Below are 57,018 nucleotides of genomic sequence, written 5' to 3'. Positions count from 1 at the left end.
CGCACCTGCTCAACTACAAGCTGCGCGGCCGCGGTTTCTTCCGCGTCGCGGTTCTCGCCCCGTACGCCACCTCGATCGCCGCCGCGACGCTCGTCTTCGCCCAGCTGTTCAACAGCGACTACGGCCTGATCAACACCGTCCTGGGGTGGGTCGGCTTCGACCCGGTCGACTGGGAGTCGTCCAAGTGGCCCGCCCAGATCGCGATCTCCGTCATCGTCATCTGGCGCTGGACCGGCTACAACGCGCTGATCTACCTCGCCGCGATGCAGGCCGTCCCCCAGGACCTGTACGAGGCGGCCGCCCTCGACGGGGCCTCGCGCTGGCGCCAGTTCATCAGCGTGACCATTCCGTCGATCCGTCCCACCATCCTGTTCACGATCGTGGTCTCGACGATCGGCGCCACGCAGTTGTTCGGTGAGCCGATGCTGTTCGGCGGAAGCCTCGGCGTGAGCGGCGGCAGCGGCGGTCAGTTCCAGACGCTGAGCCTGCTGATGTACGAGAAGGGCTGGGTCACCGGCGCCCTCGGCCAGGCGTCCGCCATCGCCTGGGTGATGCTGCTGCTCCTGCTGCTGATCGGGGCGGCCCGGCTGCTCGTCGCCCGCCTGAACCGGGACAACCGGAAGCAAGGGACCAAGGAGGTGGCGTCATGAGCGCCGGAACACCGCTGAAGCCGCTGCGGCGGCTCCGGCCGGCGCGGCCGGCGGCGGGGCGCCAGCACCACGCGGGCCCGCTGACGTACGTCCTCCTCGGCGTGGCCGCCCTCTTCTCGCTCTTCCCGCTGTACTGGAACCTGGTGGCGGCCTCGCACACGGGCGAGCGCGTGGTCGAGGCCCCGGCGCCGCTGCTGCCGGGACCGCACCTCCTCGACAACCTCACCTTCGCCTGGAACCAGGTCGACATGGGCGAGGCGCTGGTCAACACCACGGTGGTGGCCGGTCTGGTGGCGGCGTCCACCGTCGTCTTCTCCACCCTGGCCGGGTTCGCCTTCGCCAAGCTGCCCTTCCGCGGCCGCAACGCGCTGCTCGCGCTGGTGGTGGCGACCATGACCATCCCGCCGCAGCTCAGTGTGATCCCGCTGTACCGGATCATCACCGACCTGGGGTGGGTGGACCAGCTCCAGTCCGTCGTCCTGCCGTCGCTGGTGGCGGCGTTCGGGGTGTTCTTCATGCGGCAGTACCTGCTGGAGGCGCTGCCCGTGGAGCTGGTCGAGGCGGCCCGGGTGGACGGCGCGCACAGCCTGCGGATCATCTGGCACGTGGTCTTCCCGGTCGCGCGCCCGGCGATGGCGGTGCTGGGCATGCTCGTCTTCGTCCAGGCGTGGAACGACTTCTTCTGGCCGTTCATCGCCCTCACCCCGGACGGCAACCCGACCCTCCAGGTGGCGCTGGCCGGCCTGGGCTCGGGCAACCACACCATCAACCAGGCGATCGTGCTGACCGGCGCCCTCATCTCCACCGTGCCGCTGCTGCTGGTCTTCGCCCTGCTGGGCAAGCACATCGTGGGCGGCATCACGTCGGGCGCGGTCAAGAGCTGAGGCGCCGCCGACGGGCCCGGGTCGGGGGTGCGCAGTCACCTCCGGGCCCGAGGTACGGCGTCACCTCCGGGCCGGTGCCGGGCCTGCGGCCTGAAAACCGGCATCCGGCGGCCGGTGACCGCAGCCGCGACCGGCACGTGGCCGGTTCCACCACCACCGTTCGTCCTCACCCCATCCCCTCTCGATTGGGAGCGCTCCCATATGACTGCGTCCGATGCCCGCCCGCTCACCGCGACCCGCCAGTTCCCGCCCGGCTTCCTCTGGGGCGCCGCCACCGCCGCGTACCAGATCGAAGGGGCGGCTGCCGAGGGCGGCCGCACCCCCTCCATCTGGGACACCTTCTCCCGCACCCCGGGCAAGGTGTTCCAGGGCCACACCGGCGACGTGGCGACCGACCACTACCACCGCTTCCGCGACGACGTACGGCTCATGGCGGACCTCGGCCTGAGCGCGTACCGCTTCTCGGTCTCCTGGTCGCGCGTACAGCCCACCGGTCGCGGCCCCGCCGTCCAGAAGGGGCTCGACTTCTACCGCGAACTGGTCGACGAGCTGCTCGCGCACGGCATCTCCCCGACCCTGACGCTCTACCACTGGGACCTGCCACAGGAGCTGGAGGACGCGGGCGGCTGGCCGCACCGGGCCACCGCCGAGCGGTTCGGCGAGTACGCGGCCCTCGTCGCCGACGCGCTCGGCGACCGCGTCGGCCGCTGGATCACCCTCAACGAGCCCTGGTGCAGCGCCTTCCTCGGGTACGGCTCCGGCGTCCACGCCCCGGGCCGTACCGACCCGGTCGCCGCGCTGCGCGCCGCGCACCACCTCAACCTCGGGCACGGCCTCGCCGTCCAGGCGCTGCGGGCCGCCCTGCCGGCCGACGCCGAGGTGTCGGTCTCGCTCAACGTGCACGAGGTGCGGCCGCTGACCTCGGCGGCCGAGGACATCGACGCGGTACGCCGCATCGACGCGGTCGGCAACCGCGTCTGGCTTGGGCCGATGCTGGACGGGGCGTACCCGGAGGACCTGCTCGCGGACACGGCGGCGCTCACCGACTGGTCCTTCGTCCGGCCGGGCGACCTCACCGCCGTCCACCAGCGCCTCGACTCCCTGGGCGTCAACTACTACACGCCCACCGTGGTGTCGAAGATCCGCGACGGGGACACCGCCCCGCGCAACGACGGTCACGGCGCCAGCAGCCACTCGCCGTGGCCGGGCGCGGAGGACGTCGCGTTCCACCAGCCGCCCGGCGAGCGGACGGCGATGGGCTGGGCGGTCGATCCGACGGGCATGTACGACCTGCTGATGCGCCTGGCGGGCGACCATCCGGGCCTGCCCCTGCTCATCACGGAGAACGGCGCGGCGTACGAGGACGAGGTCGCCGCCGACGGCTCGGTCCACGACCCGGCCCGCATCGCCTACGTCCACGGCCACCTGGAGGCGGTCCACCGCGCGATCGCCGACGGCGCGGACGTACGCGGCTACTTCCTGTGGTCCTTGATGGACAACTTCGAGTGGGCGTACGGCTACGCCAAGCGGTTCGGCGCGGTGCACGTGGACTACGAGACGCAGACGCGTACGCCGAAGTCGAGCGCGCACTGGTACGCGGAGGTCGCGCGCTCGGGCGAGCTGCCGGCGGACGACGCGCTCTGACGCCACCCCTCGATGCGCGGTGCTCGGTGCGGATATTTCTGTAGCGGTCGCTAGAGAACGTGCTATGGTTGCACCAGATTTTCTAGCGACCGCTACAGAAAAGGGGGACCACCCATGCCCACCTTCGCCCGCACCGTCCGCGGTACCTCCGGCCCGGGCCTTCTGCTCGCCCACGGCGCCGGTGGCGGCATCGAGGCCAACTACGGCCCGGTTCTCGACGCCCTCGCCGAGGGGCGCCGCGTCGTGGGCGTCGACTTCCCGGGTACGGGCGACACGCCCCGCGCCGAGCACCCCCTGGAGGTGGACGACCTCGCCGACGCGTTGGTCGCCGCGGCCGACGCGGAGAGCCTGGACCGGTTCGCCGTCTCCGGGTACTCGCTGGGCGGTTCGGTGGCGGTGCGCGTCGCCGCCCGGTACCCCGAGCGGGTCACGGCCCTGGTCCTGACCTCCCCGTTCGCCCGGCCCGACCACCGCACGCGGCTCGCCGCCGAGGTGTGGCGCGACCTGTTCGCGAGCGGGCAGCGGGAGCTGATGGGCCGCTTCCTCGTACCGCTCGCGCTCAGCCCGGCGCTGCTGGAGGCGCTGCCGCCCGAGCAGTTGGAGGCCGCGATCCGCACCACGGGCGAGACCGCTCCGCCCGGGACGGGCGACCACGCCGACCTGGTGGCCCGCACCGACGTGCGCGCGGACCTGGCGGCCATAGCCGTACCGACGCTGGTGATCTCCACGACCGCGGACCGGCTCGTACCGCCCGCCCTGCACCGCGCCGTCGCCGCCGGCATCCCCGGCGCGCGCCTGGAGGAACTGCCCACCGGGCACCTGCCGTTCGCGGAGGCTCCGGAGCAGTGGGGCAAGCTCATCACGTCGTTCCTGGACGAGCCGGCCGGATGACCCATGGGGGCCGACCAGGGACGACTAACGAGGGGCACGCCCCGTGGTCGCGCGTCGGCGGCGTACGACGCGGTGCCCGCGCCGCGCCGGGGCGTCAACGCCCCTGCCGCCCAGCCCGATCCAGATCCGGACCTCCGTCCCGCCCAGCACCGAGTGCCCGATCCGCACGTCGCCGCCGGTCGACTCGGCGACCCGCCGCACGATGTCGAGCCCGAGCCCCGTCGAGCCGTCCCGCCCGCCGCTGTTGCCGCGCGCCAGCGCCGCCTCCGGGTCGGCGATGCCCGGCCCCGCGTCCGAGACGAGGATGATCACGGCGTCGTCGCCGTTGTGGAGGTCCACCGAGAAGGCGGTGCCCTCCGGGGTGTGGCGGAAGACGTTGCCGAGCAGCGCGTCGAGCGCGGCGACGAGTTCGGGGCGGGCCACCGGGATGCGTACGGGCCGGTCGACGCCCGCCACCCGCACCTTGCGCCCCTCGTCCTCCGCGAGCGCGGACCAGAAGTCCATCCGCTCCCGGACGACCTCCGAGGCGTCGCAGCCGGCGCCCGGACCGGTGGGCTGCGTCTGGGGCTTGGCCTCCCTGGCCGTACGGATGATGACGTCGACCTCCCGCTCCAGCTGTTCGACGGCCGCGCGCGTCTGGTCGGCGGCCGGTCCGTCGCCCAGCGAGGCGGCGTTGAGCCGCAGCACCGTCAGCGGGGTGCGCAGCCGGTGGGAGAGGTCGGCGGCGAGCTCCCGCTCGTTGGCGAGGAGCTGGACGACCTGGTCGGCCATCGAGTTGAAGGCGACCGCGGCGGACTTCAGCTCCGCGGGACCCTCCTCCGGGACGCGGGCGCCCAGCTTGCCCTCGCCGAGCTCGTGCGCGGCCCGCGCGAGGCGCTGGGCGGGCTGCACCATGCGCACGCCGAGCCGGTCGGCGACCGCGACGGACCCGACGACCAGCGCGGCCCCGACCCCGGCGAGGACCAGCCACGCGGTCGCGATGCCGTTGGTGACCTCGCCCTCGGGCACGTGCACCTCGACGATCGCGATCCGGCCGGTGCTGATGGCGGTCGGCTGGAGCAGCGCGAACCCGCCGGGCACCTCGGTGGTCGAGGCACGCGGCACCCGCTGCACGGTGGCGAGGTCCTTCTCGGCGGCCCGCCCCGTACCGATGGTCACCGCCTCGCCGCCCTCCCCCGGCCCGGGGATGTGGACGGCCATGCGCCCGGCGGCCCCGGCCTGCGTGGAGGCGACGGCGCGCTCCAGCTGGCCGCGGTCGGTGGTGATGGAGAGGGTGGGGCCGATGGCGGCGGCCTGCCGCTCGGCGTTGGTGAAGGCCCGGTCCCGGGCCATCTCCTTGATGACGAGCCCCAGGGGCACGGCGAAGGCCACCACGACCATCACCGTCACCGCCAACGCCACCTTGACGAGCGCCCACCTCACAGCGGCGGCTCCAGCTTGACCCCGACCCCCCGCAGCGTGTGCAGATACCGCGGCCTGGCCGCCGTCTCGCCCAGCTTCCTGCGGAGCCAGGACAGGTGCACGTCGATGGTCTGGTCGTCACCGTACGACTGCTGCCACACCTCGGCGAGCAGCTCCTTGCGCGGGACGACCACGCCCGGCCGCCCGGCCAGGAAGGCCAGCAGGTCGAACTCCCGCCGGGTCAGGTCCAGCGGTACACCGTCGAGTTCGGCCTGCCGCCGCAGCGGGTCGATGGACAGCCCGCCCACCTGGATCACCCGCGACGGCGGCACGTCCCCGGCGGCGGCGCGCGAGCGGCGCAGCACGGCGGCCATCCGCGCGGAGAGGTGTTCCACGGAGAAGGGCTTGGTGAGGTAGTCGTCGGCGCCGTCGTTGAGGAGCCGTACGATCTCCGCCTCGTCGTCCCGCGCGGTGGCGATGATCACCGGTACGTCGGTGATGCCGCGCAGCATCTTCAGCGCCTCGGACCCGTCCAGATCGGGCAGTCCGAGGTCCAGGATGACCACATCGAAGCGGTGATGGGCCACCTCGCGCAGCGCCTCCAGGGCCGTACCGACGCTCCGTACGGTGTGGGAGGCCTCGGACAGGTGCCGGATGAGGGCGGAGCGCACGAACTGGTCGTCCTCGACCACGAGCACACTTGCCATGGCCCGCACCGTACGCCATGCCTCCCCCGTTCGGCGGAACGAGGGGGACCGGTATGGACGGCCCGGGCGGGTGGTGCACTATGGCCCGGATGCGTAGAGGACTCGTACATGCCATGGCGTGGTCGCTCGCCACCGGCGCGGCGGTCACTCTGTCGTGGTGGGGTGTGCACACGGTGATGGCCGGGACGGCGTACGACCCGCCGCGCGCCCTGCCGATCACCGCCGACCGTCCGACGGCACCCACGGACGGCGCCCAACCGCAATCGTCGTCGACACGGCGCCCGCCCCCGAAGAAGACGCCGGCGTCCTCCGCTCCCCCACGCACCGACAAGACGGCCGGCACGAAGCAGCCCGGGCCCCCGTCGCGCAAGCCGTCCGCGCCCGCGTCCCCGTCTCCCCCACCGGAGACGAAGCCCTCGGCGAGCAGCGGCACCACCGGCAGCGTGAAGAGCTACTCGGTCGACGGCGGTCACGTGGCCTTCGACATGGGCCCCTCCTCCGCCGAACTGGTCTCGGCGACCCCGGCCTCCGGCTGGCAGATGCAGGTGTGGAAGCAGTCGACGTGGATCCGGGTGACCTTCACGAAGGACGGCCGGGAGATCTCGGTCTTCTGCGTCTGGCACGACACCGCGCCGCGCGTCGAGATCGACGAGCGCTAGACACCCCTGCCGTCACCGGCACGGAGAGAACGATGCCTGACTCCCGGGCACTGATCGTGCCGGCGCCTGCTGTCGTCATGGACGATCGGACGAGTCGATGTGCTCCTGGAGCGTGCGGGCGATCTCGTCGACGCTGCCGTGCGGTGGGAGAACCCAGTAGGTGTCATCGCCGTTGTTCAATGCCAATTCGCTGGTGAAGTGGACCAGGTCGGAAGAGGGCGCAAACGAGTCGCGCAACCAGACGGCGAATCGTGCGGCCTCGGCTGCCGATGCTTGGATCACCATCACCGAGCCGATTTTGGGGTAGGGAGTGGTTGCGAGCCCTTCCAGCCACACTCCGTCGCCAAGCGGCACTTCGAAGGACAAGGCATCGGCGGAGCGTGGGCCGAGGTCTTCCCCGAAGGAAGTGGATGCTCCGGGGAAGGATTCGACGATCTTGGCGGCGAGATCGTCGAGTCGCAGGTTCCAGGCTGCGGCGTCGTTGACCGGTGGGGCGAAACTGAACGTGGTCCTCAGTGCTTCTTCGTCCGTCATAGTGTCTCCGTACAACTACGGCACGTAGCGTGCGGTGCCCTGGCCGGGCTTGGACTCCTCACCCCAGGCCAACGTCCAGGCCGTCGGCATCCGGCACGACTGGACCACCGACACCCAGGATCAAACGAGCACCGATCGCCTACGTCCACGAGCACCTCGGACTGCTTCAGCCGGGCCCGGCTACTCCGGTTCGCCGTCGTCGACCCGGTACGACTTGGTCCAGGTCTCGCCGCAGCGGCAGTGGTAGTGCTCGATGAGCTCGCCGGCGTCGGAGACGCCCATGCCTTCGCGGATACGAACATGGACATGCTCACCCATGAGGGCTCCTCCCTCCTCTATTGGGGGCAATTGCCCGATTCTGGCCTCCGGTCGCCGGGCGGGGCAACAGCCCGCCCACCATGCGGACGGGGGTGCTCCTCTTACTCGCGGGCGGATTACTCGAAGACGGACGCGGGCGGCACGGGCGACGGCTTGGCGGCGGCGTCGGTGACGGCCGTCGCGCCGCCGGTGAAGTCGGCCAGCGCTCGCCCGTGCTCGACGCGGCCCGGGTGCGGGTCCGTGGCCACTCGGCGGGTCAGCTCGGCGACCGGCAGGGGGGTGTCCGAGGCGAGCAGGACGGCGTTGCCGAAGCGGCGTCCGCGCAGCACGGCCGGGTCGGCGGCGAGTGCGAGCTCGGGGAAGAGCGCGGCGGCGGTGGCGACCTGGCCCCGCAGGTGGGCCAGCGGCGGGCCGTCGGTGAGGTTGGCGGCGTAGTGGCCGCCGGGCTTCAGCACGCGCCGCACCTCGGCGAGGAACTCCGTACTGGTGAGGTGCGCGGGCGTGCGCGCCCCGCTGAAGACGTCCGCGATGACGAGGTCGGCCCAGCCGTCGGCGACCTTGCCGAGCCCGGCGCGGGCGTCGGCGCCCCGGACGCGTATCCGGGCACCGGGGTCGAGCGGCAGTTCGCGGCGGACCAGCGCCACGAGCGGCGCGTCGAGCTCGACGATCTGCTGGGTGGAGCGGGGCCGGGTGGCGGCGACGTAACGGGCGAGGGTGAACGCGCCGCCGCCGAGGTGGACGACGGTGAGCGGCCGGCCGGGCGGCGCGACGAGATCGGCGATGTGGCCGAGGCGGCGCTGGTAGGCGAAGCTCAGGTGGGCGGGGTCGTCGAGGTCGACGTGCGACTGCGGGGCGCCGTCGATCAGCAGGGTCCAGGCGCGGGAGCGCTCGGGGTCGGGTACGAGCTCGGCGAGGCCGCCGTCCACGGCCTCGGCGACGGTCGCCGGGGCCTGCCGCCCGCGCTGCTTGTGCTGTGCTGCTTTCCTCGCCACCAGCCCATTATCGAGGACTACCGGCAGTTGTCGGCGGCCTCGATGAGACGGGCGGCCTCGCCGAGCGCCCGGCGCAGCACGGCCGGGTCGGTGACCGCGTCGGGGTCGGTGGGCGGCAGCAGCCAGCCCGCCCCGGCGACCGGGGGCTCGCCCGCCTCCAGGTCGGGGATCCGCAGGCCTCGGCCCGCGGTGCGCGTACAGGCGCTGCCCGGCATGTCCCAGTCGGCGGCGGTGCCCGGCGGCACCAGGAAGCCGAGGGTGTCGCGGTGGTCGTCGTGCAGCACCGGACCGACCGCGGGGGCGCCGCCGCGGCGGAGGATGTCTACGGCCTCCAGGCCCTGCCGGGTCGGCACGGTCACCAGGTCGCAGGGTTCGCCGGCCGCCTCCGGAGGCGGGGCGCTCGCGTCCTCGGTCGGCCGGTGCTGTGCGGTGGTGTGCGGTTCCGCGTGCTGCGGCTGCTGGTACTGCGAATGCGACTGCTGCGACGCCATGCCGACCTCCAACAAGGGATCCCTCCTCGCTCGAGTCCCCGTGTGGAGACACGTTCCGTCTCTCCGCAGGGTTCAACGCCGACACGCGTCAACAGCTACGGCGGCACGCCGCCGCAAAGGATGGCAGTTCATGGCGGATCGTGGGCGAGATATCCCCTTTGTTGCCAAACACAGCGTGCACACCCCGTCACAGCAGGTACGTTCTTTCTCCGCCGGACCAACGGCAGTACGCAGGAGAGGGCTCGGCCATGGCGTCGTCACGGGCAGTTCCCAATCTCGCCTTCCGCCGGCTGCGCGGCCGGCGCTCCCCGGCCGAGTTCGCGGCCGCGGTCCGCAGGGCCGCCCGGGAGATCGGCGAACAGGTCGCCTGCGACGCCCGCTACATCGGGCGCGTGGAGTCGGGTGAGATCCGCTGCCCCAACTACGCGTACGAGCGGGTGTTCCTGCACATGTTCCCCGGCCTCACCCTGGCCGATCTGGGGTTCGCGGCACGCGAGCAGGTGCGCGGCCGGGCGGCCCGCGCCACCGCCGGTGCCGCACCGCCGGCACAGATCACCATCCGGAACGATGAGGAGAGCGACGTGCTGCGTCGCGCATTCATGACGAGCGGTACCGCCACCGTGGCGGCCGCCTCCCTCGGCCTCGGCGGCCTGGCCGGTGCCGGTGCCGGTCTCGGCTCCATCCCCGCGCCGCGCGCCGGCCGCACGTTCGGCGAGACGGAGGTCGAGGCCGTCGAGGAGGCGGTGCGGCGCATCCGCCTGCTCGACGACCGGTACGGCGCGGACGGGCTGTACCGCAGAGCCGCCGAGCCGCTCCGCACGGCGTACGCGCTCCTCGACGCGGGGACCCCGGCCCGCCAGTCGACCGCCGACCGGATGCAGGCGGGCACCGGCGAACTGGCCCTCTCCGTGGGCTGGCTCGCCCATGACTCGGGCCGCCTGGAGGACGCCCGCTCCCACTACGCGGAGGCGCTGGCCACCGCGCGCGTGGCGGGGGACCAGGCGCTGGAGGCGCACGCCTTCTCCAACACGTCCTTCCTCGCCAGGGACGCCGACCGCTACCGCGAGGCGGTCCGGGCGGCCCAGGCGGGCCAGCACGCGGCCCGGCACCTGTCCTCCGCGCGCCTGCTCGCCCTGCTGGCGCTGCGTGAGGCCTGCGCCTGGGCGGGCCTCGGCGACCGGGCGGCGTGCGAGCAGGCCCTGGGCCGGGCCCACACGCTCTTCGGGCGGGGCGCGTGCGACGCGGACCCCGAGTGGATGTCCTTCTTCGGCGAACCCGAGCTGGAGGCGCTGGAGGCCCAGTGCTGGTCGGCGCTCGGCGACTGGGCCCGCGCGGCCCGGCACTCCCGCCGTGCGGCGGCCCTCCAGAACCCGCACTTCACCCGGAACCTCGCCCTCTACCGCGCCCAGCTCGCCGCGGACCTCGCCCGCTCCGGGGCCCTGGAGGAGTCGGCCGCGGCGGGCGAGCGGGTGCTGGACCTGCTGGGCGAGGTCCAGTCGTCCCGCATCCGCGCGATGCTCGTCGACACGGTCCGGCTCCTCTCCCCGCAGCGCTCCACCCCGGCGGTGGCGGCTTTCCTGGACCGGCGGGCGGCCCTGGACCGGGTGTGACCGCGCGTGGCGGGCGCGGCGCGCGGCCGCCGTCAGCCCTTGGGTGACCTCAGCTCTCCAGGTGGCCCGTGTCGTTCCAGCGCTCGATCGCCGGGGCGCCGTACGCCCAGCCCAGGGCCGAGATGCTCGTCGGGTCGAGGCGGATGCGGGCCGCGAAGGAGACGTCCTCGCCGAGCCAGCGGGCGCCGATGGAGCGGAGGATGTGGCCGTGGGCGAAGACCAGGACATCGCGGTCGGCCGAGCGGGCCCACTCCACGACCTCGTCCGCGCGGGCCGCGAGCTGGGCGAGGGACTCGCCCTCCGGGACGCCGTCGCGCCAGATGAACCAGTCCGGGCGGAGGGCCTTGATCTCGGCCGGGGTCATGCCCTCGTAGGCGCCGTAGTCCCACTCCATCAGCGTGTCCCAGGACTCGGCGCGCTCACCGAAGCCGGCCAGCTCGCAGGTCTCCCGCGCTCGTGCCAGCGGGCTCGTACGGATCTCGACGCCCTCCAGGCCGTCCCACGGGCCGCGGCGCAGCCGTTCGCCCAGCAGCTTCGCGCCCCGGCGGCCCTCCTCCAGGAGGGGTATGTCGGTCCTGCCGGTGTGCTTGCCCAGCAGCGACCACTCGGTCTGGCCGTGCCGGGCGAGCAGGATGCGCGGTGCCATGGGGGCTCTCCCTGAAGGTTCACAGAAGGTGCCTCCCCATCATCCCGTACGTGAACGGGGGCCGACGCCGGGGCAACCCCGGTGCGGATCTCTGCGTCCATGACAGGAGTAGTCATAGAGGGGGAGCGTTCGGATGCCGTACACCATCGCGAGTCGTCGCCCCCGCTGGTGGACCGAGCTCCTGCTGATCGTGGTGGTGTACGCGGCCTACTCCGGCGGGCGGCTGCTCGCGCGCGGCGACGTCGCGGCCGCCGTCGACCACGGGCTGGCGATCCTCCGCTTCGAGCAGGCCCTCCACCTGGACGCCGAGCATCCGCTGAACCGTCTCTTCACCGCCACCCCCGCGCTCGGCATACCCGCCGACTTCGCCTACGCCACCCTGCACTACCTGGTGACGCCCGCCGTCCTGGTGTGGCTGTTCCGGCGCCGCCCCCTCCAGTACCGGGCCGCCCGCACCTGGCTGATGGTCTCCACGCTGCTCGGACTCGTCGGCTTCACGCTCCTGCCCACCTGCCCGCCCCGGCTGCTGGCCGCCGGGCACGGCTTCGTCGACACCATGGCGCAGTACAGCTCCTACGGCTGGTGGGGCGGCGAGGCGAGCGCGCCGCGCGGGCTCGGGGGCATGACCAACCAGTACGCGGCGATGCCCAGCCTGCACGTGGGGTGGGCGCTGTGGTGCGGGGTGATGCTGTGGCGGTACGGGCGTACGCCGCTGCTGAAGGCGCTCGGGGTGGCGTACCCCCTGCTGACCGTGGTCGTCGTGATGGGGACGGCGAACCACTACTTCCTCGACGCGGTCGCCGGGTGCGCGGTCATGGGGGTGGGGCTGGTACTGGCAGGGCCGGTGATGCGGGGCGTCGACGGGGTGCGGGATCGTTTCGGCGGGGGTTCCGTTCCGGGACCTTCACCGATTGTCAGTGGCGGATGCGAGACTTCCGCGGGTGAGCGAATTCCTGGGCAGCGGGCCCGATCGGCGTCCGCAGACGACACTCCGGCACCGGCTCGCTGAGCTGCGCGGCCCCGCGGCCGCGCCGCATCCGCTGGACGCCCGCGCGCTGGCCGCGCTGGCGGCCAATCCGGGCTGCCGGCGCCGCGCCCTGCTGGACGGAGCGGGCGTCGACAAGGCCGCGCTGGCATCCGCCCTCGGCGCGCCGTCGGGCTTCGGGCAATCGCAGTTCGCCTTCATGCGGGGCAACGCCTTCGAGGCCAAGGTCAAGGCCGACGGCGGCAAGGAGCTGCTGCGGCTGCTCGGCGTGGAGAGCCAGGGCGACGTGCGGGTGCCGGATCTCGCGGCCGCCGGGCCCGAGGGGCGCGCGGCGCGCACGGCGCTGGCCCTGCGCGAGGCCACGGAGGCCGGCGCGTGGTCGCTGCTCGACCACCCGATGCTCGCGCTGGAGGTCGCCGGTTCGCCCGCGTACCTGGAGCCGGACGCCGTCGTCGTACGGCCCGACGGGCGGTGGACGGTCGTCGAGATCAAGTCGTTCCCGATGATCGACGGCTCGGCGGACGCGGCGAAGGTGGGCGCGGCCGCCCGCCAGGCCGCCGTGTACGTGCTGGCGCTGGAGCGGGTCGCGGCCCTGACGGACGGCGCGGAGGTGGCGCACTCGGTGCTGCTGGTCTGCCCCAAGGACTTCTCCAACCAGCCGACGGGCTCGCTGGTCGACGTACGCAAGCAGCTGTCCGTGACCCGGCGGCAGCTGGCCCGGCTGACCCGCGTCGAGGACATCGCGGCCGCCCTCCCGGAGGGTGCCACCTTCGACGTGGAGGCGTGCTCGGCGGAGCAGCTGGCGGCGGCGGTGGACGCGGTGCCGCACGCGTACGCGCCGGAGTGCCTGGCCGCGTGCGAGCTGGCGTTCCACTGCCGCGACCGCGCCAGGGAGGCGGGCGCCGTGGAGGCGTTGGGCCGCTCGGTGCGGGGCGAGCTGGGCGGGCTGACGACGGTCGGCGCGGTGCTGGCGGCCGCGCGCGGCGAGGCCGGTGACCCGGACGACCCGGCGGTGGCGGCGCTGCGGCGGGCGGCGGCGCTGCGGGCGGAGGCGGTCGCACAGGCGCCCGCGCGGACGCCGAAGGAGTACGTGGAATGTCCCTGCTGAGCGTGGGCCTCGCCGAGGGGGTGGGCGCGTGTCGTTGATCTCCACTCTCGCGCGGCTGGAGGCCGTCGAGTCCGGGCGGGCCCAGCCGCTCGCCACCGTGCGGCACCGGCACCTCTCGGAGCGGCCCCTCGTCCTCGTGCCGCTGACGACCGCCGGTGAGGCCGGTGCTCCGCTCGGGGCGCTGGTCGGGACCGACCCGGAGGAGCCGCGGCTGCTGGTCGTGCCGCAGCCGCGCGACCGGGACCTGCGGTTCGCGTTCCTCGCGGAGCTCGCGGAGGCGGTCATCCCGTACCTCGACGCGTACGCCGACGACGTCGAGGCGGCCGAGCGCAACGAGACCGACCCCGAGACCGGCAAGAAGGTCAAGGTCGAGGTGGAGCTGTGCGCGGACGCGCCGCAGCTGATCGTGCCGAGCCGCGCGGGCGTCGAGTACGTACGGCTGCTGGGGCGGTCGATGCGGTTCCGGCGCACGGCCGAGCAGGATCCGGAGACGCCGTTCCCGGCGCCGCCGCGCGTGCCGCTGCTGGGGCGGTGGCTGACGCACTACGGCGAGCGGGCGCGGGTGCCGGGCTCGTCGCTGCTGCTGGCGGCGACGGACCTGCTGAACCGGCACTGGGCGACGGGCCAGTCCTCGCTGGAGGACCAGCACCTGGGGGCGCTGCTCGCCTGGATCGACACCCCGGAGGGGGAGTCGGGCGCCGAGGCGGCGCTGCGGGCGGAGCTGGGGCGCGACCAGGACGGGCAGTTGCTGTGCCCGCCGGCCGGTCCCGCGACCGATCCGGCGTTCGACAACCGCCTGCTGGCGCCCGCGATCGAGCGGTACGACCGGGCCCGGCAGGCGCTCGCGGCGGCGGAGGACGGCGAGGCGGCCGACGAGCGGCTCGGCGAGCTGCACCGGGCCGAGCGGGAGGTGCGGCGGCTGATCCTCACCCAGCTGCGGCCCACCTGGCACGCGGTGTGGCGGGCGATCGAGCTGGCGCGGGAGCTGCCGCCGGGCGCCCGGGTCGCGGACCGGTGGACCCGTGACCGCTGGTCGTTCACCGGCCACCGGGACCGGATCCGGGCCGGTGAGCCGCCGCAGCCGCGCCGCGACGACGCCGTCACGGCGGCGCAGAAGCTCGCGGCGCGCGAGAGCGCCCAGGCGCAGCTGGAGGCGCAGGAGGCGCTGGACGATCCGCTGGTGATGGCGGGGCGGCGGCTGGCCGGTGAGGCGTTCGTGGCCGAGGTGCTGGACGTGACGATGACGTGGACGGAGTCGAAGCGCCCGGCGCCGCGCCCGCTGCTGACGGTGCGGACGGACGACCGGCCGCACCTGGGCGAGAAGGTGAAGGTGTACCGGTCGCTGGACGGCAAGCCGCAGACGGCCGATTTCGTACGGTTCGAGGACCGGTTCGAGGACGGAGAGGCCGGGGCGCTGGTGCTGCGGGTGCTGGACCGCATGGGGCGGGGCAAGGAGCCGGCGGAGGGGTCGGTGCCGGAGAAGGGGGACCGTCTGGTGTGGACGCTGTTCGAGCACGACCAGCGGGTGGGGCCGAAGCTGCCCGATCCGGAGGAGACGCCGTGGACCCACGGCGGGCCGCCGCGCGCCGACGCGGTGGAAGTGCCCGACGCCGTGACGCCGGAGGACCTGCTGTGAGCCTCGCCGTGCCCTTCGATCCCGCCGCCGAGGCGGCCAGGGCGACCCGGGAGATCCTCGACGACACGCTGCATGGCGACGCCCGGGGTGTCGTCGTGGACTCGCCGCCGGGCGCCGGGAAGTCGACGCTCGTCGTGCGCGCGGCGCTGGAGCTTGCGGCGGCCGGGCGGCCGCTGATGGTGGTCGCGCAGACCAACGCCCAGGTCGACGACCTGGTGCTGCGGCTCGCCGAGAAGGAGCCGGAGTTGCCGGTGGGGCGGCTGCACTCGAACGACTCCGACCCGTACGACAAGGCGCTGGACAAGCTCGACAACGTACGGAAGTCGGCGAAGGCGGCGGACCTGGCCGGGCTGGACGTGGTGATCTCGACGGCCGCGAAGTGGGCGCACGTGAAGGGCGTCGAGCCGTGGGGGCACGCCATCGTCGACGAGGCGTACCAGATGCGCTCCGACGCCCTGCTGACGGTGGCCGGGCTCTTCGAGCGGGCGCTGTTCGTCGGGGACCCGGGGCAGCTGGACCCCTTCTCGGTGGTGGGTGCCGAGCAGTGGGCGGGGCTGTCGTACGACCCGTCCGCGAGCGCGGTGTCGACGCTGCTCGCGCACAACCCCGAGCTGCCGCAGCACCGGCTGCCGGTGTCGTGGCGGCTGCCGGCGTCGGCGGCGCCGCTGGTGTCGCACGCGTTCTACCCGTACACGCCGTTCCGCAGCGGGACCGGGCCGGGTGAGCGGCGGCTGGCCTTCGGGGTCGCGTCGGACGGGTCGGGGCCCGACCGGGTGCTGGACGAGGCCGCCGAGTCGGGGTGGGGCCTGCTGGAGCTGCCGGCCCGGCACACCCCGCGTACGGACCCGGAGGCCGTACGGGCGGTGGCGCTTGTGGTGCGGCGGCTGCTGGACCGGGGCGGGGCGGCGGTCTCGGAGCGGTCGGCCGAGCCGGTGCCGCTGGGCCCCGACCGGATCGCCGTCGGCACGGCTCACCGCGACCAGGCAGCGGCGGTGCGGGTCGCCTTGGCGGAGCTGGGTGTCCTCGGGGTGACGGTCGACACGGCGAACCGGCTCCAGGGGCGGGAGTACGACGTGACGGTCGTGCTCCACCCCCTGTCGGGGCGCCCGGACGCGACGGCGTTCCACCTGGAGACGGGGCGCTTGTGCGTGCTGGCGTCGCGGCACCGGCACGCGTGCATCGTGGTGTGCCGGGCGGGCGTCGCGGAGCTGCTGGACGAGCACCCGTCGACGGAGCCCGTGCAGCTGGGCGTGACGGTCAAGTTCCCGGACGGCTGGGAGGCGAACCACGCGGTGCTGTCGCACCTGTCGGAGCACCGGGTGCGGTGGGCGCCGGTGTAGGAGGTGCCTGCCCGGCGGGCGCCCACGTGGGCGGCACCTGTCGGTGCGGGGTCCGGGGCGGGGCCCCTCCGGGTGCGGGTCGTCCGTGGTTGCGGGCCATCCCTGGGCAGACGTCCCGCAGGGCGCAGGGGGGTGGGGAAAGCCCCCGCCGGGTGGGGTTGCGGAGCGCGGGACAATGGACGGTGGCCGACCGGAGGGCGGGGGCCGGGAGCAGGAGGAGATGGGCGACATGGCGGAGACCGAGCGGAGCGAGCAGCGGCGGCTGAAGCCCGCGCCCCTGCTCTTCGAGCCTGCGGAGGCCGCCGCCGATCCGGAGCACTTCTTCGACCTGGAGTCGATGGACGATCCGCGCGAGCTCCTCGCGCGCTCCACCGAGCTCGCGCTGGCGTTCCGCGCTGCGACCGACCGGGCCGTGGAGTTCCAGGCGATGGCGGCCGCGCAGCTCGCGGATCCGCGCCGGTTCGACCGGCTGACCGCCGCCGACATCGCGGAGCGGGCGGAGTGGACCGAGGACTACGCGAAGCGGATGGTCGAGTTCGGGCGTGACCTGCTGCGGGACAGCGAGCAGGGTGGCGAGCGGGGCTGAGGCCCGCACCGTCCCAGGGCCGGGGGCTGGCCGACGGCATATGCCGGGTGGGCGAACCTTACTCCCGGGCGGACCCGGTTGTCCGGGTTTTCCGGAACCCTCGGAGACGGGGCCGTCACCAGGCGTAGGTGTGGGGGCATGAACGTATGCCACGTCACCTCCGACGGCGCCGACTGGCTCGCCTCCGCCGCCCCTCACCCGCACGCCACCCTTGAGCTCTGGGCGGCGCACCCGGCCGCCCCCGCGGTCCTGCCGTGCGGGCGGGTCTTCGACGTCGTGAGCGGCCCGGCGGTCGCCGGGCGCCGCATCCTGGACCGGCTGTGGGAGGAGGGCCCGGGCTCGGGCCCGGTCGCCGTGCACCGGGGGCGGATGCTGCTGTTCACCGCGCCGGGCACGGCCCAGCGGTTACCGTCGCTCCTGCGCTGGGAACAGTGGGGCGGCGACGACGTGCCGCCGCTGATCTGCCACGGGGTGGGGGACGCCGTGACCGTGCCGCCGCCGGCGCCGCTGGGTGCGACCGAGGGGCCACGCTGGGTGGTGGCGCCGGACTCCCGGCAGCCGTGGCTGCCGGGGCCCGAGGTGCTGCTGTGGGCCGTGCGCCGTTATCGATTTCTCCTCGCCCCGAACAGGGTGCTAAGGTCTACGACGTCAGCAGGCGCCGCTAGCTCAGTTGGTTAGAGCAGCTGACTCTTAATCAGCGGGTCCGGGGTTCGAGTCCCTGGCGGCGCACAGACGGAAGAAGCCCCTCGCGGAAGCGGGGGGTTTCTTCGTTGCCCGGGTCAGCGGGGCGTGATCTTGACGTTCCACGCGCCCGTGGCGGTGCGGTCCGCCACCTCCACGCGCGTGCCCTCCCCCGGCACCGTGAAGGTCTCCCCCACCCCCAGCGGCGCGTCCGCGAGCGGCGCGTACACCGAGCGGTCCCAGCAGGCGCCGGTGCGCGGGTGGGTGTCGACCACCTCGACCGGTCCGGTGCCGGACGACGCCTCGCCCCGTACGCGGTAGATCAGTACGCCCTCGGTGCAGGTGTCCTCGTCGTTGCCGGTCGCGGCGCGCGCCTCGATCGCCAGCGCGCTGTGCTCGCCGGTCCTGACGACCGCCAGCCGGGTGCCCACCGACACGCCCCACTCGGGCGCGGCGGCGAGCGGCTCCAGGGTGAGCAGGGTCGGCTCCCCCTCGGGCACGCAGCGGACCTGGTGCCCGCCGAGCCAGCCCAGCTTCCACTTGTGCCAGCCGAAGAGCTCCGGCGCCATCGCGAACTGGCTGCCCATGACGTCCCAGTCCCCCACATGGGTGTCCCAGTCGCCCTTGCCGTCCGTCGGCCGCCGGTAGAGGTCCGGCAGGTCGAACACGTGCCCGGTCTCGTGGGCGAGGACGTTGCGGTCCGGCGGGTGGCGCTCGAAGACGGTGACGACACGCCGGATGTCGGTGCCGTCCGCGCGCAGCGGGAGGTCGAGGTTGACGACCTTCGTGGCGTCCGAGTCCACGCCGGGCGCGTCCGGGTCGGCGACCAGGTAGACGATGTCGTACCGCGAGAAGTCGACGTACGGATCGGCCACGGCGAGCGCGTCGCGCAGGTAGGCGGCGCGCCGGTGGGGCTCCCAGTCGCGCCGTATGGCGTACGCGGTGGAGGGCCGCGGCATCGGCAGCCACTCGCGCAGCAGGTGGGGGCGGAGGGTGAACCTGCCGTACGACGCGCGCTGGAAGAAGCGGCTGGTGGCCGGGAAGTGGTCGGCGGCGATCTCGTCGGGGTGGGTCAGCGGCGGCGCGTCCGGGAAGGACAGGAAGAGCATGACCGCGTCGAGGTCGCGCACCGGCCGCGGGTAGGCGGCGTTCCAAGTGTCCAGGCCCAGCGAGTGGTGTGCGCCGGTGCGGGGCAGGGCGCACGGCCCCGCCTCGGGCGCGGCGGACGCGGGACCGGCCACGAGGCCCGTCGCGGCGAGCGCCAGGAGAGAGAAGATGCCCGCGGCGGTGGACCGCAGGCGTGCGCGGTCCACTCCCTCGGGTGTCTGCTGACTCTCCACGTCGACCTCCGGGTGCGGGATGCGGGACGTCTCACCACCCTGGGGCGATTTGGTGCGATCCGTCCTGTTCCACTGCCCCACTTGGGTGAGCGGGCCGATTTCACGCAACGTCACAACCGATCAGGGCGGGACCGGTGCGCGCCACACCCGGGCCAGACCCGTGCAGAAACGATCGACCGGGGGCGTGCGGGTGGGGCGGCTCACACCTTCCGGGCGCCTCTCACCCAGTGGCGACGCTGGAACGGCCGCCGCGAGAGCCTCTATGATCGGCACACTTTCGATGGCTGACCATTCCGACCACATCTGTGCGTCACAACTGCCCTGCGGGAGCGAGCGGTGAGCGGAACCTCCAGCGGAACGCCCCATCCACCGGGAGCTGCGGCAGTCTCACCGCCCGACACCGCGGACCTCCCGAACACGCAGAGTCACCAATTTGGCGGTACCGGCCCCGCGTCCGACGCCGAACTGCGCGACTACCGCGCCGCGTTCAACGCCGCCCACCTGGCCATGGCCGTCGTCGACCCCAAGGGGCTCGTCGTCAGCGCCAACGACGCCTTCGCCGCCCTCCTCGGCACCGATCCCGCCTCGCTGAGCGAGCAGCCGGCCTCCGACCTCGTCGACCTCGCCTCCGACAGCCGCACCTGGCACGCCTACCGCGAGGTCCTGCGCGGCCGCCGCTCCCGCTTCCGCTGCACCCGCCGCCTCAAACACCCCGACGGGCGCTCCCTGTGGGCCGAGGTCACCGTCGCGCCCGTACCGCACAGCCGGCGCGTGCTGCTGTCCATCGCCGACATCAGCGACCGGCGCGAGCTCCAGGCGCGGCTGCGCCACCTGCAGATGCACGACCCGGTGACCCGGCTGCCCAACCGCACGCTCTTCTTCGAACGGCTCGCCTCCGCGCTGGAGAACTCCACGTACGACGCGTACGGCTCCTGTGACGCGTACGACTCCTACGGCGATGGCGGATCAGGGCGGATCGGCCTCTGCTACCTGGACCTGGACGGCTTCAAGGCCGTCAACGACACCCTCGGGCACCGCGTCGGCGACCGGCTGCTGGCGGCCGTGGCCGCCCGGCTCACCGAGTGCGCGGACAGCGACGGCTACACGCGCAGCGGCGGCCATCTCGTCGCCCGGCTCGGCGGCGACGAGTTCGCCATCCTCGTCGAGGACTCGACGGGTACGGAGCAGCTCGCCGACCTCGCGCGGTCCGTACTCGCGGCCGTGCAGCGGCCGTTCGACCTGGCCGGGCAGCGGCTGTCGGTCTCGGCGTCGATCGGGGTCGTCGAGCGGGCCGCCGCCGGCACCACCGTGACGGGCCTGATGCAGGCCGCCGACACCACGCTGTACTGGGCCAAGGCCGACGGAAAGGCCCGCTGGACGCTCTTCGACCCCGAGCGCAACGCCCACCGCATGACGCGGCAGTCGCTCTCCTCCACCCTCCGCCCGGCCGTCGAGCGCGGCGAGTTCGCCCTGGAGTACCAGCCGCTCGTCGGCATGTCCGACGGGACGGTACGCGGCGTCGAGGCGCTGGTGCGCTGGAACCACCCGCAGTTCGGCTCGCTGGCGCCGAATCGGTTCATCGGGATCGCCGAAGAGGACGGCTCGATCGTCCAGCTGGGGCAGTGGGTGCTGCGCACCGCGTGCCGCCAGGCCCGGCAGTGGCAGAAGGACCACCCGCGCGAGAAACCGCTGTTCGTCAGCGTCAACGTCGCCGTGCGCCAGGTGTGGGACTCCGACCTGGTCGCGGACGTCGCCGAGATCCTCGCCGAGACCGGGCTCGCGCCCCACCTCCTCCAGCTGGAGCTCACCGAGTCGGCCGTCATGGGGTCGGCCGGCCGGCCGCTCCAGGCCCTCCAGGCGCTCAGCGACATGGGCGTGCAGATCGCCATCGACGACTTCGGCACCGGCTACTCCAACCTCGCCTACCTCAGCCGCCTCCCGGTCTCCGTCCTCAAGCTGGACGGCTCGTTCGTCCGCGGCTTCCAGGACGAGGAGCACCCGAACCCGGCCGACGAGGTCATCGTCGAGGCCCTGGTCCAGCTCGCGCACCGCCTCGGCCTCACCGTCACCGCCGAGTGCGTCGAGACCTCCGGCCAGGCGGCGCGCCTGCGCCGCATCGGCTGCGACACCGGCCAGGGCTGGCTCTACTCCCGGGCGGTGGCCCCGGACCGCATCCCGCAGCTGATCGGCGCCGGGACGTGAAACCGCCCCTGCCCGGGGGGTGTTCGCCGGGCAGGGGCGGTGGTCGTGGGGGGTGGGTCTCAGATCAGCAGGCGCCGAGGTCCTGCCAGACGCCCCACTCGCCGGTGGTGCCGGGCTCCTCGCCCTTCGTCCACCACTTGGCCTTCCAGGTCCGCCCCTTGTGGGAGACCTGCGCGCCACCGGTGTACTCCGCCGTCGCGGACCAGGCCGCGGCCGTGCAGGCACCCGGCGTGGGAGTGGGGGTGGGCGTCGGCGTCGGGGTCGGGGTCGGGGTCGGCGTGGGAGTCGGGGTCGGGGTCGACGGCGACGAACCGACGGCCGCCACGATGTCGTTGAGCAGCGTGGTCCGCTCGTCCAGTCCGAGCAGCGAGTACATCATCGCGCCCGCCAGGCCCCGGCTGTGGGCGTAGTCCGCGCGGGCCTGGATCGACCGCTTGTCCAGCCCGGTGAAGAACTCGCCGTCCTTGTAGAAGTACGACGCCTTCGCCCGGTCGTCCCAGAACGTCGTCGCCGCGTTGTCGACGATGCCGCCGAGCTCCTTGTAGTGCGCGATACCGGCCTGCTGGCTGACGGGCCGGGCGGCGGAGGCGCCGGTCGCGGGCTGCGCGAGGCCGTTCTTCGTCCCGGCCGGGACACCCTTCCAGCCGCGGTAGTAGAACTCGTACCCGAGCGTCAGCTTGTTGGCGGGGAAGCCGCCCGCGATGCCGTACGCCGGCTTGCCGTCGATCCAGGCGTCGATGGCGTTGTCGATCGAGTACTTCTCGGTGCCGGGCTTGATCGGGTCGGTCGGGTCGTCGGAGCCGGAGTACAGCGGCGACTGGTGGTACGTCGGCCCGTCGCCGTCCCAGGCGCCGTGCATGTCGTACGTCATGATGTTCGCGTAGTCGAGGTACGCGCCGATCTTGTCCGTCTCGATGTGCTTGATCTTGTCCTGCCCGGCCGGCAGGGCGGCGGTCAGCAGGTACTTCTTGCCGCCGTGGGCGGCGCCGTACGCGTCCAGCTGCTTGCGGAACTCGGCGAGCAGCAGCGTGAAGTTCTGCTTGTCCTCGGGGCCGTAGTGGTTGCCGAGGTGGCCGTCGGGCGAACCGGGGTACTCCCAGTCGATGTCGATGCCGTCGAAGATTCCCGCCGCCGTACCGGGGCCGCCGTACCCGCCCTCGACCGGCAGGTCACCGGCGATGTACTGCTTGACGCACGAGGCCACGAACTTCTTGCGGCTCGCGTCCGTCTTCGCGGCGTCGTGGAAGTACTTGGAGTACGTCCAGCCGCCCAGCGAGATGTTGATCTTCAGCTTCGGGTACTTCGCCTTCAGCTCCTTGAACTGGTTGAAGACGCCCACGATCGGCTGGTCCCACTTGTCGGCGACCCCGTCGACGCTGTCGGCGGCCGAGAAGGACCGCTGGTAGTCGGCGTACGAGTCGCCCGCGCCGTCACCGGCGTTGGGGTTGGCGTCGTCGCCCGCCGCCTTGTTGGCCTGGAAGCAGGTGAGCTCGGTGGGGTGGATGTTGCCGAAGGAGTAGTTGATGATGTCCAGCTTGCCCGCGATGCCCCGCGTGTCGAGGTGCTTGGGGTAGAAGGCGTTGCCGTAGACGCTCCACTGGTCGTAGTACGCGATCTTCACCCCGCCGGAGGAGGGCGCGGCGGCGGCCGGGGCGGCAGCGGCGGCGGTGCCGGGGCCGGCGAGGGCGGCCAGCGCGCCGGCGGTCAGCGCCACGCCGGTGAGCGCGGCGACGAGGGGTTTGCGGTGCTGCACGTGCGGCCTCCGAGGGGGGTGGCGGTACGGGAGTTGGAGCAGTGATAGCGGCCGCGTGAACAGTGCGTCAATGGTCCGAACCAAACGAGGACTAGACCAATTCCACCGCGAAACCCCTCGTCAGGGGCGCGTGCGAACCGCCCGCCACCGGTGATGACGAGCGGTTTAAGGCTCCCTTATGGATCTTGTGCACCCGTTCCCGAGCCCGAACCACGCGCAGCGGTCAGAAGCCGTACGCGTCCGCGATCAGGTCGTAGCTGCGCAGCCGCGCCTCGCTCCCGTGCGCGTTGGCCGTGATCATCAGCTCGTCGGCGCCCGTGCGCTTCTGGAGGTCGTCCAGCCCCGCCCGTACCGCGTCCGGCGTGCCGTGGACGACGTTCGACAGCCAGCCGTCGACGAACTCCCGCTCCGCCGGGCTGAAGGCGTACGCCTCCGCCTCCTCCGGCGTCGGGATCAGGCCCGGCCGCCCGGTGCGCAGGCGGACCATCGACAGCGCGCCCGTCAGCACCTGGCGCCGCGCCTCCCGCTCGTCCTCCGCGGCGAGCGCGGAGACGCCGATGAGCGCGTACGGAGCATCCAGCACCGCGGAGGGCCGGAAGGAGTCGCGGTAGAGGTCCAGCGCCGGGATGGTGTTCCGCGCCGAGAAGTGGTGCGCGAACGCGAACGGCAGCCCCAGCGCCCCCGCCAGCCGGGCGCTGAAGCCCGAGGACCCGAGCAGCCACACCGGCGGGCGGCCCGACGGGCCCTGCACCGGCCCCGGCACGGCGTGGATCCGGGCGTACGGATGGCCGTCCGGGAAGTCGTCGTCGAGGAAGCGCACCAGCTCCGCGAGCTGCTGCGGGAAGTCGTCGGCGCCTTCGTTCAGACGTTCCGTACGACGGAGGGCCGCCGCCGTGGCGCCGTCCGTGCCGGGCGCGCGCCCCAGGCCCAGGTCGACGCGGCCCGGGGCCATGGCCTCCAGGGTGCCGAACTGCTCGGCGATGACGAGCGGCGCGTGGTTGGGCAGCATCACGCCGCCCGAGCCGAGCCGGATGCGCTCGGTGTGGGCGGCGAGGTGCGCGAGGATCACGGCCGGCGAGGAGGAGGCGACCCCGGGCATGGAGTGGTGCTCGGCGACCCAGTGGCGGTGGTAACCGCGCCGCTCGGCCAGCCGGGCGAGGGCCACGCTGGTGGAGACGGCCTCGGTGGCGGTGCGGCCGCTGCCGACGGTGACCAGGTCGAGGACGGAGAGCGGGACGGGCGCGCTCCCGTGCGCCGTGCCGCGGATGGCGTCGCCGCCTCGTACGGCTTCGTCGTTCACCAAGGGATCCTCCTGCGTGGATGCGTGCATACAGCACCCATCGACAACATGAGGCCCTCTCCGTTTATTCCGGACGCTTGTCCGGAAGCTTTCCGGACGCCTATCTCGTGAGCGCCTCCGCGCCCTCCCGCGCGAACAGCCTCCCCAGCTCCGCCGACCACGCCCCGCGCCGCTCCGCCAGCCGCAGCCCCTCCCACACCGTCACCTGGTTCCCGGTGAGCACCGGCTTGCCCACCGCCGCCTCCAGCTCCGGCAGGTACGCCACCGTGTGGAGCGCCGTGTCGGGCAGGAGCACCGCCTGGGCCTGCGGATGGTCGCCGGTCCTGGCGAGCTGGAGCACATGCTCCCGGCCCCACCGGGCGAGCTCGGCCGCCGTGACGACGGAGCTCGACCGGGCCGCCACCACCTCGAGCCCGGCGGCCTCCAGGAACCGTACGAAGAGCTCCGTGACGTCCGGCGGGTACGTGGCCGCCACCGCGACCCGCCGCACCCCCAGCGCCTCCGCCGCGTGCGCGAACGCGAACGCCGTGCTCGACGCAGGTAGCCCGGCCGCCGCCGCGAGGGTCCGGATCTGCTCGTGGGCGCCCTCCCATCCGTACACGAACGACCCGCTCGTGCAGGCCCAGACCACCGACTCGGCGCCGGAGAGCCGCAGCTCCTCGACCCCGGCCGCGAGCCGCTCCGTGGCGCCCATCTCCCGCAGGACGTCCACGCGGTGCGCGTCCTCGCCGATGTCGGTGCGGACGATGGGGAGGTTGAGGCCGTTGAGCAGCGCCTCCATCCGGGGGTAGTCCTCCTCGGCGGCGTGCCCCGGGTAGAGCAGTCCGACCGTCGTCATGTCACGCCCTCCATGTCACGCCCTCCTGTCGGTCGGTGTTCCCGTACGCATACCCCGCGCGGTCTCGGGTAGCCGCGCGCCCATGGCCCGTACAGCTCGTCGACTCAGAACCACCCGTCCGATACCCCGGCGCACCCTGCTGCTCGGCTCGGCGGTCGCCGCCCTGGGCGCGGGTACCGCCGCGTGCAGCCGCGTCGCCTCCGGCAACTCCCTGGACCGGCTCAGATCGCAGGGCACCGTCCGGCTCGGCATCGCCGGCGAGGTCCCCTACGGGTACGTCGACGAGCAGGGCGAGTTCACCGGCGAGGCGCCGGAGCTGGCGAAGGTGATCTTCAAGCGGCTCGGCATCGGCCGCGTGCAGCCCGTCGCCACCGATTTCGCCTCCCTCATACCCGGCCTGAACTCCCAGCAGTTCGACATCGTCTCGGCCGGGATGTACATCAACAAGGAACGCTGCCGGCAGGTCATCTTCTCGGACCCCGAGTACCAGATGCTCGACTCCTTCGTCGTCCGCAAGGGCAACCCCCTGAACGTGCGCTCGTACGAGGACGCGGTCCGCGCCAAGGCCACGTTCGCCACCGCCACCGGGTACGCGCAGCTCGACTACGCCGTGGCCGCCGGGTACCCCGAGAAGGACGTCGTCATTCTCCAGGACCAGGTGGCCGGTCTGAACGCCGTCGAGTCCGGCCGCGTCGACGTCTTCGCGGCCACCGCGCTCACCGCCCGCCTGGTCGTGGAGAAGAGCCGGCGGGCCGAGGCGACGGCGCCCTTCTCGGCGGTCGTCGACGGCGAGAAGAAGATCGACGGCGGCGGCTTCGCCTTCCGCCCCACCGACCACGACCTCCGGGACGCCTTCAACGCCGAGATCCACAAGATGAAGAAGAGCGGCGAGCTCTTCCGCATCATGCGGCGCTTCGGTTTCACCCAGGCCGAGATGACCACGCTCACCGCCGAGGAGCTGTGCCGATGACCGCAGGACTCTGGCAGAACTGGGTGCTGCCGGGCATCTGGACCACCGTCCAGCTGCTCGTGTACAGCGCCGCGCTCGGCGCGCTGGTCGCCTTCACCGTCGGCACGGCCCGTACCCACCGCTCGCTCTTCGTCCGCTTCCTGGCGGGCGCGTACACGGAGATCTTCCGGGGCACGTCGGCGCTGGTGCTGATGTTCTGGCTGTTCTTCGTGGTGCCGCCGCTGCTGGGCTGGCAGCTGGTGCCGATGTGGGCGGCGGTACTCGCGCTCGGCCTGTCGTACGGGGCGTACGGCGCCGAGATCGTGCGCGGCGCGCTGAACTCCGTACCGAAGGCCCAGCGTGAGGCGGGCGTGGCGCTCAGCTTCACGCCCTGGCAGCGGCTGCGGCTGATCCTGCTGCCGCAGGCCGTCCCCGAGATGATCCCGTCCTTCTGCAACCTCCTCGTCGAACTGCTCAAGGGCACGGCGCTGGTGTCCCTGCTCGGTGTCGGGGACGTGTCCTTCGCCGCGTACCTGGTGCGCCTGGCGACCCAGGAGAGCGCGCAGATCTACTCCGTCATCCTGGTGATCTACTTCGTGATCGCGTTCGTCATCACCCGCTCCATGAAGGCACTCGAACGGAAGACCAAGGCGAACGTCGGGGTGGTGGCCAAGTGAACTGGGACTGGTCCGCGGTGGCGGACTTCATGCCGCGCTTCTGGGACGGGCTGCTGGTCACGCTGCAGATCCTCGTCCTCGGCTCGCTCATCTCCTTCACCCTCGGCCTCGTCTGGGCGGCCGGTTTCCGCGCCCCGAGCCGGCTGGTGCGGTGGCCGGTGCACGCCGTGACGGAGTTCATCCGCAACACGCCGCTGCTGGTGCAGCTCTTCTTCCTCTTCTTCGTACTGCCGGAGTGGGGGGTGCAGTTCTCCGCCCTCACCACCGGCACGCTCGCGATCGGGCTGCACTACTCGACGTACACCGCGCAGGTGTACCGGGCCGGGATCGACGCCGTACCGGCCGGGCAGTGGGAGGCCGCCACCGCGCTGAGCCTGCCGGCCCACCGCACCTGGCTCGCGGTGATCCTGCCGCAGGCGCTGCGCCGCGTGGCGCCGGCGCTGGGCAACTACGTCATCGCGATGCTGAAGGACACGCCGCTGCTGGCCGGAATCAGCGTGCTGGAGCTGCTCCAGCAGTCCCGGCTGGAGAGCGCGGCGACCTTCCAGTACACCGAGCCGCTGACGGTCGTCGGTGTCGCCTTCATCCTCATCGCCTATCCGGCATCCCTTCTCGTACGAGCCCTGGAGCGCCGCCTTGTCCACTGACTCCCCGTCCACCGAGCTGATCACCTTCGAGAACGTCACCAAGCGCTTCGGCGAGAACACCGTCCTCGACGACCTGTGCTTCTCGGTCGAGGCGGGCCGGCACGTCACGCTCATCGGCCCGTCCGGCTCGGGCAAGACGACGATCCTGCGGATGCTGATGACGCTGGAGAAGCCCGACGCGGGCACCATCCGCGTGAACGGCGGCCGGCTCTTCCCGGCCGACGAGAAGCAGCGGCGCGAGACGCGCAAGAAGATCGGGATGGTCTTCCAGCACTTCAACCTCTTCCCGAACATGTCGGTGCTGCGCAACATCACCGAGGCCCCGGTGCGTGTGCTGGGCCTGGAGGAGGACGAGGCGGTGGAGCGCGGCCGGGAGCTGCTGGAGATGGTGGGGCTCGCCGACAAGTGCGACGCGAGACCGGCTCAGCTCTCGGGCGGCCAGCAGCAGCGGGTGGCGATCGCGCGGGCGCTGGCGATGCGGCCGCAGGTCCTGCTGCTGGACGAGGTCACCTCGGCGCTCGACCCGGAGCTGGTGGCCGGGGTGCTGGACCTGCTCAGGGACATCGCCCGGTCCACGGACATCACCATGCTCTGCGTCACCCACGAGATGAACTTCGCCCGCGACATCTCGGACGAGGTGCTCATGTTCGACGCGGGGAAGGTCATCGAGTCGGGTTCGCCGGAGCGGATCTTCTCCGATCCGGAGCACGACCGCACGCGCGACTTCCTCGGTGCGGTGCTCTGACCTCCCGCTCTGCGCCGGAACTAGGCCATTGGCATATGCCAGAGTGTCCCGTCCCTGCATATGACCCCGGGACGGGACACTTTCTTGCCAACGGGACCTCCTGAAACGGTTCTTGGCGGCTATCGTGGTACAGAAGCATGCGGTCACAACCTGGTAGGGGGAAACCGTGGCGCCGAAGCCCGAGCCGACCGCGCCGTTCCATTCGGTGCACTACGCCCTGCGCGTCCTCGAAACGATCTCCCGGCATCCCGGAGGCGTCACCGACGTCCAGATCGCACGCGAGACCGGACTCCCGACCGGCCACCTGGCCCCGATGCTCCTGATGCTGCGCCGCGAGGGGTACGTGGAGCAGGTCTCCGACGGCGCGTACGTCGTGGGCGACTCCCTCGTCCTGCTCGGCTCCGGCGCCACCCGCCGCGAGGCCCTGCAGAACAAGCTCCAGGAGACCCTGACCGAGCTGCGCGACTCGCTCGGCGCCGCCGTCTACATCAGCCGGTACATCGACGGCGAGGTGAAGGTCACCCAGGTCGCGGACGGGCCGCACACGCCCAAGGTCAACGAGTGGGTCGACTTCCGCTCCGCCGCGCACGCGAGCGCGGTCGGCAAGTGCCTGCTGACGCAGCTGGACGTGAACGGGCGCAGAGACCACCTCTCCCGCCACAAGATCGCGCGGCTCACCTCCCGCACCATCACCAGCGAGAAGGTGCTCTTCTCCAAGCTGGACAGCCAGCCGCCGACCGTCCCCGTCCTGGACCTCCAGGAGTACGCCGTGGGCACGGTCTGCGCGGCGGTCCCGCTGACCGCCGGTTCGGCCGTGGGCTGCCTCGCGCTCTCGCTCCCGATCGAGCACGCGCACCGGCTGCGCTCGGCGGCCGACGCGCTGAACCGCAAGGCGGCGCCGGTGGTGCTCTCGCTGACGCTTTAAACCTGCACGCGCCCGATGTGAGCCAGCTCACGCCCTCACGGCCAGAAGCACACCTCGGACCAGGTAGTATTAACTCTGTCAGCAGGCGCCGCTAGCTCAGTTGGTTAGAGCAGCTGACTCTTAATCAGCGGGTCCGGGGTTCGAGTCCCTGGCGGCGCACAGACGGGAAAAGCCCCTCGCGAGAGCGAGGGGCTTTTTCGTGCGGGTGCTGCGGGTGTCCAGGTGCGCACACGGCTCAGAACTGGACGTCCGAACAGGCGTAGAAGGCGTTCCCCGTGTCGGCGATCGTCCAGACGGCGAGGATGAGGTGCCTGCCCGTCTTGCCGCTGGGGATCGTCCCGCTGTGCGAGAGCGTGGACGGCGGCTGCTGGGCGTTGTACGGGACCGTCAGGAACGGCTGCGGGTCCAGGGCCGCGCGGGTGAGCGGAGCGCTGGAGTTCCAGCCGTTACGGGTGATGTAGTACTTGAAATCGGTGGTGCGGTGCCGTGCCGTGAACTGCCAGCGGAAGGTGTGGCTCTGACCTCCGGCCACCTTGGTGGCGGGCCAGTTCCCGCCCCGCGGGTCGTCGAGCTGGGCGAAGGTGGAGTTGCCGCCGGCGCATATCTTGCCGTCGGCGGGTCCGCCGGCCGGGAAGCCCTTGGGACCCTCGACCGACTGCGGCTCCCACTGGATGGCGCCGCAGTTGGTGACGGTGCCGTTGGCGCAGAGCTTCTGGCGGCTGATGGGTGAGTCGGTGTAGCCGTGGCTGCTGGCGCTGCCGGTAGCGAGGAGAGAGGCTCCGGCGACGCCGAGGGCCACCACGGCCGCGCCTATCGTGCGGTTTCGCATGCTGGTGCTCCAGGTGAACGTGGGGGAAGTTCCATGAGCCGTGCTGCACACGCGCGCGCGTGGTGGTGCGGTGGTGCGGTGGTGCGATCCAGACCGGGCTTTGGTCTGGACCAACTCCCAATGTAGGGACGTCAATTAGACATGTCCATACCAATCACGGGCCTTCGACCGGACCACTGCGGCCCGTGTAGAACGCCACCGTCAGGTCCTTGACCAGCGCCTTGCGGTCGTAGTCGTCCAGCTCGACCAGACCACGCGTGGTCAGCCGGTGGACCATGTCGTCCACCGCGTCCACCACCGAGGTGAGCACCACGTCCCGGTGCTTGGCGTCGATCGACGCGATGCGCCGCCGCTGCATCGCGGCCGCGATCTCGGGCGCGTACTCGATCCGCGTCGGCTGCGCCGAGAAGACGTCGATGCCGACCGGAGCGCACTCCTCCGACAGCATCCGCGTCAGCGTGTCCCCCACCACCTCCGCGTCCCGCAGCGTCGGCGCGTCCTCGTGGAAAGCGTCGGCCGGGAGTTGCGAGAGCACCCGGGCCATCGCCGCCTCCACCTGCTCGCGCAGGTACTGCTCGTGGTCCGCGACCCCGAGCGCCGCCCGGACCGTGTCCCGGATGCGCCACACCACCAGCACCACCACCCGCAGCGCCGTACCGTGCGCGTCCACGGCGGGCAACGGCTCGCTGCGCCAGTGCCGCAGCCGTACGTCGACCCGGCGGCGCAGCATGAGCGGGCTCACCCACACCAGCCCGGTGCGCCGCACGCTGCCCCGGTAGTCGCCGAAGAGGGTCAGCACCCACGCGTAGCCGACCCGCCCGCGCGCCAGCCCGCCGAAGGCGAACAGCGTCAGCAGCACCCCGAGCGCCAGCAGCGCCCACCAGCCGAGGGCGATGCCGTTGTACGGAGGGGACGGCAGCCGCAGCATGTGCGTCAGTGCCGGGGGCACGACACCCACCCACCAGAGCACGGCCGCGCACCCGGCGAGCGCGGCGGCACCGGCGACGACCCCGGCCCAGCCGGGCAGCGCGGGCCCCGGCCGCTCCACGAGGCGCGGATCGCCCGACGGCACGGGGCGCGACCGGGCGGACGCCGCCACCTGTGCCGGTGCCTGGGTCGGTACGGACCCGGCGCCGGCCACGGTCCCGGACATGGTTCCGTACACGGCTTTGGGCGCGGCTTTGGGCGCGGAGCCCACGGGCGGCCGCGGCGGCGCCTCCTCGCGTACCGCCGTGACGGGGCCGACCACCACACCGGTCACGCCGGTCGCAGCGGTCGCGGTCGTGGCGCCGTCGCCACCGCCCTCGCCTTCCCCGTCGTCCCGGAACAGCAGATGGACCGGGATGGGCCCGGTCGTCTCGTGGCCGATCACCGGGACGCGCCGCACGTGCGCCCCGCCGCTCGGCGTCCCCTCGCCCTCCGGCGTCCCCGTACGCATCACTCGCTCCTCGTCCTCACGCCCGGTCATCGGAACAGCCGCCGCCATGTCTCCGGCCCCGGATAGCCGTCCGCCTCCCGGCCCCGCCAGCCCTGCGCCCGCTGGAACGCCTCGACGTTGCGCCGGTCGGCCTCGCTCCAGCGCGGGCTCGGCCCCGAGCGGTAGTGGGCGCCGAAGCCCCGCTTCACCAGCCGGCGGCCGAGCTGCTCGACGTACGCGTTGGACTGGCCCGGCCGGAACCAGCCGCGCCCCGGGAAGGCCGGCGCGCCGGCGCTGCGGGCGGTGCCCGGGATGTCGCGGCCCTGCCCCTTCACCAGCAGCCGCCAGGTGTGCGGCCCGGGCAGCCCGTCCGCCTCGCGGCCCCGCCAGCCCTGCGCCCGCTGGAACGCCCGGGTGGCCTTGCGGTCGGCGTCGCCCCACCGGGGCCCGGGCCCGGAGCGGTAGAACCCCTCGCCGCCGCGCGCCGCGAGCATCCGCCCCAGCTGGGTCACGTACCGGTTGTCGGCGCCGGTCCCGAAGGAGCCGGCGCCGGGGTAGGACACCGGAGTGCTCCGGCCCCCGGCGGTGGGAAGGGCGCTGAGGCCCTTGTAGCGGTAGGCCACGTAGCGGCTGGAGTTGGTCCAGTACGCCAGGGGCGTGGCCTGCCGGCGGGCGTGCGGCCGGGCCTGCTCGTAGGCGATGTAGTAGGTGCGCGTGTAGTCCGTCCAGCCGCCGAAAATGGTGACGTGCGAGCCCTTGTTCGGGTCGTCGGGGTTGTGGAACAGCAGAATGTCGCCGGGCTCGAGCTCGCTATGGCTCAGGGGGGTGCCGTACCGGTCGAGGGTGCCGGTCCACTCGTTGCCGGGCAGGCCCCAGGCCATCGAGACGAAACCGGAGCAGTCCTGGCGGTAGCCGTCGTGCCAGTACTTCTCCATCGAGTACGGGACCTTCGCCGCGACCCAGAGCTTGGCCCGGTTGATGATCTCGGCGCGGGTGGTGCGGCGCAGCGCGTGCACGGACACCCCCGCCTGACTCGCCGTCGGCCCTGGGCGCGGCCGCCCGTGCAGGGGCCCCGCCTGGCCCTGCGGCGTGTCGGGCCCGGGGTCGTCGCGGCCCGCGTGGGCGCCGGTGGTCCCGGCCCGTGCCGGCGGGTGGGCGGTGGGGGCCTCGGCCCCCGGCGCGGCGCCGGCGCCCGCACCCAGGGCCACGCCGGCCGCGGTGACCAGGACCAGGGCGCGGCGGGCGCCGTGGGCGGCGGGGTGGCCGCCGGCGTGCACGGCGAGCCCGAGAGCCAGCTCGCGCCGCTGCCGGGCGCAGCCCGCACACGGGCAGTCGGCGTCGGGCTCGTACTCCTCGAAGACCAGGGCGGCGGCCATGCGGATCCTCTCCTCGCTGCGGTACGGGCGCCAGTGTCCCAACCATCCAGATATGTCGCATTTTGACTGAAGGAAGGGGAAAACCGGTCAGCTGACAGGCCGAGCCGCCGGGGCGGGATGGTCGGGACCACTCCCGGACATCCGGTAGAGTTATGCAGGTCAGCAGGCGCCGCTAGCTCAGTTGGTTAGAGCAGCTGACTCTTAATCAGCGGGTCCGGGGTTCGAGTCCCTGGCGGCGCACGCGAGGTCGAGGCCCTCTCACCACCGGTGAGGGGGCCTCGATCGTTTCCGTGGCCACATCCGTGCGGTCGCCCTCGCGGTCATCCGTGTGATCAAGAAGGGGGCCGTAGACTCCGGCGTGGAACCGGCACCCCAAGGGGGCATTCGGTTCGCGCAGTTGGGGGAGTGGCCTTCCGCAGGTGCTCCGGTGACGGAATCGATGGGGCGGGGGCCCGTTCACAAGCCGATCACAGGACAGGCATCATGCAACCGGAAGGCCTCTGTTTCCTGTCTGAGGAGACGGCGGCCCGCCACTGATGCACCCGTTCGCGGCGGCCGAGGGAAGCCGAGGAAATCGCGCGACCCGGGTGTGAACGAACACGACCAATCACGCAGCCAGCATGCGTGCAGGGGGATGACTCATGACGTCGACGCCATCCGGCGCCCGGCAGGACAACGACCCATCCCGGACCACTCAGCTTCGGGTGCCCCCGCAGCTTCGGACCGGGGGCGGGCCCCGGCAGCGCGCCGTCGCCAAGCCACTGCCGCGCTACGACTACGAGCACTACAGCAGGCTCGCCGGGCCGCTCACCCAGCCGGACCCGAACAAGCCGTACACGGTGCAGTACCGGTCCCTCATCTCGCAGGAGCCGCACCGCATCCGGGTCGCGCTGATGCTCGCCGCGGCGCCGGTGCTCTCGCTGGTGCTGCTGGTCTGGCTGCTCCAGCCCTCGCACTGGACGGAGCGCGACTACCCGGCCTTCCCCTGGCTGCCGGCCCTCGACGTCGTCATGCTCGTCTCGATCGGCCTGATCGAGCTCTTCCGCTGCATGAACGTCTTGTCGAACGCGCACGCGACCCTCGTCGCCCGTGACCCGATACCGGTCGTGCCGGAGACCGGCACCCGCGTCGCCTTCCTCACCTCCTTCGTCCCGGGCAAGGAGCCCCTGGAGATGGTGACGAAGACACTGGAGGCCGCGGTGAGGATCCGTCACCGCGGGCTCATGCACGTCTGGCTACTGGACGAGGGCGACGACCCCGAGGTCAAGGCCGTCTGCGAGCGCCTGGGTGTGCACCACTTCTCCCGCAAGGGCATCGCGAAGTGGAACCAGCCCTCCGGCCCCCATCGCGCCAAGACCAAGCACGGCAACTACAACGCCTGGCTGGACGCGCACGGCGACAACTACGACTTCTTCGCCTCCGTCGACACCGACCACGTGCCGCTGCCGAACTACCTGGAGCGCATGCTCGGCTTCTTCCGCGACCCGGACGTCGGCTTCGTCATCGGCCCGCAGGTCTACGGCAACTACGACAACTTCGTCACCAAGGCCGCCGAGTCGCAGCAGTTCCTCTTCCACGCGCTGATCCAGCGCGCCGGCAACCGCTACGGCGCGCCCATGTTCGTCGGCACGTCGAACGCCGTGCGCATCAAGGCGCTGAAGCAGATCGGCGGCCTGTACGACTCGATCACCGAGGACATGGCGACCGGCTTCGAGATCCACCGCCACAAGAACCCGGCGACGGGCCGGAAGTGGCGCTCCGTCTACACCCCGGACGTCCTCGCGGTCGGCGAGGGCCCCAGCGCGTGGACGGACTTCTTCACCCAGCAGATGCGCTGGTCGCGCGGTACGTACGAGACGATCCTCAAGCAGTACTGGAAGGGCTTCGGCACGCTGCCGGCGGGCAAGCTCTTCAACTACACGATGATGATCATCTTCTATCCGATGTCCGCCCTGAACTGGATCCTCGCCGCGCTGAGCTGCGCGCTCTTCCTGGGCCTGGGCGCCTCGGGCGTGAACATCGACCCGACCGTGTGGCTGATGCTCTACGGCAACGCCTCCGCGCTCCAGATCGGCCTGTACGTCTGGAACCGCCGCCACAACGTCTCCCCGCACGAGCCGGAGGGATCCGGCGGCGTGGCCGGCATGGTCATGTCCGCGCTGTCCGCGCCGCTCTACGCCAAGGCGCTGATCGACTCCGCCCTGCGCCGCAAGAGCAAGTTCGTCGTCACCCCCAAGGGTGACTCGGCGAGCCCGGACCGGTGGTTCGGGACCTTCCGGTACCACTGGTACTTCATCGCGATCTTCGTCGGCTCCATGGTCGCCGGTTTCGTCTTCGGCAACTCCCACCCCGCGATGGTCATCTGGGCGTCGTTCGCGACGCTGATCACCGCGCTGCCGATCTTCGTCTGGCGGCACATGCTGCGCCAGGAGAAGAAGCGACGCCCCGCGCGGCACGCCGGCGGGGGCCGGCCGCCGCAGCCGCCCGCGCCGGCCGTGGACCACGCGCCGCAGGACCGGCCGAGGTGGGCCGAGCAGAACGACACCATGCAGATCGCCCTTGGGGGACGTAACAAATGAGCAGCCTGCCCGTCCGGCCCAACCACCGGAAGAACCGCGCCCGTCGCATCCTGATAGGCACGGCGGTGGTCGCGGTGGTCGCCGGGTTCAACGGGCCGGCCCTGTACCGGTACGGCTCGGAGAAGTACCACGACTACACGATCAACAAGCCGGAGTACAAGGCCGCCAACGGCCACTGGGACTTCCTCGACGTCCCCTCCGAGTTCCGGATCAACACCATCCACGCGGCGCTGCTGCACACCGGCAAGGTGCTGCTCATCGCCGGATCCGGCAACAACCAGAAGAACTTCGACGCGAACAAGTTCGAGTCGGTGCTGTGGGACCCGAAGACGAACACCTTCAAGAAGATCCCCACGCCCAAGGACATGTTCTGCGCCGGGCACACCCAGCTGCCCGACGGGAAGCTGCTGGTCGCGGGCGGCACCAAGCGGTACGAGAAGCTGAAGGGCGACGTCACCAAGGCCGGCGGCCTGATGATCGTCCACAACGAGGACCCGGACAAGCCGATCACACTGCCCGCGGGCACGAAGTTCACCGGCAAGGCCAACGGCAAGACCTTCGTCTCCAAGGACCCGATCCTGGTGGAGAAGGCGAAGAAGGTCTTCGACCCGGCCACCGGCCGCTTCCTGCGCACCCAGCCGGGCCTCGGCCGGATCTACGTGGAGGCCGAGGAGTCCGGCAAGGAGTTCGAGACCGGCACCGAGGACAACTACAAGGTCGAGGGCCTCAAGGGCAAGGACGCCCGCAACGTCTACGGCATGGCGCAGAAGCTCGCCCTCGACAAGAAGGACTTCCAGGGCATCAAGGACGCCTTCGAGTTCGACCCGGTCGCCGAGAAGTACATCAAGGTCGACCCGATGAACGAGGCCCGCTGGTACCCCACGCTGACCACCCTCGAGGACGGCAAGGTCCTCGCCCTCTCCGGCCTCGACGAGATCGGGCAGATCGTCCCCGGCAAGGACGAGATCTACGACCCGAAGACCAAGACGTGGGAGTACACCGGGATCGAGCGCCGCTTCCCGACCTACCCGGCGATCTTCCTGATGGACAACGGCAAGCTCTTCTACTCCGGCTCCAACGCCGGGTACGGCCCCGCCGACGTCGGCCGTGAGCCGGGCGTCTGGGACCTGGAGACCAACACATTCGACAAGATCCCGGGCCTGAGCGACCCCGACAAGATGGAGACCTCGGCGACGGTCATGCTGCCGCCCGCGCAGGACCAGAAGTTCATGGTCATCGGCGGCGGCGGGGTCGGCGAGTCCCAGGAGTCCAGCGAGAAGTCCCGCCTGGTCGACCTGAAGGACCCGAACCCCCGCTTCAAGGACGGCGCCACGCTGGAGAAGGGCACCCGCTACCCGAGCGCCTCGCTGCTGCCGGACGACACCGTGCTGGTGACCGGCGGCTCCGAGGACTACCGGGGCCGCGGCGGCTCCAACATCCTCCAGGCGCGGACGTACGACCCGAAGACCGGCCAGTACAAGCGGGTCGCCGATCCGGAGGTGGGCCGCAACTACCACTCCGGGTCCGTGCTGCTGCCCGACGGCCGCGTGATGATCTTCGGCTCGGACTCCCTCTTCGCCGACGCCGCCAACACCAAGCCCGGCGTCTTCGAGCAGCGCATCGAGATCTACACCCCTCCCTACCTGTACCGGGACGCGCGGCCGAAGGTCACCTCGGGGCCGAAGACGATCGAGCGCGGCGAGAGCGGGGTCTTCAAGACGCCGGACGCCGCGAAGATCAAGACGGCGAAGCTGATGCGGCCGAGCGCGGTCACGCACGTGACGGACGTCGACCAGCGCTCGATCGCGCTGGAGGTGGAGAAGACGGCGGACGGCATCGAGGTGACGGTGCCGAAGAACCGGGCGCTGGTGCCGTCCGGCTGGTACATGCTCTTCGTGACGGACGACAAGGGCACGCCGTCGGAGGCAGTCTGGGTCGAGGTTCCGTAACGCGACACCCGTGACGTCGCGAGGGCCCCGGCGCCGCATCGGCTGCCGGGGCCCTTCGCGTACGCGGTCCTACTTCGTGTTGCGGGCCAGTTCGAGGGCGTACTCCGGGAACCAGTCGCCCGCCTTCGGGCCGCCCTTGCAGTCGCCGTCCGACTCGCCGGGGCGCTTGATCCACAGGTACGCGTCGACCAGCGGGTCGCCGGTGTCGGTGGTGGGCGTCTCGCCGAGCGCGCGGCCCGGCGGGTTGCACCAGCGCTCGGCGGGGTCGCCCTCGGTGTAGGGGCCGTTGCCGTTGCGGCTGGTGTCGATGACGAAGTGCTTGCCGCCGACGTTCGCCGAGACCTTCCGGCCGTACTCCTTGCTGGCCTCGGTGGTCTGGAAGTTGGCGACGTTCACCGCGAAGCCGTCGGCCTGCCCGACGCCCGCCCGCTTCAGCGGCTCGAAGATCTGGTCGGGCTTGCCCCAGCCCGCGTTGCCCGCGTCCAGGTACACCTTGGTGCGGGGCTGCTGCTTCAGCCGCTGCACGGCGCCGCGCAGGAGGTCGTACCGCTCCTCGTGGTAGCGCCCGTCGGTGCAGTTGTCCACCATGTGCATCACGGCGTCCGGCTCCAGGATCACCGTGGCCGGCCGGTCGCCGATGCCCTTGGCGACCTTGTCGAGCCAGTCGCGGTACGCGTTGCCGTCGGCGGCGCCGCCCGCGGAGTGCTGGCCGCAGTCGCGGTGGGGGATGTTGTAGAGGACCAGGACGGCGTCCCGGTCGGCCTCGGCGGCGGCCTCCGTGTAGCCGCGGGCCTCCGCTTCCGGGTTCTCCGCCCCCACCCACTGGCCCACCGGCTGGGTGGCGATCTTCTTGAGCAGCTCGGCGTTCGCCGTGTCGCCGTCACGCAGGCGACTGGCGAACGCCTGGGCCGCCTTCCCCTCCGGATTGACCCAGAACGGGGAGATCTCCTTGGGCTGCTGGCCGATCGCCGGTGCCGCCCCCTGCGGCTGTTTCCCGCCGTCGGAGGAGGAACACCCCGCCAGCAGCAGCGCCGCGACCACCCCCATCGCGGCCGCGCCCAGGCGTACACGACCGGTGCAACTGCCGTACATCCACTCCCCTTTGGTGCACTGTCGTCGGGGGCCACCCCCCCAGGCGCCCCTGCCCCGGACAAGCCCGGTCCAATCCATCCTGGCACACGGGCCGGTTACGGATCAGCGGGCCCCGGTCACGCCCGTGAGGTACGCGGAGACGACGACGTTCGCCGTGTAGGCGCCCGAGGCGCGGTCGAAGGTGCCGCCGCAGGTGATCAGCCGCAGCTCGGCGCGGCCCGGTCTCCGCTGCCCGTACACCTTCTTCGGGTCGAACTCGTCGCGTGCGAAGACCTGCACGTCCTCGATGGTGAACTCGGCGGTCGAGCCGTCGGTCCGGGTCACCCGGACCCGTTCGCCGGGGCGGGCCGAGCTCAGTCCGTAGAAGACGGCCGGTTCGGTCTCGGTGTCGACATGGCCGACGAAGAGCGCGGCGCCGTCCGTGCCGGGCTCGCTGCCGGCGCCGAACCAGCCGACGGTCCGCGGTGTCTCGTACGGCGGCGGGTCCACCGCCCCGGTGGCGTCCAATCCCCGCGCCACGACCGGAGCCGCGATGCCCAGCGACTCCACCTCCAGCCGCGTCGGCCCGGCCGGCTCCAGCGGCGGGTGGGCGGGCGGCAGCGGTACGCCGAGGGGGCGGCCGACGGCGGCCGCGTCGCCGGTGGCGGGGGCGGACAGGCCGCCGGGGCCGTCGGGTATCTCCCTGCCCCAGAGCCACAGGCCGAGGAGGAGCAGGGCCCAGGCCACGCCGGTGAGCAGCCGCCCGGAGCCGGCCGGGCGGTCCGGGCTCGACGCCATGGCCGTCAGTCCGTGCCCGGGCCCGTGCCCGCCCCCGCGCCGGTACGCCGGCGGCGGCGCAGGCGGGCGCTGCGGAACGCGACGGCGACGGCCGCCGCGCCCGCGAGGACGAGGCCGATCACGGTGTGCGGGGTGCCGGGCCCGGCCTCGTCGGCTCCGGTGACGGCGTCGGCGACGCTCGGGGCCTGGGCGGGGTCGGCGGCGAGCGTGGCCGCGCCGCCGCCGCCGGCCCGTACGGGCGCGGTGGGGGTGGCGGGCGTGGGGAGCATGACGTGGACGGCGCCCGCGGCGCGGTGGTCGCGGCCGTCGCAGTGCACGGTGACGTCGTACGTACCAGGGGCGATGTGGGACTTGACGGCGGTGGTGCCGCGCAGGGGCGCGCCCTTGCCGTCGTGGGCGGAGAGCGGGGCCTCGGTGACGAACGCCTTGGATCTGGCGTGGCCGTGGTCGCGCTTGCAGCCGGTGACGCGGATGTCGACGCCGGCGCCGGGGGCCGCGGTGGCCGGGTAGACGAGGGCCGTCACCTTGTGGTGGCCACCCGGTTCCTCCTCCCCCGCGTGCGCGAGGCCGGCGGCCGGTGCGAGCACCAGCACGGGCGCCAGTACGGTGGCCGCCCCTGCGGCACGGAAAGCGAGCAGTCCTGAACGCATCGTGAACCTCCTGGTACTCGAAGATTCACTCCTGTCGGGACTTTTCGCATCTCCAGGGGACGACGGGGGCGGCCATTCGGCGCAGCTACCGCTGTGACCTGCGGTGATGCGGCCGGTTCCGTCAGATGCGCTCGACCAGGTCGGCGATGGAGTCGACGACGGTGGACGGCCGGAAGGGGTAGCGGTCCACATCGGCCGGGCTGGTCAGCCCGGTCAGCACCAGGAACGTCTCCATGCCCGCCTCCAGGCCGGCCAGCACGTCCGTGTCCATGCGGTCGCCGATCATGGCGCTGGTCTCGGAGTGCGCGCCGATGGCGTTGAGCCCGGTCCGCATCATCAGCGGGTTGGGCTTGCCCGCGAAGTACGGGTCCTTGCCGGTCGCCTTGGTGATGAGCGCGGCGACCGATCCGGTCGCGGGCAGCGGGCCCTCGGCGGACGGCCCGGTCTCGTCGGGGTTGGTGCAGATGAAGCGGGCGCCGCCGTTGATCAGCCGGATCGCCTTGGTGAGGGCCTCGAAGCTGTAGGTGCGGGTCTCGCCGAGGACGACGTAGTCCGGGGCGTGGTCGGTGAGGATGTACCCGATGTCGTGCAGCGCGGTGGTGAGCCCCGCCTCGCCGATGACGTAGGCCGTGCCGCCGGGCCGCTGATCGTCCAGGAACTGGGCGGTGGCGAGGGCCGAGGTCCAGATGTTCTCGACGGGCACGTCCAGGCCCATGCGGGCGAGCCGGGCGTGCAGGTCGCGGGCGGTGTAGATGGAGTTGTTGGTGAGGACCAGGAAGGGCCTGTCGGTGTCCCGCAGCTTCTTGATGAACGCGTCGGCGCCGGGGATGGGGACGCCCTCGTGGATGAGGACGCCGTCCATGTCGGTGAGCCAGGATTCGATCGGCTTGCGCTCTGCCATGGTTGCGGGACTCCTGCCGTGCAAGTCGTGCGTGGGTGCTGGGGGCGCCGCGACGGCACTGTGGCGACGCCCCCAGACTAATCAGGATGAGGTGATCTTCACCCCGTCGATCGTCCAGTACCAGTTGTTGGACCCGGTGTAACGGAAACGGAAGCTGACGCTGGACGCGCCGGAGGGGACGGCGACGGTGAGGGACTGGGGCGTGGAGATCACGTCGGAGGTGTAGCTCTTGACGACGGTCGGCGTGCCGCCGTTGAAGGAGGCGAGGACCTCGGCGGTCTGGCTGCCTTCCTGGCGGTAGAGCGTGGTGAAGTCGAGGGTGACCCTGCTCTTGCCGCTGACGCTGTACGCGGGCGTGACCAGCGTCGAGTCGTACGTACCGGAGAAGGACTTGTCGGCCCACTCGTCGGAGTCGGCGACCGCGAAGACGCCGCGCGCGCGGACGTTGAGCTCGCGCTGCTGGTCGCGTTGGGTGCGGGACCAGAACTCGTCGGTGGCGAAGGACCAGCCGCGCCACTCGGTCATGCCGCCGGTGCCCATGGCGTTGTTGATGACGGACCAGCCGCTGGGCGGGGTGTGCGTGAAGCCGAGGACCCCGGCGGGGATGCCGGTCTCGTCGACGCGCTGCGTCAGGGCGGACTGGAGGGTGTCGAAGGGGTCGGTGGAGCGCTGCTGGATCGGCTTGCCGTCCAGGCCCCAGGCCGGGTCGGGGACGATGCCGAGCTGGTGGAAGACGGTGGCGGCGACGTCGACGAGCCGGGTGTCGAGGGGCCGGGCGCCGGCGGCGATGCCGGGGCCGGTGGCCAGGACGAAGGTGCGCCGCTCCTCGATGGAGCTGCCGCCGTGGCCGCCCGCGTCCACGTGGCCGTGGTCGGTGGCGACGATGACGGTCCAGCGCTCGGAGGCGTACGTCGGACGGGCCTTGATGGCGGCGAGCATCCGCCCGAGCTGGGCGTCCTGGACGGCGATGGCGTCGAGGTACTTCTGCCCGGTGCCGCTCGCGTGCGCGACGACGTCGGTGTTGCCGAGGTAGACGAAGAGGACGTCGGGGTTCTGGTCGCGGAGGATCGACTCCGTCTCGGCGGTGATGGTGGCGTCGTGGGCGACGTAGCCGTCCCGGTCGCCGTCGAGGACCAGCTTGGCGTCGGCGCCGGGGGTGACGGTGCCCTGGGTGTCCAGCGGCTTCCAGTCGACGGCGGCGTACGTGGACAGCCCGGGCCGCACCTGGGCGAGGCGGGCGAGGAAGCCGGGGTACTGCCCGTAGTTCTTGCCGGTGAAGGTGTTGTCCTTGACGCCGTGCTTGTCGGGCCAGACACCGGTGGAGATGGTCGACCAGCCGGGGCCGGAGGAGGTGGCGGCCATGGGGTTCGCGTACAGCAGGGACAGGCCGTAGGTGCCGTTCGCCATCATCGCCTTCATGTGGGGGGCGTTGGCGGCGTCGATTCTGTCGTGGCGCAGGCCGTCCATGCCGACGACGAGGACCTTGTCCTGGCTGGTGCCGTTCGGCAGCGTCGGGGCCGCGACGGCCGGGGCGGCGGCGACCGCTGCCGTGGCGGCCCCGGCTGCTGCGGCGACGAGCACGGTACGGCGGGACATGCCGGTGTTCGGCATCGGGGAACCTCCATCGAGGGGGTCGGGGGCGTACGCCAACACCCCTGCGGCACAGGGGTGTTGGTCCATACCCGTTATGCTTCCGCTACTTTTCGCGGGGCACCAGATACGTGCGGTGAACTGTTGGCAGCGCTTCGGCTGCCGCGCTTCAGCTGCCCGTCGCCGTCTTCCACGCGTCGATGTACGTCTTCAGGTTCTTGTCGACGTCCGCCCAGTCCGGCTCGAAGACGTCGACGCCCTTCATCAGCGCGGCCAGCTCGATGGCGTTGGCGTCGGTGGGCTTGACGTCGGTACGGGCGGGGAAGCCGCCGCCGACCGCGCTGACCTGCCGCTGCGCCCGCTCGCTGAGCATGAAGTCGAGGAGCTTTTTGCCGTTCTCGCTGTGCGGGGCGTCCTTGACCAGGCCGGCGGCGTACGGGAGGGCGAAGGTGGTGGGCTTGCCCCCCTGCCGGGCCGGGAACCAGATGCCGAGGTTCGGCATGGACTTGGCCTGCGCGAAGTTCATCTGGACGTCGCCGTTGGCGACGAGGAGCTCGCCCTTGTCGACCTTGGGGGTGAGCTTGGAGGTGGAGGAGGACGGGCCGACGTTGTTGGCCTGGAGCTTCTTCAGGTACTCCATGGCCGGCTTCTGGCCGCCGAAGTCGTGCATGGCCTTGATGACGACGGCGGTGCCGTCGCCCGCGACGCCCGGCGTGGAGTACTGGAGCTTGTCCTTGTACGCCGCACCGAGGAGCTCCTCCCAGGTGGTGGGGGCCTTGGGGAGCTCCTTCTTGTTGTAGACGAAGCCGAAGTAGTTGTTGACGACGGAGGTCCAGGCGCCGTCGGCGGCCTTGTCGGCGCCGTGGACGTGGTCGGCGCCCTGCGGCTCGTACCGCTGGAGCAGCCCCTTGGAGTCGGCCTGCTGGATGAAGGGCGGGAGGGTGACGAGCACGTCGGCCTGGGTGTTGCGTTTCTCGCGCAGGGCGCGCTGCACCATCTCGCCGGAGCCGCCCTCGACGTACTCGACCTTGATGCCGGTCTCCTTCTCGAAGTCCGCGAAGACCTGGTCGTACCAGCCGTCGCCCTTCTCGCCCTTGAGGCCGTCGGCGCTGTAGACGGTGACGACCTTCTCGTTCGAGGCGGCGGAGCCGGTGCCGCAGCCGGTGAGTGCGGCGGCGAGGAGGAGGCTCGCGGCGGTGGCGGCGAGCGGCTTGGCGTACGTAAGCATGACGTCGTTCTCTCCTAGCGGTACGTGGCTTTGGTACGGATGCGGGAGACGGCGAGCAGGACGAGCAGCGTCGCCGCCATGAGGACGACCGCGAGCGCCGAGCCCGTGAAGAGGGACCCGCGGTCGGTGGCCGTGAAGATCAGCACCGGCAGCGGCAGCCAGTCCGGCGGGTAGAGCATCATCGTGGCGCTGAGCTCCCCCATGGACAGCGCGAAGCAGAGCCCGGCGGCGGCGTTGAGCGATGGCAGCAGCAGCGGCAGCTTCACCCGGAGGAGCACGTACGCGGGCCGGGCGCCGAGGCTCGCGGCGGCCTGTTCGTACACCGGGTCCAGGCGTACGAGGGCGGCGGAGACGGACTGGTACGCGAACGCCGTGACGAGCACGGTGTGCGCGAGGACCACGATCCACCGGGTGCCGTTGAGCAGCAGCGGCGGCTGCGAGAACGCGACGAGCACGGCGAGTCCGACGACGACGGACGGGACGGCGACCGGCAGCACGAACAGCGCGTCGAGCGTCCTGCGTCCGCGCCTGCCGAGCGCGTGCGCCGCGAGCGCGGCCCACGTCCCGACGACGAGCGCGAGGGCGCTCGCGGTGAGGGCCGTGACCAGGCTCGTGGTGAGCGCATGGAGCGACTCGCCGCGCACGGCGGAGGCGTAGTGCTCGGCGGTGGGGCCGGAGGGCAGGGCGCCGGACCAGTGCGTGGAGAAGGAGGCGGCGAGGATGACGAGGAGGGGGAGGGCGAAGAGCGGCAGGAAGAGGACGAGGAAGAGGGCCCAGAGCGCCCACCGGCTCTTAGCGCTGTGCACCAACACGACGGCTCACCACCCGGTAGAGGGCGTACAGCCCCACGGAGATCGCGATGTTGACGACCGCGACGACGCACGCGGCCGGATAGTCGGACTCGAGGATCGCCTTGCCGTAGACCAGCATCGGCAGGGTCGTCACGCCCTTGGCGCCGGTGAACAGCACGATGCCGAACTCGTTCAGGCACATGACGAGGACGAGGCTCCCGCCGGCGGCGAGCGCGGGCAGCGCCTCGGGCAGGATCACCTGCCGCACGATCCGCGCCGGGCGGGCGCCCAGCGCGGACGCCACCTCCAGCTGCGCGGTGTCGAGCTGCGAGAACGCGGCGAGGAGCGGCCGCATGACGAAGGGCGTGAAGTACGTGACCTCGGCGAGCAGCACCCCCCACGGCGTCGCCAGGAACCGGAACGGCCCCTCGGCGGCCCCGGTGACGTCGGTCCACAGGCCGTTGGCGATGCCGACGGTGCCGTAGAGGAAGAGGAGCGCGAGCGTGATGAGGAAGGAGGGGAAGGAGAGGAAGACGTCGATGAACTTGGCGACGGCCCGCCCTCCCGGGAACGGCACGAACGCGATGACCAGCGCGAGCACGAACCCGAGGACGAGGCACCCGGCGGTCGCCCCGACCGCCAGCCACACGGTCGTGGCCAGCGCCTCCCGGAAGGCGTCCGACGCGAAGACGCCTGCGTACGCGCCGGGGGCGAGGGACTCCTGGACGACGAGGGCGAGGGGGTAGAGGAACACGACCCCGAGGGCCAGGACGGGTGGAAGGGCCCAGAGCCGGGCGGACAGGCGGGGTCGGGAGACGGAGGCCGACGGCGGGGGGCCACCCGCCAGGAGAGCTGCGCCCGAGCCCGCGCCCGCGGACGGCGACGCGCTACCCACCGGTCACCTCCGCCGGCAGCAGCACCGCGTCCTCCGGTGCGAAGTGCAGCGCCACCTCCGCGCCCAGCGGCGGCAGGTCGCCCGGTTCGCGCAGCTCACGGACGTCCGCCATCACACGGTGGCCGGCGACGTCGACGTACAGGCGATGCGTCGAGCCGCGCCACTGGACCTCCTCCAGCGTGCCGCGCAGGGTGTTGGGCCCCTCGCCGAGGCCGAGGAGGTGCGGGCGTACGCACAGGGTGGCGCCACCGGCCACGTCCGCCGGGAGCGGGACGTCCAGCTCGCGCCCCGCGAAGGCGACGGTCCCGGCGGACGGGCCGACGGTCACCGGCAGCAGGTTCGCGTTGCCGACGAACGACGCGGTGAACTCCGTGCGCGGCCTCCGGTACAGCTCCTGCGGCGTGCCGCAGTCCCGCAGCCGCGCCCGGTCCATGACCGCGATGCGGTCCGCCAGCGTCAGCGCCTCCACCTGGTCGTGGGTGACGTACAGGATGGACACGTCCGGCAGCTCGCGGTGGAGCCGCGCCAGCTCCGCGAGCATCCCGGAGCGCAGCTGCGCGTCCAGCGCGGACAGCGGCTCGTCGAGCAGCAGCACGCCCGGCCGGATGGCGAGCGCCCGCGCGATCGCGACGCGCTGCTGCTGCCCGCCGGACAGCTCGCGCGGGTAGCGCCCGGCGTACGCGGCCATGCCGGTCATCTCCAGCGCCTCGGCGACCCGCGCCGGGATCCCGGACTTCGGCGCCTTCCGGGCGCGCAGCCCGAAGGCGACGTTGTCGGCCACCTTCATGTGCGGGAACAGGGCGTACTGCTGGACGACCATCCCTATGCCGCGCCGGTACGGCGGCAGTGCGGTGACGTCGCGGTCGCCGATGAAGACCCGCCCCGACACCGGCCGTACGAACCCGGCGACCGCCCGCAGCGCGGTGGTCTTGCCGGAGCCGGACGGGCCGAGGAGGGCCATGACCTCGCCGGGTTCGACGGTGAGGTCGAGGGAGTCGAGGACGACGTTCCCGCCGTACGCGACGGAGACCCCCTCGAAGCGGATACCGCTCCCGGTCATGCCTCCACCTCGGCGAGGAGCGCGGGCAGTTCGGCGACCGAGCCGAGGACGTGCGTGGCGCCCGCCGCGCGGAGCGCGTCCGCGCCGTGCGCGCCCGTCAGCACGCCCGCGACGACCCCCGCCCCGGCCCGTACGCCGCTGAGCATGTCGTACGACGTGTCACCGGCGACCGCGACGCCCTGGACGCCGTCCGCCGCGCCCGTGCGCAGCAGGGCGGTCAGCACCATGTCGGGGTACGGGCGCCCGCGCCCGCCGGGCGTGTCGGCGGGGCAGAGCGTCAGCTCGACGAGGTCGCGCCAGCCGAGCGCGTCGAGGATGGCGTCCTGCGTGACGCGGGCGAACCCGGTGGTCAGCACCACCGTGCGCCCCTGGTCCCGCAGTTCGCGGACGGCGTCGGCGGCGCCCGGCACCGGCGCGATCCGCCCGTCCGCGACCAGCTTCCCGTACGCCTCCTCGAAGGCGCGGTTGGCGGCCTGCGCGCGGGTCTCCTCGCCGAAGAGGTGCCGGAAGACGGAGATCTTGGACTCGCCCATGGTGGCGCGGACGTGGTCCAGCATGGCCGTGGTCGGCTCCTCGCCGAGCCGGCGGGCGGCCGCGGCGAACGCCTCCTCCACCAGGCCGCCGTCGGCGACCGTCGTACCGGCCATGTCGAGGACGACGAGTTCTCTTGCCATGGTGGTCACCAACCCAGTTCGTTCGCGGTCGTCTCGGCGATGGCGGGCGAGCACGTCATGCCGCGCCCGCCGGGGCCGGTCACCAGCCACACGCCGTCGCGCACCCGCCGGCGGTGGACGACGCGGCTCGTGTCGGTGCACTGCGCGTACACCCCGGCCCAGCGGCGGCGGATCCTCGGCAGCGGCCGGCCGAGGAAGGACTCGACGACCCGGGTGAGGTGCTCGTAGGGGTCTTCGAGGGTGTCGAAGGCGAAGGGGTGCTCGTACTCGTGCGTGTCGCCGATGGTCAGCCCGCCGTCGAGCCGCTGCACCATCAGCAGCTGCATGCGGTGCGCGGCGGCGACGGGTTCCTGGGGCTGTCCGGCCTCCAGGGCGTCGGAGGCGTACGCCGGGTAGTAGCGGAAGGAGTCGGCGTCGGCGACGGAGGTGGTGAGGGGCTCGCCGAGCGGGTCGGTCTGCATCATCTGGAGGCGTACGCGGCGTACGGGCAGGTCGCCTCCCGTGAGCTCGCGGACGAGCCCGCCGAGCCAGGCGCCGGTGCACAGGACGACGGCGTCGCCGCGGTGGACGTCACCGTGGTCGTCGCGCACCGCGTTCTCGCCGACGACCTCGCGGACCTCCCGTCCGGGGAGGAAGGTGTAGCGCCCGGAGGCGTGCAGCGCTTCGCGCAGCGCCGGTTGCGCGGTGCGCGGTTCGACGGCCGCGTCCCGCTCGCACCACAGGGCGGCGGTGAAGTCGCCGCGCAGGGCGGGGTTGAGGGCGCGGGCCCGGGCGGGGGTGAGGAGCTGGTAGCCGCGGGCGGCGGCGTCGGGCCGGGCGACCGCGGCCTCGGCGACGGCGAGCTCCAGCTCCGTGCGGACGGGGGTCAGCGAGCCGATGGCCCGGAAGCCGAGCGCGGGCACACGGGTGCCGATGGACTCCCACAACGCGCGGGCGCGCAGGGCGGTTTCCAGCTCCTCACCGCCCGCGCGGCCACTGACCCAGATCTGGCCGAAGTTGCGGACGGAGGCCCCCCGGGCCTCGGTCTCGCGCTCGATCTGTACGACCTCGTGGCCGCGCTCCACTGCGTGCCAGGCGTGCATGGTGCCCACCACGCCGGCTCCTACGACGATGACTCTCACGGCGGAAACGGTCGCGGCGGCGGGTGGCGCGGGTGGGTCGGGTCGGCGACGGGAAGGTGAACGCCCCCGCAAGTTTGGCCTAGACCCGTTACCGTTCCGTTATCCCCCTTGGTGGGGCCCGAGATGGGTCGTGAAGCTGAAGCGGTCACCGCGGTAGAGGGTGCGGACGCGCTCCAGCGGTCTGCCGTCGGTGTCCCGCGAGACGCGGTGCAGCAGGAGCATGGGCAGCGCGGGCGGCGTCCCGATGAGCAGCGCCTCGCGCGGGGTGGCCAGGACCGTCTCGATGCGCTCGTCGGCGTCGCCGAAGGTGATGGAGAGCCGTTCACGCAGGTACGCGTAGAAGGAGGACTCCGGGTCGAAGTCGGTGTCCAGACGCGGGACACGGGCCTCGGAGACGTACGTGCTCTCCAGCCCGACCCGCTCGTCGTCGGCGAGCAGCACCCGCTCCAGGTGCCAGACGGGGTCGCCGGGCGCGATGCCGAGATCGGCGGCGAGCTCCTGCGGGGACGGGAAACGGTCGAGGGAGACGAGGTGGCGGCCGGGTCTGCGCCCCTGGCGCCGTACGCCCTCGGTATAGCTGGCGAGGGCCAGCGGCTGCTCCAGCTTGGGCCCGGCGACGACGGTGCCGCGCCCCCGGCGGCGCAGCCGGCCCTCCAGCAGCAGGTCGCGCAGGGCCTGGCGTACGGTCTCGCGCGAGACCTCGTACCGCACGGCCAGATCGCGCTCGGTGGGCAGGGCCCCGCCCTCGCCGAGCTCGTCGACGAGGGCGGAGATGCGGGCCTTGACCGCGTAGTACTTGGGGACGCGGCCGTGCTCCGGGATGCCGGAGCGGACGGGTGCGCCGGGTGCGCCGGGTGCGCCAGGGGAGGCCTGGCCGTTCGGGTAGTCCACGGCGGGATGGTCGCAGACGTACGTGAACGCGTACGTGCACGCGTCGGTGCACGCGCCCATGAACGCGTGCACGCGTCGGTGCACGCGCCCGTGAACGTCAGTGCCGCCCGCCTCTCCGGCGCCCGACCCACCACCGCGCTCCGGCGCCGAGGAGCAGCGCGAGGGCGGTGGCCCCGGCCAGGAGGAGGGTGTCGTGGCCGGTCCTCGGCAGCTCCTCCGCCAGACCCGGCTCCCCGGTCGCGGCCTCGCCGGTCGGCGGCGGCCCCGTGGGCCGCGCCCCGGCTGTGGCCTCGCCGGTCGGGCGCTCCTCCTCGCCGTGCACGGCGAAGCGGTAGTCGCCGGACTCCCCGACCCAGTCGCCGTCGTCGCCCCGGCGCTGCACGATCGCGGCGTTGGCGGTGACCTCGTCGGGGCGGGCGTCGGAGGTGAAGGCGAGCCGTACGGGGACGGTGAGGGTCCGGCCGGGCGGAACGGTGTAGCCGGGGAAGCCGTTGTCGAGGACACCGACGAGCTCGTTGTGGTCGGTTCGCTCGATGGTGACGGGGTGCGGGCGGCCGCCCTGCGCGGGGCCCTTCTCGTCCTCGTAGAACTCCAGCTGGATCTGCGAGGGCTGCAGCGTCTGCGCGCGGTCGGTGAAGACGATGACGGGGTGGATGTTGCCGCAGGTCCGGGCGGTGGTGTTGGTCAGCTCGACGCGCCAGGTCTGAAAGCCGCCGCCGGCCTCGTAGACGGTGGGCCCGTCCTTGATCCGCGTACCGATCGGGAAGGCGGTGTCGGCGGGGTTCCCGCAGGTCGGCTGGCGCTCCGGTAGGGCGATGGCGTCGGCACCGCCGGCGGTGTCGGCGCCGCCCCCGGCGACGGGCGGAGGGGTGGGCGCGGCCAGCGCGGTGCCCGCGGCGGAGGGGACGGCGAGCAGGGCAACCGTGGCTCCGGTGGCGAGGGCGTGGCGCAGTCGCATGGGGCACCTTCGGCGGGGCGCGGAAAGTCGTGCCCCGAGAACCTGCCACGCATCGGCGTCGCCGCATCGGGCAGGGCGGGACGGCCCGCCGTACGGGGGCACGTATGCACCCGTACGGCGCAGCGGGGCGGGCGGGGGCGGCCCCTCAGAGGCCGAACACCGGCGCGAGCGCCAGCAGCGCCGCGCCCTGGGCGACCGGGTGGTCGGCCGTGGTGCTGCCCTCGGCGGGGCCACCGCCGTCGCCCGTGCCCGCGGCCGTGACGGGGTGGGCGTCCGCGACGGTCACCGGTACCGGCGGTACGCCGCCCTCGCGGCGGGCGCGCTCCGCCAGGACGGCGCCGACACCTCGTACGAAGGGCTCCGGCGCCCCCGTGACGACGCGCCCGCCCAGCAGCACGCGGTCGATGTCCAGCAGCCCGACGAGATTGGCGGCGCCGACGCCCAGCACCCGCGCGGCCTCCGCCAGGTCACCGCGCGCCACGGCCGCGAGGCACAGCGCCTCCAGGCAGCCGCGCGCCCCGCACCCGCACGGCGCGCCGTCGAGCTGCACGGTCTGGTGCCCGAACTCCCCCGCACCGGTCCTCGCCCCCCGGTACAGCGTGCCGCCGAGGACGAGCCCGGCCCCCAGCCCCGTACCGAGGTGGAGGTACGCGAACGACTCGCCGCCCCGCCCGCGCGCGGCGATACGGAAGGCGGCGGCGTTCGTGTCCTTGTCGAGGACGACGGGCAGGCCGAGGCGCTCGGCGAGCGCGTCCCGCAGCGGGAACCCGTCCCATTCGGGGAAGCCGGTCACGCGGTGCGGTACGCCGGTGGTGTGGTCGAGCGGCCCGGGCATGGCGACCCCGACGCCGAGGACGGTCCCGTCGAGGAGGCCCGCCGCTTCCCGCGCGACCACCTCGAGGACGGCCTCGGTTCCGGCGCCGAGGTTGAGCGGGACGCCGCGCGCCGCTACGACCGCCCCGGCCAGGTCGACGCGTACGGCCGTCAGCTCGTCGCGGTCGAGGTGGAGCCCGACGGCGTGGGCGGCGCCGGGCACCAGGCGCAGTACGGTGCGGGGCTTGCCTCCCGTGGAGGCGCGGCGCCCGGCGTCGACGGCGAGGCCCTCGTCCCGGAGCCGTGCGGTGATCTTGCTGATGGCCTGCGGGGTGAGTCCGGTGCGCTCGGCGAGCTCCAGCCGGCTGACGCCGTCCGCGCCGGCCTGCCGCAGGAGATTGAGCAGCAGGGCGGTGTTGTGGCTGCGCAGAGCGTTGATGTTCACGGTCCCATTGTCCTGTGCGCTTGCACTTTGGCAACAGCGTTGCTTAAGTGGTCGGCATGACAGGCACGCATCGGACGCACGGCACGCCCGGCACGCCCGGCACGCCCGGCACGCCCGGCACGCCCGGCATGAACAGCCCCTTCCGCGTCGGACTCGTCGGCTACGGCCTCGCGGGCTCCGTCTTCCACGCCCCGCTGATCGCCGCGACCGAGGGCCTGGCCCTGGACACGGTCGTCACCTCCAACCCGCAGCGCCAGGAGCAGGCGCGCGCCGCGTTCCCGGACGTCCGGGTCGCCGAGGCCGCGGAGGAGCTGTGGGCCCGGGCGGACGAGCTGGACCTGATCGTGATCGCCTCCCCCAACAAGACGCACGTCCCGGTCGCGACCGCCGCCCTCCAGGCCGGTCTGCCGGTGGTCGTCGACAAGCCGGTCGCGGGCACGGCGGCGGAGGCGCGCGGCCTCGCGGCCCTCGCCGAGGAGCGCGGCCTGCTCCTCTCCGTGTTCCAGAACCGCCGCTGGGACAACGACTTCCTCACGCTCCGCTCGCTCGTCGAGCGCGGCGAGCTCGGCGACGTACAGCGCTTCGAGTCCCGCTTCGAGCGGTGGCGGCCGCAGCTCAAGGGCGGCTGGCGCGAGTCGGGGGCGCCGGAGGAGTTCGGCGGGCTGCTCTACGACCTCGGCAGCCATGTCGTGGACCAGGCGCTGGTGCTGTTCGGCCCGGCCACGCGGGTGTACGCCGAGTCGGACGTCCGCCGCGCGGGCGCGGAGGCGGACGACGACACCTTCATCGCGCTGACGCACGCGAACGGCGTCCGCTCCCACCTGTACGTCAGCGCCACCGCCGCCCAGCTCGGCCCGCGCTTCCGGGTGCTCGGCTCGCGGGCCGGGTACGTCAAGTACGGCCTGGACCCGCAGGAGGCGGCCCTGCGCGAGGGCCTGCTGCCGGGGCCGGACTGGGGCAGGGAGCCGGAGCCGCTGTGGGGCCGCCTCGGTGCGGGCGAGTCCCCGCTGACGGGCGGCGGCACGCCGGTCCCGTCGCTCCCGGGCGACTACCCGGCGTACTACGCGGCGGTCGCCGCCGCCCTGCGCGACGGCACGGCCCCGCCGGTGACGGCCCACGAGGCGGCGGCCGCGCTGGACGTCCTGGAGGCGGCGCGCCGCTCGGCCCGCGACGGCGTGGCGGTGACGCTGTGACCGCGACGGCCCCCACCATCGAGGAGCTCGAAGCCCAGCAGGCCCGCCTGACGCTCCCCCACTTCACGCACGACGACGCCTGGCGCCTCGGCACCCTGCTGGTCGACCTGGCCCGCGATCGCCGGGCCCCGGTCGCGATCGCCATCCACCGCGGCCCCCAGCGGCTGTTCCACTGCGCCCTTCCCGGCTCCAGCGCGGACAACGACGCCTGGATCGACCGCAAGCGCCGCGTCGTCGAGCGCTACGCCGAGAGCTCCCTCCTCGTGGGCACCCGCTTCCGCGCCAAGGGCAAGTCCTTCGACACCGACTCCCGCCTCGACCCCGACCACTACGCGGCCCACGGCGGCTCCTTCCCCCTCACGGTCACCGGCGTCGCGGGCCCCATCGGCACGGTGACGGTCTCGGGCCTGCCGCAGCTGGAGGACCACGCACTGGTGGTGGAGGCGCTGGAGCGGTTCATCGCGGGGTTGTGAGCCTGCATCCATGCGCGACCGTTGCAGCGCACGAGTCTGAGTCATTTCCCGTCGAACGGCAGTGGAATGAGGGCAAGGGTGCGTAGAATTTCATCAAGGTCACCCAGTGCCCTCCTGCAGAACTCCTGGTCATTCGCAGTGACCGAGTGGACAGCATCCTGAAAAGCACGCGGGCCGCCCCCTTCCCCCTCATGAAGGATTCGAGAGGGAACGAGAAGCCAATTCCGCCGGGTTGTGTCAAACGTCCACTCCACGGCAGTCTGCACGCCGCCAATCGCACACCCAAGCAAACCGGACATGCCGGCCGGCGGAGCAGCGTAGCGCCACCCAAGATAGGGAACTTGCAGATACCCGTAGACAGGATGCGGCCCGGCACTCAGCTTGAACCATGCAAGGTCGCCGAATCTCGCAAGGGTTCTCATGGCGTTCAGAGCTCGCGACGACATTTCCACACCCTTCCCCGATCAAGTCACCAGAGCGGCCCTGAATACCCGCCATCTTTAATCAACAGCTTCTTACCCGGATTCATAAGCCTGATAGCGCGCTCATAATCGCCGTAAGGGATCGGATCCCGGCTCATGACCGGGTCATACACATATCGCCCGTCAGTATAGACATCATGGTACCGGTAGTCGACCACGTTGCGCCCCCCTTCCTCCGGGATTCGAATCACAGGGTCACCATAAATCGTGAAGTTGATAATCTTCCCTTCATCGTTCGAATTCCTGCGAATATATTCCGCGACCTCAGAGCAGTCGATATTTCCACCCGTCGGAGCGGATCCCATGGCCTCAGTCGCCGTCACACTGGGCGGATGGTTTGGACTTGGCGGCCTGAACTCGAAGGGTCCGCGCACTTCTCCGTCCTCGCAATCCGGCGCCAGACCAAGCGAATCGGACCTGGTGTGCGGATTACGAACGTAAGTCGCAGGATTAGGGGCAGGGGCGAGCCCCAGCGGATCCGGTGTGAGATACCGGGCTGTTTCGGGGTCGTACTGCCTGTAGTAGTTGTAGTGGAGACCTGACTCTGGATCGTGATACTGGCCTGGAAAACGGAGTGGCGTGTGCGCTTCTGCATTCGTGTTCCACGCGGTGGTCCCCCACAGCGTGCTGCGAGTTCGCCACGCCAAAGCCCCAGAGGCGTCGACGAGTGCGGTGGGCGCACCAACCAGGTCCGTGACGATGGCGAAGAACCGCTCATCGATCACTTCCTGCGACGTCCCGGCTCCAAGAACCCGCTCCGTCTGGGCCAGCGGGTGCAATCCGTGGTGGTCCCAGGTGAGAGCGACAGGGTGGGGGAATTGCGGCGCAGTCGCGATCTGCTCGCAAAGTGTGGTGCCGTCCCAGGTGAAGGTCACCTGCTCGACGACCGCTTCCCCGTCGGCAGCGAGGCGTTGCTTCGCGATGCGCCGTCCCAGGGGGTCGTACTGGTAGCGCCACACCGTGCCATCGGGCGTGGTGACCTGCCTCAGGCGGTCCTCGGCATCCCACTCGTAGCGCCAGGTCTCCGGCTTCCTGGAGAGCCGGGCCTTCTGCCGCAGAACGATGCGGCCGAGCTCGTCGTGCTCGTAACGGACTCTGCCCGCACGGGTGATGACCGTACCGGCGTACTCACGGGGACCGATCGCCTCCTGGCCCGGGTGCGTGGCGGGCCAGTACGCCTCCGTTTGGTTGCCCGTCGCGTCGTAGGCGTATCGCTCCGTCCAGCCGGCGGCATGCACGGCGGTGACGCGGCCGACCGCGTCCAGCTCGAAACGGCGGTTGCCGGAGAGCTGGTCTTCGATGCCGATGAGATTTCCGTCGGCGCGGTAGCTGTAGGACCGCCGCTGGAGACTGCGGCCCGCGCCCGTGACGTGCTGGTCGGTGAGGCGGCCGAGTGCGTCGTAACCCGACGCGAAGGTGACGGCTTCACCGACGTGGCGGGCGATCTCGTGGCCCGCCGCGTCCCGCTCGAACGTCAGCGTCCGGCCTGAAGTCGTCAGTGCCGCCCGTCGGCCCGCCGCATCGTACGTCCAGGTACTCACCGCGCCGGACGGTGTCGTACGGGAGACCTTGCGGCCTAGCTCGTCGTAGGTGTAGCTCATCGTGCGGCCGTTGACCGTCTCGGACCGCAGGCGTCCAAAGCGGTCGCGGAGAAGGGTGACCGTCGCGTCCGGACCGACGGCTTCGGCCAGGTGGCCCGACAGGTCGTAGGCGAAGGTCGTGACCGTTCCTTGCACGTTCTTCGCCCTGACGCGACCCAGCTCATCGCGCTCGTAGCGGATCGTCTGCCCGGAGGCGTCCGTCCGACTGACGAGGCCGCCGGAAGCATCGTGGGTATAGGTCAGCGTGCGGTTGTCGAAGTCCGACTCGGATATGAGGTGGCCCGCGGCGTCGTACGCGTAGTCCCACGTCTGGCCGTGCGGGTTGCGTACCTGGGTGAGGCGGAGCTCCTTGTCGTGGCGGAACTCGTAACGTGCCCCGTCGGGCCCGGTCCGGGCCGTCAACAGGTCGAAATGGGTGTACTCGAAGCGCGACACGCCGCCCAGAGCGTCGATGTGCGTGACGCAGTTGCCCTCACCGTCGTACGTCCAGGTCTGCTCGGTGCCGTCGGGCTCGGTACGGCGGGCGAGCTTTCCCTCCGGGGTCCATTGGAACGTGGTGACGGCACCAAGCGGGTCGACCATCGCTATGGGGCGGCCGAACGCGTCGCGTTCCGTTCGCGTCGTTGCGCCGAGCGGGTCGGTGACTTCCACGCTGAGCCCGGCGGCATTGGTGCGGATCCGAGTCGTGTTCCCCAGCGCATCCGTGACGGAGGTGAGGTGGCCGCGATCGTCGTACGTGAAGCGCGTGGTGGCGCCCGACGGACCGGTGACCGCGATGCGGTTGCCACGGTCGTCGTACTCCTGCCGTGTCGCGGTGCGGTCCGGACCGCTGACCCTGACCGGCAGCCCCAGGTGGTTGTACTCGGCGGTGGCCTCGGTCCCGTCCGGCCGGAGAACAGCCGTCATCCGGCCGGCTTCGTCGTATCGGAACCGAGTGGTACGACCCATCGGATCGGTCCGGGACAAGAGCCGGTTGTAGCGGTCGCGCTCGTAGCGGGTGACTGCTCCCAGGGGGTCGATCTCCACCACGACCTGGTGGGCATCGTTGATCAGATAGCGGTAGACAGCGCCACTGTCCATGGTGACGGTAGTGACACGCAGCCCGGTCCCGGCGTCCGTGCCGTCGTAGTCCACCCGCAAGGTGACGTGGCCCTCGGTGCCTCCTTCGGCGACGCACCGATCCCGGTCGTCGTACGCGTACGCGTAGCGACTGCCGTTCGTGTCCGTCCACGACGTGACCCGTGCCCGCTGGTCGTAGGCGAACCGCAGGGGCAGCCCGGAGGAGTTGATGACCTCGGTGAGGTTTCCCTCGGTGTAGCCGTACCGCAGAATTTCCTGGTCTGTGCCGTCCGAGGCCGCTCCCGCGAGATGCAGGGCTGTGATCCGGCCGTCACGCGTCGTCAGCTTCAGGTGGTAGCCGGCGCCGTGGACGATGCTCGTGGGGACGCCTTCGGCGTCGTACTCGAAGGTGATCCAGTTGCCGTTGCGGTCGTCGATCTGAGCCAGCAGGGCCAGGCCGGCACTGCGCGTGGCGAAGCGCCAGACGCGCCCCGTGTCCGGGTTGGTGATGGTGTAGTCGCCGTCGACATCGCGGTCGAGTGGCCAGCGCGGGCCGTGGCTGGGCATGACGGGGACGCCCGGGGCCGGATGCGGGTACGCGAGCAGGAGGCCGTCCTCACACACGAAGACGACACCTTCGGAGTCGATTTCCAGTCGCTGGTCAGCCGTGGAGGACCAGGAGGGTCCGAACCAGCGGCCCGCGCGGTAGTCGGAGGCCACACGGCGCCGAAACGCCAATGGCAGCACGCCAGGGAGCGCGATGTCCGTCTGCGGCAGGTACATCGCGCCGGTGGCCAAGTCGATGGGGTCCGACCCGCCGTTTTCCACGGCGTCTTCCGGCCGAGACGGTTTGGAGGGGTCCTCTACACCCTTGCGGGCCGCTCCCTTCGCCGCGTCGTCGAGGCCGTGCCGGACGCTGCCCTTCAGGCCGGCGCTGGCAATGCTCTTGAGGGCGCCTGCTCCCTTGGTGGGGACGGCTGCTTCGAAGAAGAGCCGGCCCATGAATTCGCTGGGGTCTTTCTTGGCGGCTTCCCA

48 protein-coding genes, 3 tRNA genes and 3 pseudogenes (1 of these 54 only partly in view) are annotated in these 57,018 nt (G+C 72.2%); 25 read left to right on the top strand and 29 right to left on the bottom strand.

Annotated features, from left to right (window positions below; translation table 11 throughout):
* The 4 genes from ABZX67_RS03145 to ABZX67_RS03130 form a co-directional block, all read left to right on the top strand.
* Positions 1-650, top strand: the 3' portion of a protein-coding gene (locus ABZX67_RS03145) for a sugar ABC transporter permease (protein ID WP_355353620.1). 373 nt of this gene lie to the left of the window's left edge; the window shows 650 of its 1,023 coding nt (coding positions 374-1,023); its start codon lies off the left edge, out of view; its stop codon occupies positions 648-650.
* Entirely contained in the window at positions 647-1,534 is an 888-nt protein-coding gene (locus ABZX67_RS03140) for a carbohydrate ABC transporter permease (protein ID WP_355353617.1), read from the top strand. The genes ABZX67_RS03145 and ABZX67_RS03140 overlap by 4 nt, the downstream gene beginning before the upstream one ends.
* Before the next feature lie 201 nt (positions 1,535-1,735).
* Positions 1,736-3,178 carry a GH1 family beta-glucosidase gene (locus ABZX67_RS03135; protein WP_355353614.1) on the top strand — a complete coding sequence of 481 codons (1,443 nt, stop codon included), beginning with the start codon at positions 1,736-1,738 and terminating at the stop codon, positions 3,176-3,178.
* Positions 3,179-3,292: 114 nt separating this feature from the next.
* Positions 3,293-4,069 (top strand): alpha/beta hydrolase, encoded by a 777-nt coding sequence (locus tag ABZX67_RS03130; protein WP_355353611.1) that lies wholly within the window; start codon positions 3,293-3,295, stop codon positions 4,067-4,069.
* 24 nt (positions 4,070-4,093) lie between these two features.
* On the opposite strand, the gene ABZX67_RS03125 is transcribed toward ABZX67_RS03130, so the two are convergent.
* Together ABZX67_RS03125 and ABZX67_RS03120 are read right to left on the bottom strand one after the other, a co-directional pair.
* Positions 4,094-5,491, bottom strand: coding sequence for a HAMP domain-containing sensor histidine kinase (locus tag ABZX67_RS03125; RefSeq protein WP_355353608.1), 1,398 nt, complete (start codon positions 5,489-5,491; stop codon positions 4,094-4,096).
* On the bottom strand, positions 5,488-6,177 hold the full coding sequence (locus ABZX67_RS03120) for a response regulator transcription factor (protein ID WP_355353605.1): 690 nt from the start codon (positions 6,175-6,177) through the stop codon (positions 5,488-5,490). The genes ABZX67_RS03125 and ABZX67_RS03120 overlap by 4 nt, the downstream gene beginning before the upstream one ends.
* An 80-nt stretch (positions 6,178-6,257) precedes the next feature.
* Here ABZX67_RS03120 and ABZX67_RS03115 point away from each other — a divergent pair, with 80 nt between their 5' ends.
* Positions 6,258-6,836, top strand: a complete 579-nt coding sequence (locus ABZX67_RS03115; protein ID WP_355353603.1) for a hypothetical protein — start codon at positions 6,258-6,260, stop codon at positions 6,834-6,836.
* A gap of 75 nt (positions 6,837-6,911) precedes the next feature.
* Here the strand turns inward: ABZX67_RS03115 and ABZX67_RS03110 are convergent, their stop codons facing one another.
* From ABZX67_RS03110 to ABZX67_RS03095, 4 genes are all read right to left on the bottom strand, one after another.
* Entirely contained in the window at positions 6,912-7,370 is a 459-nt protein-coding gene (locus tag ABZX67_RS03110) for a hypothetical protein (RefSeq protein WP_355353600.1), read from the bottom strand.
* Between the two features lie 180 nt (positions 7,371-7,550).
* Entirely contained in the window at positions 7,551-7,688 is a 138-nt protein-coding gene (locus tag ABZX67_RS03105) for a hypothetical protein (protein ID WP_355353597.1), read from the bottom strand.
* Positions 7,689-7,804: 116 nt separating this feature from the next.
* Positions 7,805-8,614, bottom strand: a complete 810-nt coding sequence (locus ABZX67_RS03100) for a fused MFS/spermidine synthase (protein WP_355354091.1) — start codon at positions 8,612-8,614, stop codon at positions 7,805-7,807.
* An 83-nt stretch (positions 8,615-8,697) separates the two neighbouring features.
* Positions 8,698-9,171: a hypothetical protein gene (locus ABZX67_RS03095; protein WP_355353594.1), complete on the bottom strand. Its 474-nt coding sequence runs from the start codon at positions 9,169-9,171 to the stop codon at positions 8,698-8,700.
* 248 nt (positions 9,172-9,419) lie between these two features.
* Between ABZX67_RS03095 and ABZX67_RS03090 the strand changes: the two genes are divergently transcribed.
* Positions 9,420-10,781, top strand: coding sequence for a tetratricopeptide repeat protein (locus ABZX67_RS03090; protein WP_355353591.1), 1,362 nt, complete (start codon positions 9,420-9,422; stop codon positions 10,779-10,781).
* Positions 10,782-10,830: 49 nt separating this feature from the next.
* Here ABZX67_RS03090 and ABZX67_RS03085 read toward each other — a convergent pair whose 3' ends face one another.
* Positions 10,831-11,427 (bottom strand): histidine phosphatase family protein, encoded by a 597-nt coding sequence (locus tag ABZX67_RS03085; protein WP_355353588.1) that lies wholly within the window; start codon positions 11,425-11,427, stop codon positions 10,831-10,833.
* A gap of 133 nt (positions 11,428-11,560) precedes the next feature.
* Between ABZX67_RS03085 and ABZX67_RS03080 the strand changes: the two genes are divergently transcribed.
* From ABZX67_RS03080 to ABZX67_RS03050, 7 genes and pseudogenes are all read left to right on the top strand, one after another.
* Positions 11,561-12,436 (top strand): phosphatase PAP2 family protein, encoded by an 876-nt coding sequence (locus ABZX67_RS03080; RefSeq protein ID WP_355353585.1) that lies wholly within the window; start codon positions 11,561-11,563, stop codon positions 12,434-12,436.
* Positions 12,369-13,520, top strand: a complete 1,152-nt coding sequence (locus ABZX67_RS03075) for a hypothetical protein (RefSeq protein ID WP_355353582.1) — start codon at positions 12,369-12,371, stop codon at positions 13,518-13,520. Before ABZX67_RS03080 ends, ABZX67_RS03075 begins: the two co-directional genes overlap by 68 nt.
* A gap of 28 nt (positions 13,521-13,548) precedes the next feature.
* A complete protein-coding gene (locus ABZX67_RS03070) occupies positions 13,549-15,156 on the top strand; it encodes a hypothetical protein (RefSeq protein WP_355353579.1) in 1,608 nt (535 codons plus the stop codon).
* On the top strand, positions 15,153-16,496 hold the full coding sequence (locus ABZX67_RS03065) for an AAA family ATPase (protein ID WP_355353576.1): 1,344 nt from the start codon (positions 15,153-15,155) through the stop codon (positions 16,494-16,496). Before ABZX67_RS03070 ends, ABZX67_RS03065 begins: the two co-directional genes overlap by 4 nt.
* A 229-nt stretch (positions 16,497-16,725) precedes the next feature.
* Positions 16,726-17,082 carry a hypothetical protein gene (locus ABZX67_RS03060; RefSeq protein WP_355354088.1) on the top strand — a complete coding sequence of 119 codons (357 nt, stop codon included), beginning with the start codon at positions 16,726-16,728 and terminating at the stop codon, positions 17,080-17,082.
* A 138-nt stretch (positions 17,083-17,220) separates the two neighbouring features.
* Positions 17,221-17,747 (top strand): annotated as a pseudogene (locus ABZX67_RS03055) (bifunctional DNA primase/polymerase).
* Positions 17,738-17,811: transfer RNA gene (locus tag ABZX67_RS03050), tRNA-Lys, on the top strand. Before ABZX67_RS03055 ends, ABZX67_RS03050 begins: the two are co-directional and overlap by 10 nt.
* 50 nt (positions 17,812-17,861) lie before the next feature.
* Here ABZX67_RS03050 and ABZX67_RS03045 read toward each other — a convergent pair.
* Positions 17,862-19,103 (bottom strand): M6 family metalloprotease domain-containing protein, encoded by a 1,242-nt coding sequence (locus tag ABZX67_RS03045; protein WP_355353573.1) that lies wholly within the window; start codon positions 19,101-19,103, stop codon positions 17,862-17,864.
* A gap of 465 nt (positions 19,104-19,568) precedes the next feature.
* Here ABZX67_RS03045 and ABZX67_RS03040 point away from each other — a divergent pair, with 465 nt between their 5' ends.
* Entirely contained in the window at positions 19,569-21,305 is a 1,737-nt protein-coding gene (locus ABZX67_RS03040; protein WP_355354085.1) for an EAL domain-containing protein, read from the top strand.
* A 64-nt stretch (positions 21,306-21,369) separates the two neighbouring features.
* Here the strand turns inward: ABZX67_RS03040 and ABZX67_RS03035 are convergent, their stop codons facing one another.
* The 3 genes from ABZX67_RS03035 to ABZX67_RS03025 form a co-directional block, all read right to left on the bottom strand.
* Positions 21,370-23,058 carry a glycosyl hydrolase family 18 protein gene (locus ABZX67_RS03035; RefSeq protein WP_355353570.1) on the bottom strand — a complete coding sequence of 563 codons (1,689 nt, stop codon included), beginning with the start codon at positions 23,056-23,058 and terminating at the stop codon, positions 21,370-21,372.
* Between the two features lie 223 nt (positions 23,059-23,281).
* Positions 23,282-24,358 (bottom strand): LLM class flavin-dependent oxidoreductase, encoded by a 1,077-nt coding sequence (locus ABZX67_RS03030; RefSeq protein ID WP_355353567.1) that lies wholly within the window; start codon positions 24,356-24,358, stop codon positions 23,282-23,284.
* Positions 24,359-24,458: 100 nt separating this feature from the next.
* Positions 24,459-25,196: a decarboxylase gene (locus tag ABZX67_RS03025; protein WP_355353564.1), complete on the bottom strand. Its 738-nt coding sequence runs from the start codon at positions 25,194-25,196 to the stop codon at positions 24,459-24,461.
* Between the two features lie 82 nt (positions 25,197-25,278).
* On the opposite strand from ABZX67_RS03025, the gene ehuB reads away from it, so the two are divergent.
* The 6 genes from ehuB to ABZX67_RS02995 all read left to right on the top strand — a co-directional run bounded on the left by ehuB (position 25,279) and on the right by ABZX67_RS02995 (position 29,298).
* Positions 25,279-26,166, top strand: a complete 888-nt coding sequence (ehuB, locus tag ABZX67_RS03020; RefSeq protein ID WP_355353561.1) for an ectoine/hydroxyectoine ABC transporter substrate-binding protein EhuB — start codon at positions 25,279-25,281, stop codon at positions 26,164-26,166.
* Positions 26,163-26,822: an ectoine/hydroxyectoine ABC transporter permease subunit EhuC gene (ehuC, locus tag ABZX67_RS03015; protein ID WP_355353558.1), complete on the top strand. Its 660-nt coding sequence runs from the start codon at positions 26,163-26,165 to the stop codon at positions 26,820-26,822. The genes ehuB and ehuC overlap by 4 nt, the downstream gene beginning before the upstream one ends.
* Positions 26,819-27,469, top strand: coding sequence for an ectoine/hydroxyectoine ABC transporter permease subunit EhuD (gene ehuD / locus ABZX67_RS03010; protein WP_355353555.1), 651 nt, complete (start codon positions 26,819-26,821; stop codon positions 27,467-27,469). The genes ehuC and ehuD overlap by 4 nt, the downstream gene beginning before the upstream one ends.
* On the top strand, positions 27,459-28,214 hold the full coding sequence (ehuA, locus tag ABZX67_RS03005) for an ectoine/hydroxyectoine ABC transporter ATP-binding protein EhuA (RefSeq protein ID WP_355353552.1): 756 nt from the start codon (positions 27,459-27,461) through the stop codon (positions 28,212-28,214). The genes ehuD and ehuA overlap by 11 nt, the downstream gene beginning before the upstream one ends.
* 166 nt (positions 28,215-28,380) lie before the next feature.
* Positions 28,381-29,139 (top strand): IclR family transcriptional regulator C-terminal domain-containing protein, encoded by a 759-nt coding sequence (locus tag ABZX67_RS03000; protein WP_355353548.1) that lies wholly within the window; start codon positions 28,381-28,383, stop codon positions 29,137-29,139.
* Between the two features lie 85 nt (positions 29,140-29,224).
* Positions 29,225-29,298 (top strand) — tRNA-Lys (locus ABZX67_RS02995).
* Between the two features lie 76 nt (positions 29,299-29,374).
* Here the strand turns inward: ABZX67_RS02995 and ABZX67_RS02990 are convergent.
* The 3 genes and pseudogenes from ABZX67_RS02990 to ABZX67_RS02980 all read right to left on the bottom strand — a co-directional run bounded on the left by ABZX67_RS02990 (position 29,375) and on the right by ABZX67_RS02980 (position 32,761).
* Positions 29,375-29,968, bottom strand: a complete 594-nt coding sequence (locus tag ABZX67_RS02990; protein WP_355353545.1) for a lytic polysaccharide monooxygenase — start codon at positions 29,966-29,968, stop codon at positions 29,375-29,377.
* Between the two features lie 154 nt (positions 29,969-30,122).
* A pseudogene (locus ABZX67_RS02985) lies at positions 30,123-31,049 on the bottom strand (SPFH domain-containing protein); the annotation flags it as partial.
* 383 nt (positions 31,050-31,432) lie between these two features.
* A complete protein-coding gene (locus ABZX67_RS02980; protein WP_355353542.1) occupies positions 31,433-32,761 on the bottom strand; it encodes a peptidoglycan-binding protein in 1,329 nt (442 codons plus the stop codon).
* A 166-nt stretch (positions 32,762-32,927) separates the two neighbouring features.
* Between ABZX67_RS02980 and ABZX67_RS02975 the strand changes: the two genes are divergently transcribed.
* The 3 genes from ABZX67_RS02975 to ABZX67_RS02965 all read left to right on the top strand — a co-directional run bounded on the left by ABZX67_RS02975 (position 32,928) and on the right by ABZX67_RS02965 (position 37,289).
* Positions 32,928-33,001 (top strand) — tRNA-Lys (locus ABZX67_RS02975).
* A gap of 401 nt (positions 33,002-33,402) precedes the next feature.
* Entirely contained in the window at positions 33,403-35,340 is a 1,938-nt protein-coding gene (locus ABZX67_RS02970; RefSeq protein WP_355353539.1) for a glycosyltransferase family 2 protein, read from the top strand.
* Positions 35,337-37,289 carry a galactose oxidase-like domain-containing protein gene (locus ABZX67_RS02965; protein ID WP_355353537.1) on the top strand — a complete coding sequence of 651 codons (1,953 nt, stop codon included), beginning with the start codon at positions 35,337-35,339 and terminating at the stop codon, positions 37,287-37,289. The genes ABZX67_RS02970 and ABZX67_RS02965 overlap by 4 nt, the downstream gene beginning before the upstream one ends.
* A gap of 69 nt (positions 37,290-37,358) precedes the next feature.
* Here the strand turns inward: ABZX67_RS02965 and ABZX67_RS02960 are convergent, their stop codons facing one another.
* The 14 genes from ABZX67_RS02960 to ABZX67_RS02895 all read right to left on the bottom strand — a co-directional run bounded on the left by ABZX67_RS02960 (position 37,359) and on the right by ABZX67_RS02895 (position 51,175).
* Positions 37,359-38,381 (bottom strand): glycoside hydrolase family 6 protein, encoded by a 1,023-nt coding sequence (locus ABZX67_RS02960; protein WP_355353534.1) that lies wholly within the window; start codon positions 38,379-38,381, stop codon positions 37,359-37,361.
* Positions 38,382-38,483: 102 nt separating this feature from the next.
* A complete protein-coding gene (locus ABZX67_RS02955) occupies positions 38,484-39,158 on the bottom strand; it encodes a class F sortase (RefSeq protein WP_355353531.1) in 675 nt (224 codons plus the stop codon).
* 5 nt (positions 39,159-39,163) lie between these two features.
* Entirely contained in the window at positions 39,164-39,808 is a 645-nt protein-coding gene (locus ABZX67_RS02950; protein WP_355353528.1) for a hypothetical protein, read from the bottom strand.
* Positions 39,809-39,929: 121 nt separating this feature from the next.
* Positions 39,930-40,709 (bottom strand): HAD-IIA family hydrolase, encoded by a 780-nt coding sequence (locus tag ABZX67_RS02945; protein ID WP_355353525.1) that lies wholly within the window; start codon positions 40,707-40,709, stop codon positions 39,930-39,932.
* Positions 40,710-40,790: 81 nt separating this feature from the next.
* Positions 40,791-42,320, bottom strand: coding sequence for an alkaline phosphatase family protein (locus tag ABZX67_RS02940; protein WP_355353522.1), 1,530 nt, complete (start codon positions 42,318-42,320; stop codon positions 40,791-40,793).
* Positions 42,321-42,468: 148 nt separating this feature from the next.
* Positions 42,469-43,527 carry a 2-aminoethylphosphonate ABC transporter substrate-binding protein gene (locus ABZX67_RS02935; protein WP_355353519.1) on the bottom strand — a complete coding sequence of 353 codons (1,059 nt, stop codon included), beginning with the start codon at positions 43,525-43,527 and terminating at the stop codon, positions 42,469-42,471.
* Positions 43,528-43,541: 14 nt separating this feature from the next.
* Positions 43,542-44,339: an ABC transporter permease subunit gene (locus ABZX67_RS02930; RefSeq protein WP_355353516.1), complete on the bottom strand. Its 798-nt coding sequence runs from the start codon at positions 44,337-44,339 to the stop codon at positions 43,542-43,544.
* A complete protein-coding gene (locus ABZX67_RS02925; RefSeq protein WP_355354082.1) occupies positions 44,320-45,165 on the bottom strand; it encodes a 2-aminoethylphosphonate ABC transporter permease subunit in 846 nt (281 codons plus the stop codon). The genes ABZX67_RS02930 and ABZX67_RS02925 overlap by 20 nt, the downstream gene beginning before the upstream one ends.
* A 40-nt stretch (positions 45,166-45,205) precedes the next feature.
* Positions 45,206-46,273, bottom strand: a complete 1,068-nt coding sequence (locus ABZX67_RS02920; RefSeq protein ID WP_355353513.1) for an ABC transporter ATP-binding protein — start codon at positions 46,271-46,273, stop codon at positions 45,206-45,208.
* A complete protein-coding gene (locus ABZX67_RS02915; protein WP_355353510.1) occupies positions 46,270-46,947 on the bottom strand; it encodes a phosphonatase-like hydrolase in 678 nt (225 codons plus the stop codon). The genes ABZX67_RS02920 and ABZX67_RS02915 overlap by 4 nt, the downstream gene beginning before the upstream one ends.
* Positions 46,948-46,952: 5 nt before the next feature.
* Complete coding sequence (locus tag ABZX67_RS02910) at positions 46,953-48,068, bottom strand: TIGR03364 family FAD-dependent oxidoreductase (protein ID WP_355353507.1); 1,116 nt, start codon at positions 48,066-48,068, stop codon at positions 46,953-46,955.
* A 99-nt stretch (positions 48,069-48,167) separates the two neighbouring features.
* Positions 48,168-49,043 carry a GntR family transcriptional regulator gene (locus ABZX67_RS02905; RefSeq protein WP_355353504.1) on the bottom strand — a complete coding sequence of 292 codons (876 nt, stop codon included), beginning with the start codon at positions 49,041-49,043 and terminating at the stop codon, positions 48,168-48,170.
* Positions 49,044-49,056: 13 nt separating this feature from the next.
* Positions 49,057-49,917: a cell wall protein gene (locus ABZX67_RS02900; protein ID WP_355353501.1), complete on the bottom strand. Its 861-nt coding sequence runs from the start codon at positions 49,915-49,917 to the stop codon at positions 49,057-49,059.
* Positions 49,918-50,062: 145 nt separating this feature from the next.
* Entirely contained in the window at positions 50,063-51,175 is a 1,113-nt protein-coding gene (locus ABZX67_RS02895) for an ROK family transcriptional regulator (protein WP_355353498.1), read from the bottom strand.
* 128 nt (positions 51,176-51,303) lie between these two features.
* Here ABZX67_RS02895 and ABZX67_RS02890 point away from each other — a divergent pair, with 128 nt between their 5' ends.
* Entirely contained in the window at positions 51,304-52,368 is a 1,065-nt protein-coding gene (locus tag ABZX67_RS02890; protein ID WP_355354079.1) for a Gfo/Idh/MocA family oxidoreductase, read from the top strand.
* Complete coding sequence (locus tag ABZX67_RS02885) at positions 52,365-52,841, top strand: heme-degrading domain-containing protein (RefSeq protein WP_355353495.1); 477 nt, start codon at positions 52,365-52,367, stop codon at positions 52,839-52,841. Before ABZX67_RS02890 ends, ABZX67_RS02885 begins: the two co-directional genes overlap by 4 nt.
* Before the next feature lie 874 nt (positions 52,842-53,715).
* Here ABZX67_RS02885 and ABZX67_RS02880 read toward each other — a convergent pair.
* A pseudogene (locus ABZX67_RS02880) lies at positions 53,716-57,018 on the bottom strand (DUF6531 domain-containing protein); the annotation flags it as partial.

It is taken from the genome of Streptomyces sp. NPDC003036 (genome assembly GCF_040611175.1).
Lineage (GTDB): Bacteria > Actinomycetota > Actinomycetes > Streptomycetales > Streptomycetaceae > Streptomyces.
Note: the sequence above shows the minus strand (reverse complement) of the source record. Positions and strands in the feature narration are given on the sequence as shown.

Bases quoted from the DNA above. Each gene is read 5' to 3' on its own strand.
- ABZX67_RS03105 (WP_355353597.1), bottom strand. From the start codon at position 7,688: ATGGGTGAGCATGTCCATGTTCGTATCCGCGAAGGCATGGGCGTCTCC.
- ABZX67_RS02965 (WP_355353537.1), top strand. From the start codon at position 35,337: ATGAGCAGCCTGCCCGTCCGGCCCAACCACCGGAAGAACCGCGCCCGT.
- ABZX67_RS03080 (WP_355353585.1), top strand. From the start codon at position 11,561: ATGCCGTACACCATCGCGAGTCGTCGCCCCCGCTGGTGGACCGAGCTC.
- ABZX67_RS02970 (WP_355353539.1), top strand. From the start codon at position 33,403: ATGACGTCGACGCCATCCGGCGCCCGGCAGGACAACGACCCATCCCGG.
- ABZX67_RS03130 (WP_355353611.1), top strand. From the start codon at position 3,293: ATGCCCACCTTCGCCCGCACCGTCCGCGGTACCTCCGGCCCGGGCCTT.
- ABZX67_RS03135 (WP_355353614.1), top strand. From the start codon at position 1,736: ATGACTGCGTCCGATGCCCGCCCGCTCACCGCGACCCGCCAGTTCCCG.
- ABZX67_RS02955 (WP_355353531.1), bottom strand. From the start codon at position 39,158: ATGGCGTCGAGCCCGGACCGCCCGGCCGGCTCCGGGCGGCTGCTCACC.
- ABZX67_RS02990 (WP_355353545.1), bottom strand. From the start codon at position 29,968: ATGCGAAACCGCACGATAGGCGCGGCCGTGGTGGCCCTCGGCGTCGCC.
- ABZX67_RS02900 (WP_355353501.1), bottom strand. From the start codon at position 49,917: ATGCGACTGCGCCACGCCCTCGCCACCGGAGCCACGGTTGCCCTGCTC.
- ehuC (WP_355353558.1), top strand. From the start codon at position 26,163: ATGACCGCAGGACTCTGGCAGAACTGGGTGCTGCCGGGCATCTGGACC.
- ABZX67_RS03140 (WP_355353617.1), top strand. From the start codon at position 647: ATGAGCGCCGGAACACCGCTGAAGCCGCTGCGGCGGCTCCGGCCGGCG.
- ehuB (WP_355353561.1), top strand. From the start codon at position 25,279: ATGGCCCGTACAGCTCGTCGACTCAGAACCACCCGTCCGATACCCCGG.
- ABZX67_RS02920 (WP_355353513.1), bottom strand. From the start codon at position 46,273: ATGACCGGGAGCGGTATCCGCTTCGAGGGGGTCTCCGTCGCGTACGGC.
- ABZX67_RS03085 (WP_355353588.1), bottom strand. From the start codon at position 11,427: ATGGCACCGCGCATCCTGCTCGCCCGGCACGGCCAGACCGAGTGGTCG.
- ABZX67_RS03095 (WP_355353594.1), bottom strand. From the start codon at position 9,171: ATGGCGTCGCAGCAGTCGCATTCGCAGTACCAGCAGCCGCAGCACGCG.
- ABZX67_RS02945 (WP_355353525.1), bottom strand. From the start codon at position 40,709: ATGGCAGAGCGCAAGCCGATCGAATCCTGGCTCACCGACATGGACGGC.
- ABZX67_RS02940 (WP_355353522.1), bottom strand. From the start codon at position 42,320: ATGCCGAACACCGGCATGTCCCGCCGTACCGTGCTCGTCGCCGCAGCA.
- ABZX67_RS02950 (WP_355353528.1), bottom strand. From the start codon at position 39,808: ATGCGTTCAGGACTGCTCGCTTTCCGTGCCGCAGGGGCGGCCACCGTA.
- ABZX67_RS02915 (WP_355353510.1), bottom strand. From the start codon at position 46,947: ATGGCAAGAGAACTCGTCGTCCTCGACATGGCCGGTACGACGGTCGCC.
- ABZX67_RS03120 (WP_355353605.1), bottom strand. From the start codon at position 6,177: ATGGCAAGTGTGCTCGTGGTCGAGGACGACCAGTTCGTGCGCTCCGCC.
- ABZX67_RS02935 (WP_355353519.1), bottom strand. From the start codon at position 43,527: ATGCTTACGTACGCCAAGCCGCTCGCCGCCACCGCCGCGAGCCTCCTC.
- ABZX67_RS02960 (WP_355353534.1), bottom strand. From the start codon at position 38,381: ATGTACGGCAGTTGCACCGGTCGTGTACGCCTGGGCGCGGCCGCGATG.
- ABZX67_RS03110 (WP_355353600.1), bottom strand. From the start codon at position 7,370: ATGACGGACGAAGAAGCACTGAGGACCACGTTCAGTTTCGCCCCACCG.
- ABZX67_RS03060 (WP_355354088.1), top strand. From the start codon at position 16,726: ATGGCGGAGACCGAGCGGAGCGAGCAGCGGCGGCTGAAGCCCGCGCCC.
- ABZX67_RS03025 (WP_355353564.1), bottom strand. From the start codon at position 25,196: ATGACGACGGTCGGACTGCTCTACCCGGGGCACGCCGCCGAGGAGGAC.
- ABZX67_RS03115 (WP_355353603.1), top strand. From the start codon at position 6,258: ATGGCCCGGATGCGTAGAGGACTCGTACATGCCATGGCGTGGTCGCTC.
- ABZX67_RS02890 (WP_355354079.1), top strand. From the start codon at position 51,304: ATGAACAGCCCCTTCCGCGTCGGACTCGTCGGCTACGGCCTCGCGGGC.
- ABZX67_RS03090 (WP_355353591.1), top strand. From the start codon at position 9,420: ATGGCGTCGTCACGGGCAGTTCCCAATCTCGCCTTCCGCCGGCTGCGC.
- ABZX67_RS02980 (WP_355353542.1), bottom strand. From the start codon at position 32,761: ATGGCCGCCGCCCTGGTCTTCGAGGAGTACGAGCCCGACGCCGACTGC.